This window comes from Nitrospirota bacterium (assembly GCA_016214855.1).
Lineage (GTDB): Bacteria > Nitrospirota > Thermodesulfovibrionia > Thermodesulfovibrionales > UBA6898 > UBA6898.
In genome coordinates, this window is record JACRMT010000014.1 from 1 (window position 1) to 45169 (window position 45169).

Genomic DNA, 45169 nt, shown 5'->3' on the forward strand with positions numbered 1-45169 from the left:
AGGGCCGCTTACCATAACCACGACCAGTTTACCGGGTGGGGTTGTGGGCACAGCATACCCTGCAACGACCCTGACGGCAACAGGCGGCTTTGGTCCGAAGACCTGGTCTATAGTATTGGGCGGAGGTGGCATCGGGGTTCCAAGTGGCGGACTTCCTGGCGGCTTGACGCTGAGCGCAGCAGGAGTAATTACCGGAACACCGACAGCACCGGGGACCTTTAATTTCACGGTGCGGGTAACAGACAGCAGCGGCTCTGTAACAAAGTCCCTGAGTATTGTTGTGGCAGCGCCATAATTATGGTGAATGGATTACATGAAGCGATCCAGCTGACAAAAAGGAGTGATATTATGAAAATAAGAAGGGTCTTATCTATCATCGGGTTGCAATTTATTGGCCTCATCTTTTGCGCATTGTCCGAGGGTGTCGTCAATGTGCAATGCCCGGGAGACATAGATGGGGACGCGCAGTGGACAGGGGCTGAAGTGCAGCCACCGAACACGCAGTGCATTCACCTTGCTGCCGGCGATGGTTTCGTAACCATGGCTGACGGCCATCTCCAGTACACCTTTGGATTTTCCGAGGTGACCGGTGTGCTGCCGGAAGATGTCATGAGCACCGGGATGCTTGCGGCCGAATTTCCCGGCCCGACCATCAAGGTAAAGGAAGGATCCAATGTCTATCTGACCCTGACCAACGTGGGGATGATAAGGCGGCCGGATCTGTTCGATCCGCATTCGGTTCATTTTCACGGCTTTCCGAACGCTGCGCCGATCTTCGACGGCGAGCCGATGGCGTCTCTCGCCATCAACATGGGTTCCAGTCTGACCTATTACTACCAGGCGCCTGAGCCAGGCACCTATATGTATCACTGCCATGTAGAGGCGACGGAGCATATGCAGATGGGCATGCTCGCAAACTTGTGGGTTACCCCGCTGCAGGATGGTACAACGGTTGGCGGCTGCACCGCGCAGCAGTACGTGTTCAATGACGGCGATGGCTCGACCTGCTATGATCTGGATTTTCCCATACAGCTCAGCGGCTTTGACTCTATTTTTCATGACCTGCATATTGCAGTCCAGCCGCTCCCCTTTGCCATGATGAAGGACAACTATCCGATGATCAATGGGCGCGGGTATCCTGACACCATCAACCCCAATCCTCTGTCGGCACCAGCAGAGAACGGCGGCATTCAATCACAGCTTATGAGCTCGCTGATCACGGCGACAGCCGGGCAGAAAATCCTGCTCCGCGTTTCCAGCCTTGGCACCGTGGATTTTTACACCTTGTCCGTCCTTGGCATACCCATGAGGGTGGTCGGCAGAGACGCGAGAATACTGAGGAGTTCCTCGGGCCAGAACCTTTCGTACATTACCAACTCTGTCACCCTGGGCGGCGGCGAGTCTTATGACATCATTCTTGACACGGCCGGTATTGCACCCGGCACCTATTTCCTGTACGCGAAAGACCTGAACAACCTGAGCAACAACACGGAAGATTTCGGCGGCATGATGACTGAAATCGTTATCCTGTGAGCTCTTGATAAAGCGAAGGAGGAGTTTAATGGAAAACACATCTAAGAGAAAAACGATAGGGATATGGTTATTGTCCGCAGTGGTTGTCCTGTTTGCAGCATTCCCAGCGCACGGAGCCATAGACGGCATCACCGGTACGACATTCAATCTGACGGCAAGACCGGGATATATCTCGACCGCCGAGGGAGGCAGTTACCTGATGTGGGGATACGCCAACGGAATTGGATCAGGCGCGATGCAGTACCCAGGTCCCACCCTGATCGTTAATCAGGGAGATGTGGTCACGGTCAATCTCAGCAATCAATTGACGATGCCGGTATCGATCGTCTTCCCCGGCCAGTCTGCTGTTACGGCAACCGGAGGGACGCCGGGACTTCTGACCCGCGAGGCTGCTCCAGGCGGAACTGACACGGTGAGCTATACCTTCACGGCTGCTCAGCCAGGGACCTACACCTATTACAGCGGGACGCGGCCAGAGTTGCAGATCGAGATGGGGCTTGTGGGAGCCTTGATCGTGCGGCCGACCACTAATCCGGCAACGCAGGCCTACAATCACCCCGATTCTCAGTTCGATCATGAATATCTCTTTCTGCTGAGTGAAATTGATCCTATCATCCACGACCAGGTCTCTGCCGGCAATATGGCGTTGGTGGATAACACTACCTATTTCCCGGTCTACTGGATGATCAACGGCCGGACCGGACCTGACACCATGACGCCGGCCAATAATCCCCTGCTGCCGAACCAGCCCTATAACAGCATGCCAATGATGCACCCCGGTGAAAAGATCCTTCTCAGGATGATCGGCGGCGGCAGGGACATGCATCCGTTCCACACCCACGGCAATCACCACAAGGTTATTGCCCGCGACGGCAGACTGCTTTCGAGCGGCGTGGGAGCCGATCTTGCAGAGATGGCCTTTACGACCACGGTTGTGCCGGGCTCGACTGCTGATGCTATCTTCGGCTGGACGGGCGACAGGCTCGGCTGGGACATGTACGGGCACACGGCGGGAGATCCTCTGCAGCCGAACGAGTATGCACCTGACCACGGGAAACCCTTTCCGGTAACATTGCCGACCCAGCTGGAGGTCACCAATGGACAGTTCTTCAGCGGCAGTCCGTTCCTCGGGACTATGGGCTATATACCTCCGGGCGAGGGAGGCTTCAACCCCAATAGCGGCTTCTTATACATGTGGCATTCTCACAATGAGAAGGAGATTGTTAACAACGATATTTTTCCAGGCGGGCTGATGACCATGATGATTATTGAAGCTCCCGGCGTAGTGCTTGACAACCCATAGGAGAAGGAGATGGAAATGAAAATATGCAGAGGAAAATCAATAGTGCAGGGCGTCTTTCTGATGCTGATCTGCATTCTTGGGTTAAGCAGCGCCTCCTGGGGTGCGGAGTTCTGGCTCAGGGCCGAAACGCTTACGAAGACCATGCCGGACACAAGCGTGGTCACCATGTGGGGCTTTGCTCAGTGCACTGACGGCACGTATGCGAGCTGTACTCCGGCAACGGTGCCCGGGCCGCGCTTGACAGTGCCAGTCGGTGACACGACTCTGACTATCAACTTGCGCAACAATCTTACCGGCCCCTTTGTCGAGCCGGTATCGCTCGTGATTCCCGGACAGACGATCGTTCCTGCACCAGTGAGGAATCCGGATGGCAGGGTCAGATCATTTACAACCGAAACGCCTCCGGACAACGCCACAACAGTAACCTACACATGGACCAGCATGAAAACCGGGACCTATCTCTACCAGAGCGGCAGCCATCCGGCTGTACAGGTCCAGATGGGACTGTACGGCGCTGTCACCCGTAACGCAGCTGCAGGGCAGGCCTATGGTCCATCGACCGCGTACGCTGCAGAAGCGATCCTGTTGTTCAGCGAGATCGACCCTGTGCTCCATGGGCATGTTGCGGCCGGCACTTATGGGCAACTGCCGCCAACCGGCATTACCAGCACTATGAACTATGAACCCAAGTATTTTCTGATCAACGGCGAACCATTCACCCCTGCTGCCCCTCGTATCTCCGCTGGAATAGTCGGCCAGAACCTGCTGCTTCGTTTTCTGAGTGCAGGGCTCAAGCACCGTGTGCCGACCATCTACGGCTTGAATATTTCCCTGGTGGCTGAGGATGGTAACCCTTATCCCTATCCGAAAGAACAGTATTCGCTGCTGCTCTCTCCAGGCAAGACCCTGGACGCACTGGTGACGGCAACTCCGCAGGGGGAATTCCCCGTGTACGACCGCAGGCTGGGATTAACAAACAATGCAGCTCCGTACGGAGGCATGCTTACCTACTTGAGTAACCTGCCGCTTACCATAACCACGACCAGTTTACCGGGTGGGGTTGTGGGCACAGCATATCCTGCAACGACCCTGACGGCAACAGGCGGCTCTGGTCCGAAGACCTGGTCTGTATCGGCTGGAGCGCTTCCTGGCGGCTTGACGCTGAGCGCAGCAGGAGTAATTACCGGTACGCCGACAGCACCGGGGACATTCAATTTCACGGTGCAGGTAACAGACAGTAGCGGCACAGCAACAAAGCCTCTGAGTATTATTGTGACAGTAGGGCCGCTTACCATAACCACGACCAGTTTACCGGGTGGGGTTGTGGGCACAGCATACCCTGCAACGACCCTGACGGCAACAGGCGGCTTTGGTCCGAAGACCTGGTCTATAGTATTGGGCGGAGGTGGCATCGGGGTTCCCATAACGTGAATATGTCTATCATGGGTCCCAACATGAACCATGAATCGTGCGGATGATGCAGGGCATGACGGGACAACAAGAGAAGATTCCTGCAGAGAAGAAGGGCCGCCATATGAGTTATCTCATATGGTGGCTTCTTCTGTCCCTTCTTCTGATGTGCAGCGGAAATAGTTCGGCGGCTGATGATGTTCGGTCCGCAATGGAAATGCAGTGGGGTGTAAAGGTCATGCCGATACACCTGTCAGCGGAAGGATATATGCTCGACTTCCGCTACCGGGTGCTTGATCCGGAAAAAGCTGCGCCCCTCTTCGACCGGAAGATCAAGCCTTACCTGGTAGACGAAGCCACTGGCGCGGTATTGGGTGTACCGGAACCGCCAAAAGTGGGGGCGCTCCGAAATACACGGAAGCCCCTGCCGGACCGCAACTACTTTATCCTGTTTGCCAACCCGGGACGGTACGTGCAGAAGGGCAAGAAAGTTACTGTAGTGATCGGTGATTTCAAGGTCGAACACCTCGTCGTGGAATGAACTTCGGATATGGCTCAATAAAGGCCAAAGATAATAAGAGAGCGACTTCTAACGCAGGAATGTAGTGGTTTTCTTGTCGCAATAAATACTGTTTCATTGCCCTGCAGATAATATTGATACTCTCTATAAGCAGCCGGGCAGCTCCAGGCGAGAGAGAATGCTATCTGATCTTTGCCCCTTCCTCAACGTCCTTTTCCGGTATGAGGATGATCGGCACGCCGTCAGCGCCTGTTGCGGCAAGGAGCATGCCCTGTGATTCAACGCCCATCAGTTTTGCAGGCTGGAGGTTCGTGACCACGACGATCTTCCTGTTGATAAGGTCTTCAGGAGCATAGGCCTTCCCGATGCCTGCCACGATCTGCCGCATGCCTCCGGTGTCCACCTGAAGACAGAGGAGCTTATCTGATTTTTTCACTCTTTCGGCGCTTATCACTTTGCCGATCCTGAGCTCTACCCTGGCTACATCCTGTATGGAGATGAGGTTTGTCTCTTCTTTTTTTTCTTCGAGAGGCTTTGTTTCTTCTGTCATCTTTTTATCCTTTTCTATTCTCGGGAAGAGCTGCTCCCCTTTTGCTGTTTTTATGGCATAGTCCGGCATCCATTCCACATCGCAGATACGCGGCAGCTCTGCTTCTTCTGTTATGCTTTGGCCTGTTTCTCCGGTCAGCGACTTCAGGCCCAATTGCTGCCATATCTTCTCTGCAGTTGGCGGCATGAAGGGGTAGATCGAGAGGGCGATCAGCCTGAGCGCATTCCAGAGATCGAACATGACCTCCTTCAGTCTGGGCAGGTCTGACTTTGCCAGTTTCCACGGTTCAGTCTGGGCTATGTGGTTGTTGGCAGCCCTCACCAGATCCCAGATATGATCGAGGATACCGTTGAACTGGCAGCGGGACCAGATATCATTATCATGTGCGCTGTTAAAGGCATTAAGGCACTGCAGTCCGAAATTGCTGCTGCCAAAGGGTTGCGGCTTCTCGATCGCTCCGTCGAAATACTTCTCTGCCATGGTGATGAACCTGCTCAGAAGATTGCCGAGATCGTTTGCCAGATCGGTATTGATGCGGTTCACCAGGGCCTGTTCGGAAAAGTCACCGTCAAGGCCGAAGGGCACTTCCCTGAAGAGAAAATATCTGAAGGCGTCCGCGCTGTATCGGTCAGCCATGGCATGGGGGTCAACGACATTGCCGATTGATTTGGACATCTTCTTCCCCTCTATCGTCCACCAGCCATGTGCGAAGATATTGCCCGGCAGAGGAAGGTCGAGCGCCATAAGCATGGTTGACCAGTACACAGCATGGGTTGTAAGGATGTCTTTGCCGACCAGATGGTGCTCTGCAGGCCACCAAAAATCGCCTGCCTTTGCTTTTTCTGCCCCTGGCGCAAGATAACGCGTTGCAGAAAAATAGTTCACCAGGGCATCGAACCAGACATACGTGACGAACCGATCATCAAAGGGCAGCGGAATTCCCCAGGAGAGGCGTTGTTTCGGTCTTGATATGCAGAGGTCCCCGAGGGTGTTGTTTTTGAGGAAACCTAACACTTCATTCCGCCTTGTCTCCGGAAGGATATAGGCAGGATGTGCCTCGATATAGGCCACAAGCCGGTCATGGTACTTTGACATGAGAAAGAAGTAGTTCTCTTCCTGGATCTGCTCAACAGGTCTGCCGCAGTCAGGACAGTTTCCGCTTGCCAGATCCTTTTCTGTCCAGAACCGCTCATCAGGAGTGCAGTACCATCCGGAATACGAACGCTTCTCAATCTCTCCCCTGTCCCAGAGCATCTGGAGAAGACCCTGTACGGTCCTGACATGGTTCGTATCGGTTGTTCTGATAAAGGAGTCATTCGTGATATTCAGCTTCTTCCATATGGCCTTAAAGTTGTCGACAAGGAGGTCAGCATGTTCTTTGGGAGACCGGCCCTTGTCTGCAGCAGCCTTTTCAACCTTCTGTCCGTGTTCGTCGGTGCCGGTGAGGAAGAAGACCTCATAACCGTTCAGTCTGTGGTAGCGCGCAAGAATATCAGCCGCAATGGTGGTGTATGCATGGCCGATATGGGGGATATCGTTCACATAATAGATCGGCGTTGTTACGTAAAATCTTTTGCTCACGTGCTTAGGTGCCTGCTTCCGGCTTTGGGGGTCTCTTTTTGTTGCGCCTTCTCCGCCTTTTCTTCGGCGCAGTTCCGGGTTGCTGCTCGCTCCTCTGTCCTGAGGAAGGAGCTGCTGCCTTTTCCGCAGAATCCCCGGCAGGGCGTTCGTTCTCACTGCTGGCAGGCTGGATCTCTTCGGTCGCTTCTGCAGGCTCTTCGACGGGTTCTCTTTTCCTGCGGCCCCGCTCTTCAGGAGTCAACGGCGGCATGCCTTCGTGGTATTCATATCCCAGGCAGCACATAAGTCTGCCGCAGGCCCCTGAAAGTTTTCCGGTGTTAAGGGTAAGATCCTGCTGCTTTGCCATTTTTATCGAGATCGGCTCAAAATTGGAAAGGAAGGCCTTGCAGCAGAGTTCCTGGCCGCAGAGGCCAAAACCTCCGACCAGTTTTGCCTTATCCCGTACGCCGATCTGACGCATCTCAATGCGCGTCTTGAATCTTGCTGCAAGGTCTTTGACAAGCTCCCTGAAATCTATCCTTCCGTCCGCAGTGAAGTAAAAAACGATCCGCTTTCTGTCAAGTGTCGCTTCAGCCCGAACCAGCTTCATGGGCAACCCCCGTGCCATGACCCGTTCATAGCAGAAGCTTTTCGCCTCCTGTTCGAACTTCTCGTTGTCGGTCTTCTGTTTGAAGTCCTCATCTGATGCCACGCGGAGAACTTTCTTCAGATCCTTCTGAGGGCTCTCAAGGGGGTGGGGAGGCTCAACAACTGAGCCGATGCTCAGGCCGAACTCCGAATCAATAACGACCTTGTCTCCTTTCCGGAGATCGAGATCGTTCGCGTCGAAGTCGTAGATCTTTCCACAGCTCTTAAATCGTATTCCGACAATGTCAGGCATACTATGAATACAGTTCCTTTCTCAGCAGGCATGCGGTGTAGTTCCATGTGAGCGATTTGTTCAGATTGAACAGCAGCATGGTCTTTATGAAGCTCAGTTCCTTATACAGGTCTATTATACCCTGTACATCAAGAGATTTTCCTGTCTTCCCGAGGGTATCGGCAAGGTCTGCGTTTATAACATGCGCAGTGTTCCCGGTTATTCTGTTTACGGCAAGATCGCGGATGAATATCAGGGCAAGGTCAAACCATTTATCCATCTCTTCCCGCGATGCCCAGTTGTCCTTTTCTGCCCGGGTCATTGCCTTGAGCAGGTCCATGAACCAATCCCGGTCCTCTTTGACATCTGACGAAAGGGCAACTCCGGGTCTTCCGAGGGAAAGTCTCAATGCCAGGTCAGCATCGTCGTCGCCCATCTTCTTTTTCAGGATCTCTCTGGACGAAATCAGAGAATGCGTATGGAACAGGATTTTCGAACAACGAGAACGTATGGTCGCCGGGAGACGATCGGGCCGAGATGTGATCAGGATGATAAGGCTGTCTTCAGGAGGCTCTTCCAGGGTCTTAAGAAAGGCATTTGCAGCAGACGAGTTCATGCTGTCGGCATCATCGACAATGACGATCTTCTTTTTCCCTTCAAAGGGCCTGAAAGACAGGGCCTCTTCAATAGCCCGTATCTCCTCTATTTTAATGATGCGTTCTTCCGGTGCGATCGCAATGACATCAGGGTGGGTGCCCGCATTGATCTTGCAGCAGGAGTCGCAGACCTCGCAGGCATCAAAATCAGTGATGGGTGATGGGTGATGGGTGATGAGTGATAAGTCTTTGTCCTTTAACCCATTACCCATAACGCATAACTCATTACGGTCTTTCAGGCAATTGACGGCCTTTGCAAAATTCAGCGCTGTTGTTTTTTTCCCGATGCCGGATTCTCCGCAGAAGAGATACGCGCCGGCAAGCCGGTCTCTCTTTAAGATGCCCTGAAGCATGCTGACGGCTTTGTCCTGCCCTATGATATCTTTCAATGCCATATGATTTTCCGTGCCTGTCTGATTCCATAAATCTCCCCTAATCCCTCTATGCTAAAGAGGGGAGTAATTCCTCCCTTTGGCAAAGGGAGGATAGGAGGGATTTTACCATTATAGTTTGTCATTAATACGAGACTGCTAATAAATCATGCGCTACAAAAATGCCGCAACAACAGCTTTTATTTTTTGATGCACAGTCTCTAAGCCCTCACTACAGTCAATGATCCGTATCCTGTCTGGCTGCCCTGCCGCTATTTCAAGAAAACCGGCGCGCACTTTTTTATGGAAGGCGACATCCTCGAGTTCGAGTCTGTCGCGCTTGTTGATATCCCTGTTTCTCTGCAGGCCTGTCTCGACATCAATATCAAGCAGAAGGGTCAGGTCAGGTCTCATGCCTTTTGTTGCGATAGCATCAAGTGTGTCTATCATCGTGCGGTCTATGCCTCTTCCATATCCCTGGTACGCGAGTGTGGAGTCGCTGAACCGGTCGGTAACAACGATCTCACCCCGCTCCAGCGCAGGAGCAATGACCTCTCTGATATGCTGCACCCGGGCTGCATTATAGAGAAGAAGTTCGGTCACAGAGTCCATCTCTTTGCTCTCCAAAGAAAGCAGAAGCTCACGGATCTTCAGACTTATGGCAGTGCCGCCGGGTTCAGCCGTTCGCACAACGATCCGTCCGCGCTGCTGCAGATGTTCTGTCAGCAGCCGTGCCTGCGTAGATTTGCCCGTGCCCTCAATGCCTTCGAACGAGATGAAAAGACCCTTCATGCCAGGTCTTCTTTCAATCTCAAGAGCAGCTGGAATATCTTTACTGCCTCCTCTATGGTCCTTGATCCTGTTCCGCAGGAAGGCGTAATGAGCATATGGGAACGGATAAGCTCCTGGGGAATATGCCGTGAAAGGGTGCGCAGGCCTGCCTGAAATCTCTCACGGATAGAATCAGGATCTTCTCCCTGAATGGCATCTGATGTCGGCACAATACCCCAGGCAAAGTAGCCGCCCTTTTCAAGAAAGTTCCGGCATTCCTCAGGATACAGGGCAAGGGTGTCCAGGTAGTCATAGGCATCGAAGTTCACGATCTCCGCCCCGCTGTTCATCACCATCGGCCAGTCAGCATTTCCGCATGAATGGATGCCGGCAATGGCCCCTTCCGTCTTGATCGTATTGACCATTTCCCGGAGAAGCCTGAGCGCCTCATCAGTGCTCACGCCGAGATAACTTGAGCTGCCGAGGGCAGAAAGGATTGGCTCGTCAATAAAAACAATGACGTTTTCAGCATGCTGCTTCAGTATATCTATCTGCCAGCGGGTCTTTGCCTGGAGGAGCATGAGAGAGATCTCGCGGAACTCTTCATCAAAGTACACGGGTTTTCCCGTATCGTCTTTCAGTCCGAGCGTGAAGGTGAGCGGCCCGGTAACATGGCCTTTCAGGATGCCGAACCGTCTGCCCCTGATCATCCTCAGAAAGGCATGCAGGCCCTGGGCATAATCCTCGGATATGGCTATTCTGCTTTCCGGCGTACAGCTCTCGTAAAAGCGCTCCAGTTCGTCGGAGACGTTCCTTTCGATCCATATCAGCCGCTTTTCCTGATCGATCTTCAGAAACGGCATGCCTTCGGAGAACTGGGGTATCATGAACTCTTTAAAGGATATATTCGGGAATTGGGGCCAAAACGGTATATCAAAAGAACTGAGTACAAGCCTGCATCCATCAATTGCACTGTGGTGTGGAAGGCTTCCGATCCCTGTTGTCAGGCCTGGTTTTAACATCTATGAATGATACTCTATCAGAGACCATCCTTTCAAAGTCTTTTTCCTGAAAAGGGTATAATGAAATATGAAGGGACTTCTCATATTTCTGCTCCTTCTGCCATCTCTCGCAGCAGCCTTTATGTCTGACGATGAGCTCGCAGTCCTTCAGCGGACCTCAGCAGGCTGGTCAACAGGAGAGAGGATAGCCTTCTGGGCAGAGCAGTTCATCAACACGCCGTATGACCCTGATCCTTTTGGTGAATATGTGAGAAATAATGTCCTTGTTGCTGATGATCGGGTTGACTGCATGTACCATGCGTTCAGATCGGTTGAACTTGCCCTGGGAAAGGATCCTGCTGACTCGTTAACCGTGGCCCTTGACAAGCGCTTTCATGGAAAGGGCCTTGTTGAGAACGGGAAGGTCAGCAACTATGCAGATAGATTCAGATATGGCGAGGACATGATCGAAAGCGGGAAATGGGGCAGGGAGATTACATCAGAGCTTGGAGGGACCGTCATGATCAAGGGCGCGCGGGGCAGGGAGCGCGTTGTCATGATACGGAAGCACAATATTCCGGACGTGCAGGGCAGACTCCGGAACGGTGACCTTGTTTTTTTTGTCAAGGACCCGAAAAAAAGGGTCTCAGGAGAGATCATCGGGCATATCGGCATTATTAAGATCGAGGAAGAAAAGACATATCTCGTGAGTGCTTTTGGCAGAAAAAACAGAGGAGGAACCGTGAGAAAGGTCCTCTTATCAGACTACAGTACAGGAATGCCGTTTGCCGGGATACGGGTATCCCGCCTGGAATAAGCATGCACTGTCCAGAATACGATATGGTCTATTGGAACAGACAGGACTGATTATTTGTTCCTCCTCTGATGCTTGGTCTTCCTGAGCAGCTTCTTATGTTTATGCTTGCTCATCTTCTTTTTGCGCCACTTGACTACGCTTCCCACACACTCACCTCCTTTTATTCGATTTTAACGTATTACAGCCAGCAGCAGAGCGAGAAAAACTGCCCATCTATCCCTTTACTGCGCAATAATCCCTATCTGCCCGTTTCTTAAATTCTCTTGCCTGGTCAATGAAGGCTTCAAGCTGTATCTCGGTAGTCAGAGACTCTGTCCCATCGTAGGGTATGCTCAAGCACGGGATCTTATGATTATTCTTGACCCCTCGCAGAAGTGCATTGACTATCGTGCCCGGCATGCAGCCAAAAGGCATTGCATTGACAATGCCTGAAGCCCCTCTCCTGATAAGGTCAATACTTTTCCCGATGCTCAGGATGGCCTCGCCTTCAAAGGTCGGGTGGATATAGGGGCGCGCATTCTGCATAACTGTCCGTGTGTCAGGTTCATGCAGCGTGCGCAGAAAGCCCGAAAAAAGCCTTCCCAATCTATGTTCTACCCTCTTTTGAAAGAACCTCTTTGACAGAAGAGTAATCATACCAGACAGGTCTTTTTTAATCAAGACCTTGCGGATACCCATGAGGTTGATATAGCTGATCCATTCGTCGACCGGGGTGAGATATGCCTCTCCGCCGAGTGCCTCGATCCTTCTGACAAGATTATCATTGGAGAATCTGTTGGAGCGGACAAAGATCTCGCCGACAATGCCGATGAGGGGTTTTACCTCTTTTTGGACAGGGATGCCCTCAAATTCCCGCCGCGCTGTCTTCAATACTTCTTCAATGTTCCCGTTTCTTGTGCTGAGCGTTCTGCGCAGCACAAGCAGATGTTTCTGATAGGTACGGTCAGTTAACCCTTTTTCTTTTTCATAGGGTCTTGTCTCAAGAAGACATTTTCTGAGAAGGCTTATGGACACTACGCCCTCCCAGACCCTCATTGCATACCCTTTCCCTGCCAGACCAAGGTGCTTATAAAAATGCTCGTCCTGATTTGGCGAAAAGACCGGAAGATCTTCCATGCCAAGATCACGGATCACCTGCCTTTGGAAGATATTATACTGACCGAACCGGCAGGGGCCTGTGCCCGACGGCATAAAGAAAGCCGACCGTTTCGGATCAAATCCAGGTTCCAGGGCCTTCTTTATCATATCCCCGGTTGTTACTGCGCAGGGATAGCATTCCTTTCCTGATACGAACCTCCTGCCCAGATCAACGGACTCCTGGCTTGACTCCGGGAGCACTTCTGCCGCGGTGCCGCAATACGAGAATGCAGCTGCGATCGCAAAGGCATGGTCAGACATAGGCGGAATATAAACGGTTCGGGAGGCGTCGTGCTTAATGTGTGATGGGCTGATCTTCTGAATGCTCTTCGTATGCTTCCTGATCGCGGCTGCTGCATCGCGGTTCTGAATGCTGTCGAGAAAGGCCTCGCACCGCGTTATTGCCCCTGCATCAGCACTGTGAGCATCAAGTTCAAGATGGAGATAGGATTTCCCTGCCATCTCTTCTTCAAAGAACTTCAGAATGAAGGAGTCCGGGCCGCAGGAAAAGTTGCCGATATAGACGGCATCAAGGAGCGGGTTAGAGGCTATGATCCTGCCTGCGCTGAGGATCCGCTGCCCGGCTCTCCAATACATATTGGGCCAGTCTTTTCTTATTTCCTCCTGCTGGAGCGGCAGAAAATCCATCGGAATGGTGAGCACGCCGAGGTTACCGATCTTTTTCGGGATGTCAAGGTTCATGCCCTTATCAAAAGAATTGTACGCTCTTCCGACGATAACAAGGGCTTTATCATTCAGGGATTCGAGGACTTCCCTTCCTTTTTCCTTTATCGTTTGCACAAAGGCTTCCTGCATCTTGTTTGCGGCAGCCATGGCTGACGATATCTCGGCAGAGGAGATCTTGAACTGCTTCAGGCTTTGCCGGAGTTCCTGCTTAAGGTTATTCTTTCCCCTGGACAGCCTGACCGCAGGCATGATGAAGGTTGTGTCAGGAAAAGCGGTCTTTGCCATGTAGGGTATGGCCTGGGTATAAGGACAGGCAAGGCCGGACTTTGCAGGGTCAATATCAGCATTCAGATCAATAAAACTCGGTACAAGAACAGCATCCACCTCTTCCTGTATGAGATGAGCGATGTGGCCATGCGCTGCCTTTACAGGGAAACATGTCTCTGCAAGGATGGTCTCATTGCCAAGGTCAATAATACTCCTTTCTGCCCGTGGAGAAACGACAACCTCGAAGCCGAGTTCCCATAAGAGTGTTGTCCAGTAGGGCAGAAGATCGTGGAAATAGAAGATAAAGGGAATGCCGATCCTGCCACGTGAAGCGTGATGCTTGAAACGTGATGCGGTTTTCTTTGTTGACTCGTTACGCTTTACGTATAACGCCTTACGGTCGATATGCGCCTGCCAGAGCATCTCATCCCTGAATGCGAAGAGGTCAGGCAAGTCCGCTCTGACCGGCTTTTTTCTTACATCATATTTTTCGCATCTGCCGCCGTAATAGAGATGATCCTTCACGCCCTGCACGTTTATGCGGTTGATCTCACAGATATTTGAACAGCCTTTGCACGCAAAGGACGTTATCTCGTACGGGAGCTGTGAGGCCTCAAAGCCTTTAAAGGACGTTCGGAGTTCAGGGTTCGGAGTTTTAAGTTTTCCTTCTGACTGCTGATAGCTGACTGCTGATAACTGATTTGATATATGTTCTCTTGCTATCAGTGCCATGCCGATGGCGCCGGTAACGTCATGATGCTCCGGCACAATGACTTTTTTACCAAGATAATTTTCGAAGGCTGCAACAACCGCCTTATTAAAGGCGACCCCGCCCTGAAAGAATATTTTCTCTCCGATCGGCCGCTTGCAGACCACGCGGTTTATGTAGTTTTGAACTATTGAATACGCGAGCCCTGCGAGAAGTTCCTCTTTCGGCAGACCTCTCTGAAGGTTTGCCATAAGCGAGTTCTCCATGAAGACCGTGCAGCGTTCACCCAGCCTGCAGGGATTTTTTGCGCATAGCGCGATCTCCTGAAATTCAGCCTTGACCGAGATGTTCAGCTTCTCTGCCTGTTCCTCCAAAAAAGAACCTGTTCCTGCGGCGCAGGCCTTGTTCATTTCGAAATCGACGATCACCCCGTTCTTCAGCGCGATATATTTCGAGTCCTGCCCGCCGATCTCGAATATCGTATCAACATCTTTATCGATAAAGGCTGCTGCTGTTGCCTGCGCAGTTATCTCATTTTTTACGATGTCAGCTCCGATGTAATCAGCAATCATATATCTGCCGGAACCGGTCGTTCCGACCCCGGCAATGACGATCCTGTCGCCGATCTCACTGCGTATCTCTTCAAGCCCCTGCTTTACTGCCTCAATGGGTCTGCCCGCTGTCATCAGGTAACGCTTGGCGATCACATTGCAGTTTTCATCTATGATCGCGAGATTTGTGCTGATCGACCCGATATCAACGCCAAGGTAAGTTTTTAAAGGCTGTGATGAGTGATTGGTGATGAGTGATGAGTTCGGTTCAGGCTTTAAGGGTTCTTTATGTTTTGACCCATTACCCTTTACCCGCAACCCATTACGGCTTTCGAGGTGTCTTTTCGCAAAGTCAGCTCCCCGGGCAACAAGAGGGGCGTAGCCCTTTTCCTGCGGTTTTTCAGTATTAATGAAATCTTCCAGAGATGACAGGTCAAAGGCATGAAACCTGCCTGAGTCCAGATCCTTCCATGCTGAACCGATGGCGCCCATGAGCGCGAATTCCTCGGGGATGAACAAGTTGTCAAGAGAGAATATCTCACGAAAGGCCCTTACCATCCCCTTGTTTGCTGCAACGCCGCCCTGGAAAGAGACAGGGTTTTCAAGAATGCGGCCTTTTGCGATAGAGCCCTTGAAATTGCGGGCAACGGCAAAGCAGAGGCCGGCTGCGATATCCTCTACCGGTGTGGCGATCTGCTGCAGATGGATCATGTCAGACTTGGCAAAGACACTGCATCTTCCGGCGATCCTGGGAGGTTTTCGTGACTCAAGGCTGAGCCTGCTGAACTCCTCTATCGAGAGGTTGAGCCGTTCTGCCTGCTGGTCAAGAAACGAGCCGGTGCCTGCTGCACAGACCGAGTTCATCGCAAAGTCTTTTGCTGAGCACGTGTCTTCACCAAGAAATATGAGTTTTGAATCCTCGCCGCCAAGTTCAATGATCGTTCTTACCTTGGGGTAGAGTTTCCGCGTTGCATAGGCATGGGCGACCACTTCGTTGACCGGTGGAATGCCGAGGATCGATCCGATCGATCTTCCGGCAGAACCAGTGAGAGACAGTGATGCGTGATGAGTAATGAGTGACGAGTCCGGTTCCGGTCTTAAGGTTTTTTTATGTTTTAACCCGTTACCCGTTATACATAACCCGTCACGCGTTACGGCCTTCAGGAGTTCGAGCGAGACATGAAGCGGCCTTCCCTTATGACGCAGATAGGCGCTGCCGAGAATGTCTCCCCTGTCATTAAGGATAATGATCTTAACTGCTACAGAACCTGCATCCAGCCCGATATAGTTCATATTTTTAAAGGTTTTTTTGTTGCATTATACCATAAGAATTTGTCAGGTATGAGCTTTTCCCGGGCTGCCAGGGACATACTTAGTAAAAGCTGTTCTCCGCAGCAGAGCTGGAATGGTTGAAACCGGGTTGATGCATTATATATTTTATTCATACTCTTATCTGTAAATTGACATTAAAAAGAATTTCACTGACATAAAATGTCACTTGACTCTGAGTTGTTATCAGAGGTATAGTTTTTAACTTTAAATAACAGCAAGTTATATGATGATTCATTGGCATAGCAGTTGCATATTGTTATAGAGCAACAGGCGAATCAGGCTTTTGGCATTGTGACATTTTGTCACATAATTTTAATCTCAAAGAACAAGGAGGAATCATCATGTATCAGGCAATGTACAATGTTAAGAATCAAAAAGGCTTTACCCTTATCGAACTCCTGATCGTTGTCGCGATCATCGGTATTCTCGCGGCAATCGCTATACCGGGCTATCTCGGTATGCAGGAAAGGTCAAGGAAGGGAGCAGTTACAAGGTCAGCAGCATCGGCTGAGCCGGATGTCCAGGGTTGGCTTTTGGCAGCTGGCAAGGGCCTTGCAGCCGGGACAGGACCTGCAGGGACGCTTGTCGAAGTTGACACCAATGGCAACGGAACCATTGCAACTCCTGACCTGAACAATTCGGCCCTTGGCGCATTGCTTACGGCAACAACCCTTTGCTCTCAGTATGTCAGTGCAAAATGGGCGCTCCAGGGTGAAATGTCCCCGTGGGCTACAACTACAGGAACACTCTGGGTTGACGGCGCTGCTCAACCAGGCAGGATAGCCTGCTCCATAAGCGGTACAGCTGCTGTCATTACGGCACAGGATGCCCAGGGTAACACAATTCATACCAAGTCGGTCTATTCCGACTAATTTTTTCTGCTTGTTGTTTTCGGGTCAGGGCAACCCCCTGACCCGAATTCATTATGACCGATAAAATAATCAAGCGATTACACGCAGTATCATTTTCCCTCATCTTTATTGCATTTTTTTACGGTTATCTCCTTACGCCTCTCTGGGACTATGACTTCTGGTGGCATATAGCCACAGGAAGATATATAGCAACCGAGGGGCATCTGCCCCAATCAGATCCATTTTCGTATACCTCTGTCATGGAGGAGAATAAAAATGTCTTTCCTGAGAGAGAAGTTTTTTTCCTGAAGCAGTACTGGTTTGCCCAAGTCATATTCTATTTTATCTTTTCTCTGTTTGGATCATCCGGCATGATAATTACCCGGTCGCTTCTGCTCCTTCTGACAGTTCTTACTGTCTCTTGGCGGCTTAGGCGAGATGGTGTAAGTTTTTATATTAACTTTGTATTGACTTTTCTGCTGTTTATGCTCAGTCTCAGATCTCTCGGGGAAAGGCCTGTGCTCTTCTCCATGCTATTTACCGCCCTTGTCATATTTCTTCTCGAGGAGTTCAGGGAGAGGAAAGGGCGGTTGTTGTTCCTGCTTGTACCGCTCCTGCTTGTCTGGGCGAATATGCACGGGGCTTTTGTCCTCGGTATCATCATAATCTCTCTTTATATGCTTAGTGAAGCATTGAAATTAGGTCTCCGGCGCTCTGAATTGACACAAAAGGATGCTATAGTCTTCTTTTCAGCCACTCTCATGGCAATTCTTGTTACGTATATCAATCCATGCGGCTGGGATGCTTTTTCTATGTCCCTGAACCCAAAATATGACATATTTCAGAAAGGTATTCAGGAATATATGTCACCTTTGGCTGTTTATAAGGAAAAGATCGGCACTCTTGACTACAACTATGCAGCAATAGCAGCCCTGTTTCCCCTTGTTGTGATAATCAGGAACAGAAGGATGGACCTTGCTCATTTTCTGGTGCTGCTCGGTTTTTTTGTCATGAGCGCAAAGGCCGGCAGGTTCATTTTCTTTTACGGCATCATTGCTTCCATGCTGCTGGGCAAGGAGCTTGGTCCTCTTATAACCGGCTTCATCGAAAAAAGACTTTCTGCTGGAACATATCATAAAATACAGGCCGGATTTGCTCTGGCAGCAATTATTTCGACAGCTCTCTTTGTTGTTGGGCTGTCCTCATCCGGGAAACCGAGACTGAACGTGGCCCGGCAGTGGAGCGTGCCAGAGAAGGCAGTCGATTTTATCGAAAAGAACAAACTGCAGGGGAATATTTTCAATGATTACGGTTATGGTGGGTATCTTGCCTGGAGGCTCTATCCCAATAAGACCTTTATCGACAGCAGGACCCTGAATCTTACGGTTACAAATGAATATGGGTGGGTCATCGATTCTGTAGAAAAAGTCGAGGGCATCAGGACAGCCAACGAAAAAACGCCGCTATGGGAAGGGATTCTGAATCACTACAAGATCAGTTATATGTTTTTGTCGATTACGGATATTTATGGTGGTCTGCATCCAATTATTCTTGACCTTGCGGCAGGTGAGAAATGGGTGCCTGTCTATATTGATAAGATTAGTATCATCTTTGTCAAAAACATCGATGCGAACAGAGAGATAATTTCGGAGTATAAGATGGCCGATGATTATGTGTATAATGTCCTCATATACAAGCTCGCAGCATTGACACAGGGAGACCGCATTAATCCACGTTCTCTTGTTTCACTCGGAAAACTTTTCTCAAAGGTTGGCCGCGTTGACGATGCGGTGAAGGCATACCGCTTGGCCGCTGAACGCCTACATGACCCTGATTTGATGAAGAGAATTGAACAGATGGATGCTATAATTGCTCAGCAGGGCACTGCAGGCGGCAAGGAGAACCGCAGCCCTCAAGAAAGAGATAATGAAAAAAGCATGGCTGAATAAAAATGTCTTTGTGACAGGATGCACAGGACTATTGGGGTCCTGGCTTGCTGAGAATTTACTCGACCAGGGAGCGAACGTGATCGCACTTATGCGTGACCACGTCCCTTATTCAAGAGTAAGCAGGGAAGGGATTGCAGACAAGATCGCTGCAATATCAGGGAACCTTGAGGATATGGCAGTTGTTGAGCGCGCGTTAAATGAATATGAAATAGATACGGTGTTCCACCTTGGTGCACAGACGATCGTTCCGATTGCTAACAATAATCCTCTTTCTACGTTTGAGTCAAATATCAGGGGAACCTGGGTTTTGCTCGAAGCCTGCAGACGGAACAGGCGTGTAAAGAAGATAGTGGTAGCATCGAGCGACAAGGCATACGGCGATCAGGAGCATCTTCCTTATCGTGAAGATATGCCGCTCAGGGGAAGGAATCCCTATGATGTATCGAAAAGCTGTGCGGATCTCATTTCCCAGATGTATTTTCATTCCTATGGCCTGCCGGTCTGTGTCACGCGGTGCGGGAATCTTTTCGGTGGCGGCGACCTTAACTTTAACAGGATAGTGCCGGGGACCATACGGTCAGTTCTTTTCGGCGAGCAGCCGGTGATCAGGAGCGACGGCAGTTTTGTAAGGGATTATTTTTATGTGAGAGACGCTGCCGAAGCGTATATCCTTCTTGCAGAGCAGATGGAAGACCCGGGGCTCTGGGGGCATGCATTTAACTTTGGCAATGATGAGCCGATAACAGTACTCGAAATTGTGAAGGAGATCCTTTCGGCCATGGACGCCGCAGGTCCGGCCCCATTGGTGCTTAATCAGGCAAACAGTGAGATTCACAAACAGTATCTTTCGTCGGAGAAGGCGCGCACCATGCTCCGCTGGTCCCCGTCCTTTTCTCTTCAGAAGGGGCTCAGAGAAACGGTCGATTGGTACAAGGCTTTTTTCAGTTCAACATAATAGCTCATGGATAAGGACTATGTTTCGCTCTATCACGCCCTGGAGGAGTCGCATTGGTGGTTTGTCGGCCGGCGTGATATGGTATGGCGGCTTCTCAAAGATCTTGACAGGAACTTGTCGATCCTTGAGGTCGGTTGTTCCGGTGGGCCTCTTATCCGTCTGCTGCAGAGGGAAGGGTTTGCAAAGGTGGCCGGGATCGATATCAATGAATGCTCTGTGCAGCTCTGCAGGAGCCTTGGGGACGCCGCAGTGAAGGTAGCCGATGGATGTTCCACAGGGTTCAGCGACGAACAGTTTGACGTTGTGGTCGCTTCGGATGTGCTTGAACATATTGAGGACCCTGTCCAGGGACTGAGAGAATGGTCGAGAATACTGAGGCCAAAGGGTATTGTGCTAGTGTTTGTGCCTGCTTTTCAATTTCTCTGGAGCCGGCATGACGAAGTCAATCGTCATTACCGGCGGTACACAAAACAGGAGATCGTAACCCTTTTGGAACAGGCCGATTTTTATATTGAACGCGCAGCATACTGGAATTTTTGCTTTTTCTTTCCTGCATTGCTTGTTCGCACCATGCGAAGGATATTCAGCAGGCAACAGGGTGAAAAAGAGGGGAGCGATCTGACCGCATCAGGCAGCATCGTAAACAGAATATTTGAAGCGGTGCTCAAGGCTGAAAACAGTTTGCTGGCAGCAGGACTGAACTTTCCCTTTGGGCTCAGTCTGTTTGCGATCGCAAGGAAGCCATGAGAAGAATAGGTCTTTTATCAATTGTTGTCCCCTGCCACAATGAAGAAGAGATCGTGCACGGTACACATAGAAGGCTGTCTGATATTATGGCCGGTCTGCTTTCGCGGGGGACAATATCGGGGTACGAACTTGTTTTTGTTGATAATGGGTCCACAGACCGAACGCTGAACGAATTGAAGGCCCTTTTTGATCAGGACCCGCATCTGAGGATCATATCGCTGAGAAGAAACTTCGGTTTTCAGGGATCGCTCTCAGCAGGCCTGTATCATGCAAAGGGTGATGCCGTGGTGACCATAGACGCAGACCTTCAGGATCCGCCGGAAAAGATAGAAGAAATGATCGGCCATTATGAGCAGGGACACGACCTTGTGCTTGGTGTCAGAAGATCCCGGGAAAAGGACTCTTTCTTTAAAAGATTTTTTGCCGAGAGCTACTACCGGCTTCTCAAGCTTCTCGGGGTGAACATTGTCTATAACCACGGTGACTTCAGGCTCATGTCACGATCACTCCTGGCTGAGTTCAATGCCCTGCCCGAGCGAAACCGGCTTATCAGGGCAATGATCCTGCAGCTGGAATCCAGGTATGCTGTTGTCTCGTATGAAAGGGAGAAGAGGACCGCAGGAGAATCCAAGTTTACGATCAGTTCTCTCTTCTCGCTCAGCCTTGACGGCATTGTTTCCTTTACCTATATTCCCCTTCGCTTCGCATCTATTGCCGGCATTGTATCCGCTTTTATTGCTGCTGCCGGAAGTTTCTGGGTACTGTATATCAAGTTATTCACTGACAAATTCATACCCGGCTGGGCCTCTATTCTCCTGCCTGTTTTGGCTGTCGGAGGTATCCAGTTATTCGCTCTGGGCATAATCGGAGAGTACATTGGGAGGCTCTATGTCGAGGTGAAGCAGCGCCCCATGTTTGTTGTACGCGAGGAATTTTCACATTCTTCCCGCTCAGCGGACACAGGGAAGGCAGAGGAGAGAACGCATGAAGAATAACGACATCCCTGTGGTGATCCTGGCTGGAGGCTTCGGCACGCGGCTGAGAGAACAGACAGAGTTCATACCCAAGCCTATGGTCCCTGTAGGGGGAAAGCCGATACTCTGGCATATCATGAAGTTATATGCCCATCATGGGTTCCGGCGTTTCATCATCTGTCTGGGCTATAAAGGCGAGATCATCAAGGAATATTTTTTCCATTATCGGATGAGGATCCATGATTTCACCATCGATCTCGCTAAAGAGGAGAGTATTGTTTTTCACCATTCAGGTGCCAGGGATGACTGGGAAGTGACCCTTGCAGACACCGGGCTTAAGGCAATGACCGGAGCCCGCATAAAGAACATCGAAAAGTATATCAACTCTGACCTGTTCCTTCTGACCTATGGCGATGGCGTGTCTGATGTTGATGTGCGCAAGACCGTTGACTTTCACCTCTCGCACGGGAAAGTGGCGACCGTAACCGGTGTAAGGCCACCTTCAAGGTTTGGGGAGCTGGTCATTGAGGGCGACCGCGTTGCTGAATTCGGGGAGAAGCCGCAGGCCGGCGATGGCGTTATCAATGGCGGCTTTTTTGTCTTGAGCAAAGGTGTCTTTAACTACCTTTCTTCTGATGATGATTGTGTCTTTGAGAAAGAGCCCCTTGAAAGACTTGCGAAAGACCGGAATCTCATGGTTTACCACCACCCAGGATTCTGGCAGTGCATGGATACGCTCCGCGATATGGACCTTCTGAACCGCCTCTGCGAGAGCGGAGATGCACCCTGGAAAGTATGGAATGACGCATAGTCAGCTGTTTGCCGGCATACCGGTCCTGGTGACCGGTGCAAACGGTTTTATCGGGTCCCATCTGAGCCGGTATCTGGTCAATCTTAATGCCGATGTCCATCTCTTTCTGAGGGAAGGTTGTGATATGACAAGGATTCGGGACATCGAACCACGAGTGCGGATCTGGCGCGGCGATATGGTGAATTTTCATTCACTTCTGGGCTGTTTTAGTGCTGCTGCCCCGAAGCTCATCTTCCATCTTGCCGCAGTTCTTAATGTCAGCAGGGACATCCGATTGTTGAATTCAGCACTCGATACAAACTTCCAGGGAACGCTGAACCTCTTCAGGGCGGTCCAGAAAACAGGCATTTCTCCTGATTGCATAATAAACACCGGAAGTTCGGAAGAATACGGCTCAGGAGCAGCGCCTTTTGAGGAATCTCAAAGGGAAATGCCGGTTTCGCCATACTCGGTCAGCAAGGTGGCGGCAACGCATCTTGGTCAGATGCTGTACAGGACATCCGGTCTGCCTGTTGTAACGCTCAGACCATTTCTCGTATACGGTCCCGGACAGAGTACGAATATGTTTATCCCCTCATTGATCCGGCACTGCCTCGAAAAAAAGGACTTCAGCATGACCGAAGGAGATCAGACAAGGGATTTTGTATATGTGGATGACGTCGTTGATGCATATGCACGAGCTGCTGTAAGCAGACTGGCGGCAGGAGAGGTAATCAATGTCGGCAGCGGAATAGAGAATCAGATCAGGCACGTTGCCGAGCAGGTAGTACATAAAATGGGATCTCCTGTCAGACTGATGATCGGGGCACTGCAGAAAAGAACTGGAGAGGCAGATCATTTCTTCTGCGATAATAGCAAAGCGCGGGAGGTCCTTGGTTGGGCCCCTTTGATCTCACTTGACGATGGCCTTGACAGAACAATTCAGTGGTATCAGCATAGTTTTCTGGAGAGTATCCGATAGTTGTGGTATAGGGGATTAGGCTGAAGTATGGTAACATTAGCAATAATGTTAGCTTGCAGACAGAGATATATTGAGAAGGAGAAATAGCTATGAACAAGAAAGGTTTTACCCTGATCGAGCTTCTGATTGTAGTAGCGATTATCGGCATTCTTGCGGCTATTGCTATCCCCGGCTATTTAGGGATGCAGAGGAGGGCAGCGAGGACAGAGGCATACACGAACCTCGAGAACTTGCGGCTTCTTGAAGAGCAGTACTTTGCAGAAAATGGTTGTTATTACCGTCCGGCAGGGGTGTGTACAACCCTGGCGAACATGAACCTGGCGGCCATTCAGGTATTTCTTCCAAGATTTACTCCGGGAACTAGCCTGCAGTATGATTATACCTTGTCAACGACGGGAGTGGCTGCTGCAGGCTTTACTGCGAGGGCTCAGGGTAGAGCCGGGACAAGAGTTGCAGGCGATGACTTTACGATCGACAATAATAACAACAGAAACTTCTAATGGCTTTTTCATTGCCCCCTGAGCAGAGCCGTAAGATCGGCTCTGCAGCCTTAGGGCTTATTGGGCTCCTGCTTCTCGGTTTTCTTATCTATAGCAATGTAGTAAAGGCCCCCTTTATTTTTGATGACAGGGGCATCATTACTGAGAATCAGACGATAAAGAGCCTGCCGATAACCCTGCGGAATTTTTCCGGCAGTCGGTATGTTGGGTACCTGAGCTTTGCACTGAATTACGCTTATGGCGGTCTCGCTGTTCAGGGATATCACCTGACAAATATCGGTATTCACATTGCCAATGCGCTGATATTGTTTATTTTTATATGTCTTTTTTGCTCCACTCCGGAGATTCAAAGGGCGTATTCTTCGAAGGACTTTCTCGCATTTTCCTCTGTATTTATTTTTCTTGTGCAGCCAATACAGACCCAGGCGGTTTCGTATATTTCCCAACGTTTTACTTCTCTTGCCACTCTTTTCTACCTCACTTCATTGATCTTTTATATAAAAGCAAGACTCTGCCAGACAGGGGCCGAGGAAAAGCGATTTTTTAAAATAATAGGTTTTTTTTCAGTCTCGCTTCTTTCAGCTGTTTTGGCCATGAAGACAAAACAGATAGCATTTACGATCCCGATTATGGCCTTTCTGTGTGAGATATATTTCTTTGGTTTCAGGGATAAGAACAAAAAGATACGGGGCAGTATCAAGGCTTTTCTTCTGTTTCTCGTGCCGGTGGGGGTTGTGTTGTCGGGGGTGATCATTGCCGGAAAATCTCTTGGCGATGCAGCTTCATCGCTTGATTCGCTTTCACGGGAAACCGTGCAGATCTCAAGGAGCGAATATCTCCTGACCCAGTTCAAGGTTGTCACTACATATCTCAGGCTTATGTTCCTTCCGATGAACCAGAACCTGGATTATGATTATCCTGTATCAACCACCCTATTTTCGCGGGACATGATCCTGCCTCTTGTTGTTCTCGGATCCCTTGTTTTTGTTGCGGGCGCTGCCTATAAAAGAGTGAGGCTTCTGTCGTTCGGTATTGCATGGTTCTTTGTTGCACTTTTAGTGGAGTCAAGCGTAATACCCATACGCGACGTTATTAATGAACACAGGATGTATCTGCCTTCAGTAGGATTATGCATCGCCTCAGTGGCTGCGGTTGACAGAGCGGTGCAGCACCAAAGGGGTAAGATAGGGCTGGTCGTCATGATCATAGTCTTTCTTGCTGTCGGGACAATGAACAGAAACCGTGTCTGGCAGGCGCCCGGGAGTCTATGGAGTGACGTTATCTCTAAGTCGCCGAACAATGCAAGGGCTTACAATAACCTTGGTATTGTGTACAAGGAACAGAAGTTTTACGGAACAGCCAACGAGCTTTTTGAGAAGGCGCTTCAGGCGGACAAAAACTATACTGCAGTGTACTACAACCTTGGAGACGTACAATATTGGCTTGGTAATTACGAGAAGGCCCTTGAATATCTCGATATGGCCATGAAGGGGAAAAAAGACAGGCTTCTTCATGTTGATATTCTGAACAAGATGGGGCGGACCTATGGCGCGATGGGCCGGAGGGAACTGGCAATCGACAGCTTTCAAAAGGCTATAGAGATTAACCCCTTATCTCCTGTCTTCAGAAACAATCTGGCCGTGCAGTATATCAAGGCTGAACGCTTTGATGAAGCCATTGCCACGCTTGAGCAGGCACTGGTCTATGCGCCCCATGAAGACTATCTTTTTCTTAACCTTGCCAATGCCTATGCAGGCAAGGGAGATGAGACGAAGAGAACGATAATGTTAGAAAAAGCCCGGCAGATAAAAAGAGCACAGCAGCCGTAGCATTCAGCAGTATTCAGCCGCCATCAGCTTCTTTAGCATGCGTGAGCCTATGCTACAATAACAGGATGTCCACGCAGGAACTGATCATTGAAGGCGCCCGGCAGAACAATCTCAGAAACATAAGCCTTTGCATTCCCCATAACAAGGTCATTGCAGTGACCGGGGTCTCCGGTTCAGGAAAATCGTCACTGGCCTTTGATACGATCTTTGCCGAAGGCCAGTGGAGGTTTATTGAATCCCTCTCCTCCTATGCCAGGTTATTCCTCGAAAAGCTGGACAGGCCTGATGTTGACGCGATCCTGAACATACGCCCGGCGATAGCGCTTGAGCAGAAGAATTCCATTCGTGGTTCGCGCTCGACCGTCGGCACGCTTACAGAGCTGTACGATCTCTTCAGGGTCCTCTTTGCAAAGGTCTCAACCCCTTATTGCCCGCAGTGCGGCAAGGAGATACGAAAATGGGATCCATCGCAGATATCCGCAGAGCTTGCAGAAAAATACGCGGGTCAGAAGGCATTCATCCTCTTTGATACGAAAGAGCCGCCTGAAGAGATGAAAAGAAAAGGCTTTTTCAGGGCATGGAAGGACGGGGAGATCACAGAACCCGGCCCTGACCTGCAGTCAGACGGCAATCTCACGATCGTGCTTGACCGGCTTGTTATTAAAGATGAGCCGAGGCTTTCCGATTCCGTAGAAACTGCATGGAGAGAAGGCCGGGGCAGCATGAAGGTCTCGATCATAAGCGGTCAGTCATCAGTAGTCAGTCATCAGCAATCAGTCATCAGCAATCAGCAGTCAACAGACAATACTATTGCGTTGAAATTTTCATCAGAGCATGCGTGTGAGGACTGCGGCATTGTCTTGCCGGAGCCGTCGCCTCTCCTCTTCTCATTCAACCACCCGATTGGCGCATGCCCTGTCTGTAAAGGCTTTGGCGATACGCTCCAGTATGACGAGGATCTCATTGTTCCTGACAGAAATCTCTCTCTTGCAAAAGGGGCAGTGGACCCCTGGAACAAGCCTGCAGCAAAGTGGTGGAGAAAACAGCTTCTTGCAAAGGGGAAGAAGGCAGGTCTTGATCTTCATAAACCGTATGCTGACCTCATGCCCGAAGAAAAGGACATACTGTTTAAGGGGGTCAAAGGGTTCCATGGCATCGATGCTTTTTTTGATGAGCTTGAAGGGTGGAGGTACAAGCTCCATGTGCGGGTATTCCTCTCACGATACCGAAGGTCAGCCACCTGTCATGCGTGCGGAGGAAAGAGATTAAAGAAAGAGGTCCTCTCGCATAAAGTTTCCGGTCTGGATATTGCCGAACTGTCTGCCATGCCGGTCACTATGCTTTCTCAGTTTTTTGCAGATATCGATCTTTCTCCCTTCAGGCGGGAGATGGCAAAGGAACTGCTGAGGCAGATAGCCATGAAGCTCGAATATCTCGAAAAGGTGGGGCTTGGATACCTCACGCTCAACCGGTATGGAAAGACCCTTTCCGGGGGTGAATATCAGCGCATCAATCTTTCAAATCAGCTTGCGTCAGTCCTTACAGGAACGCTCTATGTGCTCGATGAGCCTACCATCGGTCTTCATGCGAGAGACACGGACAGGATTGCAGGCATATTGAAGCAGCTTGCAGAATTGGGCAACACGGTCATCGTTGTTGAGCATGACAGAAGCATCATCGAGGCGTCTGCATGGATGATCGAGCTTGGCCCTGGCGGAGGCCACAGGGGGGGCAATGTAGTCTTCTCCGGACCCTTGCAGGATTTCCTTAAGGCTGATACGCTTACTGCGCGGTACCTGCGCAACGAGGAGAAGGTCCGGCTTCCGTCAAAGAGAAGGTCCTTCTCCGGAGACCTGTTGATGCTGTGCAATGCCAGCGGCAATAACCTCAAGGGCCTGGATCTGAATATCCCCCTGAAAAGATTGATCGCAGTCACCGGCGTTTCCGGCTCAGGCAAGAGCAGCCTTGTTGTCGAGACCTTGTACCGGGGTCTCGCCCGCCACTTCAGGATCGGCAATGAGCAGCCGCTTCCGTATGATGAGCTGAGGGGTGCAGAGCAGCTGAAAGGGATAAGACTCATTGATCAATCGCCGATCGGCAAGAGTCCGCGTTCAAACCCCGCAACCTATCTCAAGGTCTTTGACCATATCAGAAAGATATTTGCCCAGCAAAAAGAAGCAAAGGCACACGGCTATGAGCCTGGATTCTTTTCCTTTAATGTTGCAGGCGGAAGATGTGAGACGTGCAAGGGCGGCGGGTATGAGCTTATGGAGATGTTTTTTTTCGAGGATCTCTATATAACCTGTGAGAAGTGCTCCGGCAAGCGGTACAGGCCAGAGGCGCTTCGCGTGACCTTCAGGGAGAAGAATATCTACGATATTCTGAACCTTACGGTGGAGGAGGCGATAGAGCTGTTCAGGGAATACTCTGCCATAACAGCAAAGCTTACTTTGCTTATGGAAACCGGGCTTGGATATCTCCGCCTTGGGCAGTCTGCTACAACGCTTTCAGGGGGAGAGGCCCAGAGACTCAAGATCTGCGCGGAGTTGCAGAAGACAGGGATCAGGGATCAGGGACCAGGGGTCAGTAAAGTCAAACCCAAAATCCCAATCCCTAACCCCGGGTTTTTGTACATTCTTGACGAACCGACGGTCGGGCTTCATTTTGAGGATGTGAAGGCCCTGCTTCATATTCTGAACAGGCTTGTCGAGGCAGGTAACACGGTTGTTGTGATCGAACACAATCTCGATGTTATCAGGGCAGCTGACTGGGTTGTTGACATCGGCCCGGAAGGCGGCGATCAGGGCGGCAGGATCGTGTTTGAGGGCACCCCCGATGAACTGGTGAAAGATAAGAAGTCATATACAGGCATATATCTGAAAAAATATGGCTGATGTGCCAGTCAAGTATTATTAACGCGCCAGTTAAATGCCTTAATTTTGTCATTCCGGCTTGCTTGTGCCCGACGTTTGGGTATCCGGAATCTTTCTTTGTTTTCGACGTATTATGCCGTCCGATCCCTGACAAGCGAGGATGACGCCTTGCGATATTATATTGGCGGGTTAATAGCTGAAACAGCTTATTTGCCCGACTGCCATCATTCAATATCTTGTTGTTAAATTAACCGGCTTATCGTAAAATTACCGCAGTATCTTGGCCAATTGGAGGTGTAATGCCGACCATTGCAATGTTTTATGGGATCATAGTTCGCATGTATTGTTCACCGGGCGAGCATAATCCGCCTCATTTTCATGCGTACTATCAGGACTACAAGGCTGTTATTGACATACGGAGATGTGAATTGTCAGATGGAGAGTTGCCCGCCAGACAACTGAAGCTCGTTCAGGCATGGGCAGAAATACACAAAGATGAGTTGCTGGCCGATTGGGAATTGGCGTCTAAAGGCGAACTGCCGTTTCCTATTGAACCGTTGAAATAAAGGAGACAATCATGTATATGCCTGTGAAGAGAGTTAACCCATTAAACGATTACAAGTTGCAGCTTACCTTTGGCGACAATGAAGAAAGGGTGTTTGATATGGCGCCGTATTTGAGCGTAGGGAAATTCGCGGAGTTGAGGGACATTTCCGTTTTTAATTCGGTCACCGTCAAATTCGACACCATAGAGTGGGCAAATCATCTGGACATGGACCCGGAGTTTTTGTATGAAAAGAGTGTAGGAATTGAACAGGTGAAAGTGTAATAAATGCCCTGCACAAGAAGCTTTACATTATCATAGAGAGAATAAGTTTCTTAAATGAAGAACAGCCAAGGGCGGCAATATTGATCCGCAGCACATGTCGCAGCTTCAACCTGGCATTGCAAAGACCCGGCTGCAAAACGCATCACGCCCTATTGATATCAGAACCTGGTCGCCGTAGCTTTTGCGACTTTCCTTTTGTGGCTCGATATAGGCTGAGATAATATGTTCCCCTATAAAGACGACAATCCGACAAATACGTTTCCCTTTGTTACCATAGGCATTATTGGCTTGAACATTCTCGTTTTCCTGCTTCAGCTCATCTCAGACGTTGACGGCAAGCGCATTGTCTATGCGTATGGCGCTATTCCGCAGAACATTGTTTCTCTTGAATCTACCCAGCCCATACATCCCCTGCTTACGATATTCACCTCAATGTTCATGCATGGTGGCGTCTTCCATATCTTCGGTAATATGCTCTACCTCTGGATCTTCGGTAATAATATTGAGGACAGGCTCGGCCACGTCAGGTTTATCCTGTTCTATCTGTTTTGCGGGATTGTGGCTGCCCTGTCCCATACAATGGCCGCAGCCGGCTCGGGTGTGCCGATGATCGGCGCAAGCGGTGCGGTTTCGGGTGTGCTTGGAGCCTACCTTCTGCTTTTTCCGATGGCGCGGATACATACGATCATCTTTCTCGGTTTTTTTGTGCAGACCGTGCAGATCCCTGCCTTGATAGTTATAGGGTTTTGGGCTATTATACAGGTTGTAAATGGCTTGATAACGCAGGGAATGGCGAGTCAGGGAGGTATTGCCTGGTTTGCACATGCAGGCGGATTCCTAGCAGGTCTTATCACCATTAAACTGTGGCAGCCAAGGAGGTCCAGCACGTGGTAGTTGTATGTCCAAAATGCAAGACAAGGCTGAAGGTTGACGAGACAAAGCTTTCTCCTCAGGGCTCGAGGTTCAAGTGCCCTAAGTGTAGCACAGTCCTTGTTATTAAAAAGCCTGCTGTCCAGGGGAAAAAGTCATTAGATCACAAAAAGATCCTCCTCGCGCATTCCAGCGCATCGGTGGTCGAGAATATAACGAAACTTCTTGTCGGGGAGGGATATACGGTCGTTACGTCTGCTGATGGCATAGATGCCATGGTGACGGCATTGAAGGAGCTGCCGGCATTCGGCATCATAGAGGTTGCGCTGCCGAAGATCTACGGATTCGAGGTCTGCAAGAAACTGAAGTCGCGGCCTGAAACCAGAGAGATGAAGCTTATCCTTGTGCCTTCGATATATGACAAGACAAAGTACAGAAGAGAGCCGGTATCTCTTTATGGCGCTGACGATTATATCGAGGAGCATGACCTTTCTGTCAGGCTGATCGAGTCGATCAACCGGATAAAGAGCGGTGCTCCTGCAGAACCTCAAAAACCTGAAATGCAGACGCAGCCCGCAGCCGCTGCTCCGCAAGCACCGCAGCCCCAGACAATAAGGAATGCAGATGCTCCGGTCAGGGAAGAGTTGACGACCCCGACTCCGGGATCAGCAGCGCCAGCAGCAGATCTGAAGACGGATGAGTCGGTTGAAAAGGCAAGAAGGCTTTCCCGCACGATAATTAATGATATCTATCTCTATAATTCTGCCAAGGTTGATGAGGCTGTCAGGCGTGGTGATTTCTACGCGGTTTTTGGATCCGAGGTGAAAGAAGGCTTTAAGCTTTACGAAAGCAGAATACCTCAGGAGATAAGGGCAAAAGCCGATTTTTATCGCGAAGCCATAGATAACTTTCTGGTTGCAAAGAAAAAATCACTTTCGCAGTAATCTATAAAAAAAAGAAGTATTTTAGAGAAAATCAGAGAAAAAACCTATTTTTCTGCTTTTTCGTTCTGCAATTGGCCTTGCTATAATCAATCAAATCAAGTTATATTAGCACTCACCGGCATTGAGTGCTAATAACCCCAAAAATCTTATTATTAAGGAAAGGAGAAATGCTTATGAAATTTAAGCCATTGAAGGAAAGGGTATTTGTATCCTACTCTGAAGAAGGAGAAAAAACAGCAGGCGGGATTTATATCCCTGATTCTGCCAAAGAAAAGCCCCAGAAAGGCAAGGTTGAGGCTGTCGGTTCGGAAGTGAAAGAACTGAAGGTCGGCAACATCATCCTTTTTGACAAATATTCAGGCTCCAAGGTAAATATTGACGGAACTGACTATCTGATCGTAAAAGAAGAAGACATACTCGGCATCGTAGAATAACTAAAATCCAAACACAATTTTTCAGGAGGAAATGACATATGGCAAAACAGCTTCTTTTTGATGAGGCAGCAAGGAGATCGATGCTGAAGGGCGTCACTCAGCTTACGGATGCAGTAAAGGCAACGCTCGGCCCCAAGGGCAAGAACGTTGTGATCGACAAGAAATACGGTGCGCCGACCATTACCAAGGACGGTGTTACGGTTGCAAAAGAGATCGAACTCAAGGATCCTTTCGAGAATATGGGAGCACAGCTTGTCCGTGAGGTGGCCAGCAAGACCTCGGATGTTGCCGGCGACGGCACAACCACTGCGACAGTCCTCGCATACGCAATCTACAGCGGCGGCATCAAGCACGTTGTTGCAGGTTCAAACCCCATGGATATCAAGAGGGGCATCGAGACGGCCGTAGAATCTATTGTAGGGGAACTCAAGAAGATCAGCCGGCCTGTTCAGGACAAGAAAGAGATAGCTCAGGTAGGTACCATTTCCGCGAATAATGACTCCACCATCGGCGAACTGATCGCAGATGCCATGGATAAGGTCGGCAAGGACGGCGTTATCACCGTTGAGGAGGCAAAGAGCATGACAACGTCCCTCGATGTTGTTGAGGGAATGCAGTTTGACAGGGGATACAGCTCACCCTATTTCGTGACCGATCCGGAGAGGATGGAATGCAACCTTGACGATGCATTCATTCTGATCAACGAGAAGAAGATCTCCTCCATGAAGGATCTGCTTCCGATCCTCGAACAGACAGCTAAGATGGGCAAGCCGCTCATGATCATTGCAGAAGAGGTCGAAGGCGAAGCCCTTGCTACCCTTGTTGTGAACAAACTGAGGGGCACGATTCAGATATGCGCGGTCAAGGCTCCGGGATTTGGCGACAGGAGAAAGGCAATGCTTGAGGATCTCGCTATCCTTACCGGCGGGACCGTTATTTCCGAGGACCTCGGCATCAAGCTTGAGACCGTTAAGCTGACTGATCTCGGAAGGGCCAAGAAGATCACGGTTGACAAGGAAAATACCACCATTATCGAGGGTGCCGGCGATCCCAAGAAGATCGAGGGCAGGGTAAAGCAGATCAAGGCACAGATCGATGAGACCACCTCTGATTATGATAAGGAAAAACTCCAGGAGAGGCTTGCAAAGATCGTTGGCGGCGTTGCTGTCATCAATGTCGGCGCAGCCACCGAGACCGAGATGAAGGAAAAGAAGGCAAGGGTCGAGGATGCGCTCCATGCTACCCGTGCAGCTGTTGAAGAAGGTATAGTCCCTGGCGGCGGCGTTGCACTTCTTCGCTGCGTCAGCGCACTTAAAGGCGTCAAGGTTGCGAACCATGATCAGCAGGTGGGTGTTGACATTATCAAGAGGGCGCTTGAGGAGCCTATCCGCCAGATCATCAACAATACCGAGCTTGAGCCGTCTGTTATTGTGGAGAAGGTCAAGTCCTCAAAGGACGCAAATTACGGTTTTGATGCAGGCTCTGAAGAATATGTCGACATGCTGAAGGCCGGGATTGTTGACCCGACAAAAGTTACGAGGTGCGCGCTTCAGAACGCGGCATCTGTTGCATCCCTTATGCTGACCACTTCTGTCATGATCAGTGATCTGCCTGAGGAGAAGCCTGAGATGCCGGCAATGCCTCCTGGCGGCGGCATGGGCGGCATGTACTAAGAGAGAAGACTGTTTATAGCACGCTGAAAAGGCGGGGCAATTGCCCCGCCTTTTCTTTATCCCTCCAGAGTGTAAACACTCCAGAGGGTAAACCTTTACCCCGTTAGAAAGCCCCTCTGCTTAAAGTCTTCTAACGGGGTTTACATTGCCGGTCTTTTCTGGCATCCTAATTCTGAATGAAAAAGAACATTTTTTTGATGTTTTCTGCTACATTTCTGCTCTTTCTGCTCTATGCGGCCATAGAGCTTTTTCTGCCTGTTCAGACCAGCAACAAGAACCTGGAAATTGAGATCCCGAAAGGATCTACCTTCAGGCAGGCTGTTGAGATACTCCGAAGTCAGAACCTGATCAGGGATAAAAGGATCTTTCTTGTCACCGGCAGACTGACAGGCGTGGACAGACGTATCAGAGCGGGGTTCTACTCCCTCTGGACCGGCATGAACCCCCTTGAGATCCTGAAGGTCCTTCGCAAGGGCAGGATCATTGAATACGAGATGAAAATACTCGAAGGTGATTCGCTGCTGGAGATCACATCTGTCTTTGCAAAGACAGGGATCATATCACCCGAGGAATTCATGGAGCTTGCGAAAGACAGCGATTTCCTGTCGACCTATGATATCAAAGCTCCGAGCATAGAAGGGTACATTTATCCTGACACCTATTTCATACCAAAGGGCATGAAGACCGAAGAGGCCCTTGATATCATGATCTCCCGGATGCGTGAAAAGCTCACGGATAAACTGAATGCCCGTGCAGAGGAGCTTGGCATGACCGAGAACCTGGTCCTGACCCTGGCCTCGATCATAGAGAAAGAGGCTGTTGTTGACAGCGAACGGGAACTGATCTCGGCTGTCTATCATAACCGACTCAGAAAGAATATGCTTCTCCAGGCAGACCCTACGGCGATCTATGGCGTTAAGAGCTCGAAGGAAAAGATCACGCTGACCGACCTCAAGCGCAAGACTCTTTATAATACCTATGTTAATAAAGGGCTTCCTCCCGGTCCTATTGCCTCACCAGGCATTAAATCGATCACGGCAGCACTCTATCCGGCGAATGTGCCCTACATATATTTTGTTGCTCAGGATGACCGCTCGCATCGGTTCTCCGAAACTGCAGCGCAGCATGCAGAGGCGGTAAAACGCTATCGCATGTTGAAGCAGGAGAAAAGGCATAACGCAAAGGAAGGCAGCAATGGCAACGGCCCATCGTAACAGGACAAGAAAACTTCAGGTCGGGAATGTCCCGGTAGGCGGAGGCAGCCCTATATCCGTACAGTCCATGTCAAAGACAGATACCAGAGATGCGGCGGCAACAGCGCGCCAGATACGGAGGCTTGCAAAGGCAGGGTGTGAGATCATCAGGGTGGCAGTCCCGGACATGGAAGCTGCTCAGGCATTGGGAAAGATCAGAAAGGCAATACCCATACCCCTGATCGCGGATATTCACTTTGACTGGAGGCTTGCGCTTGAGGCGATCAGTCAGGGGGTTGACGGTCTGCGGATCAACCCTGGAAACATAGGTGCACGCTGGAAAGTGGTTCAGGTTGTATCCGCCTGCAAGGATAAGGGCATACCCATACGCATTGGAGTGAATGCCGGCTCTCTTGAAAAGGACCTGCTCAGGAAATACGGGCACCCCACCCCTGAGGCACTCGTGGAAAGCGCAGCAGAACATATCAATATTCTGGAAAGCCTGGACTTCAGGGAGATAAAGGTATCGCTTAAGGCCTCTAATGTCCCGACCACGGTTGACGCTTATCGTCTTTTTGCAAAGAAGTTCAAATACCCGCTCCATATAGGCATATCAGAGGCTGGCCCTTCCTTTACCGGAATTATCAAGAGCTCTGTTGGTCTCGGTATTCTCCTTTCGGACGGCATTGGTGATACCATGAGGGTCTCTCTGTCAGCCGATCCTGTGCAGGAGGTGCGCGTTGCCTACGAGATACTCAAGTCTCTTGGGCTCAGGCAGAAGGGTGCGAATATCATCTCCTGTCCAACCTGCGGCAGATGCCAGATCGACATAAGAGGGCTGGCTGCAAAGGTCGAGAATGAACTCAAGGATACGGATAAGCAGGTGACCGTTGCTGTTATGGGCTGCGTGGTGAACGGCCCGGGAGAGGCCCGCGAGGCTGATATCGGTATAGCCGGAGGAAAAGGCACGGGTATTCTTTTCCGGAAGGGCAAGGTCGTAAAGACGGTCAAGGAAAAAGAAATGCTTAAGGAACTTATGAACGAGATCAGAAAAGGTAAGTGATATTAGGGATCTCCTAAGTGAATAGACAAAGAGTAAGAAAATCTCCCCTCGCCCCTCTTTTCCAAAGAGGGGAATTATCCCTCCCTTTGAAAAAGGGGGGTTAGGAGGGATTTTACAAATCAATGTCTTCATTATTATGAAACTGTTAATAACTGAAATATGGAAATAATCAGAATTCCGAGGATCATGCAGGATACATCGCGAGGCCACCTGCTCCGCAGCAGGACCATCGGTTTTGTGCCTACCATGGGAGCACTTCATGATGGACATTTGAGCCTTGTCAGGATGTCCAGAGAGGAAAATAACGTAACCGCGGTGAGTATCTATGTGAACCCGACCCAGTTTGGACCCTCTGAGGACCTTACCAAATATCCGAGACCGATTGAGGCTGATATCGAGAGGCTCAGGGAGGAAGCTGTCGATATTCTCTTTCTCCCTGACGATACGCTTATGTACCCGGCCGGATCTTCGACAGAGATCGAGGTGAAGGGTCTTTCTGAAAGGATGTGCGGATATTTCAGACCAGGCCATTTCAAAGGGGTAGCGACTGTCGTCGCAAAGCTCTTCGCTATTGTCAGGCCGACACGGGCCTATTTCGGTCAGAAGGACTTTCAGCAGACCGTGATAATCAGGAGAATGGCAAAGGACCTGAATCTTGATGTTGATGTTGTTGTCTGCCCTACCATCAGGGAAGAGGACGGCCTTGCCTTAAGCTCACGGAACGCCTATCTGAATACGGAACAGAGAAATGCAGCAATAGTGCTGTACCGCTGCCTCAGTTATGGAGCTGAGGCCATACGATCAGGCATACGATCAGGAGTTCAGTTGCGGCAAGCCATGAAATCTCAGCTTGCGAAAGAGGCGCAGATCACCAGTGTTGATTATGTCTCGGTCTATCATCCTGATTCGCTTGAGGAGATGGAAGATCTTCAGGGAGAGGTGCTGCTTGCCGGTGCAGTGAGGATGGGGCCGACGCGGCTTATTGACAATATGCTTGTTGCTGTTCAGTAATCACTGTTCAGCGCTTCGTCAAGCCACGTCTCGCCGGTATCACCGACGCTGATGTCTCTGGTTAATTCCTTTATAACAACATAGTGGAGGCGGTAACGGACATCTTCCGGAATATCCATGAATTTTATGCCCATGCCTGATTCAGGCTGGATCTCAGCAGATATCTTTTTGGCAGATACGACCATGCAGTGCAGTTCGATCGGATCTTCGTCATCAACCGAAAGCACGATATCCATCTCAGTGCCTACGGGATAGGGATCAGCGGTCTTCAGAAATATACCTTCAACAGAAAGATTCGATGCCTGAAGATCCCGCTGTTTTCCCTTGCAGGTCATGCTTATGGTAATGCTGAGCGGTGCCCTGATATGTCTTCGTTTTATGGAATGACGAAGGCATTTCTGTATGGCAAGATAAAAGTCGGTCACATTCAGCGGTTTTTTCAGACAGGCCTGGATGTCTATCCTGTCAATGGCCGGCTTCGAAAGGCTGTTCTCCTCCGGGCTGAGCATGATAATGGGGATGTCGCGCAGATATGCGTCATTACGGATGAGGTTGAGGCACGAAACGCCGTCGATCTTGGGCAGGGTATAGTCAAGGACTATGATGGTCGGCTTCCGCTCCTTTGCAACCCGAACAGCCTCCATACCGTCAAGGGCCAGATAGACCTTGTATCCAAGTCGCTTGACAAGAATGCCGACATACATGAGGAACGATGGATTGTCATTTGCAAAGAGTATGGCATTCGAATCAGGCTGCTTCATTATTCCGGTTTCTCCTGGGGCGCTGCTTGGATCAGATTTTTTTATTATACCTTGTCTTGACGGTTGGGAAAAGGTCAATGTTGGTATGAGGGAGAAAAAGTGCCGACATATACTCATCCATGAAGCCGTGCGAGACCGAAAGTTCGATATAGGTCATTTTCATTGCGATCTCTTCTGCCTCGCGCCGCATCTTTTCGGACAGCAGGCAGAGATACGCCCCTGCAATTGAGGTATTGCCGATAAAGGAGAACTTTTCCTTTGGCATGTCAGGGAGCATGCCGATCATGATCGCCTTCTCAACATTGAGGTAGTTGCCGAATCCACCCGCAATATAGATACGCTCAACCGTATCAAGGGAGAGCCCCACTTCTTTAAGCAGAACAGACATGCCGGCATAGATCGCTGCCTTTGCACGCAGGATATTCTCAATATCCACTTCCGTAAGCACGATGTCTTTTGTTTCGCCGCGATGCAGAACAAACTCGGGGCCTTCTTCCTCACTTCTGATCCTGTCGGTATTCAGATCCAGTGCGAACTTGCCCTTCTGGTCGATGATGCCGGCAAAAAAGAATTCTGATATCGCATCGATCATGCCTGAGCCGCATATGCCCGTGGGCTGCACATTGCCGATCACGCCAAGCTCAACGTCGAAGGTCCCGGGGCTAATTTTTACCGATTCTATGGCTCCGTCAGTTGCCCTCATGCCATGCCTGATGCCGCTCCCCTCAAAGCAGGGGCCGGCCGAGGTGGCGGCGGTAATGAGCCATTCGTTATTGCCCACAACGATCTCACCGTTCGTGCCGATATCCATAAAGAGCGCTACTTCAGGATTTCTGTGCATCTTTGATGCAAGAAGACCTGCCGTGATGTCGCCGCCCACATAGCTGCCGACGCAGGGCACGGTATAGACCGGTGCCTGGTGGTTGATCAGAAGCTTTGCCGTGCCTGCACGCCATGCCGGATATGCGTTTACGGTTGGGATGTAAGGCTCCTCGCGTATCGAGGATGGGTCCAGTCCCCAGAAAAGCTGTACCATGGTGGTATTGCCGGAGATCACGGCACAGTCAATATCATCGCGGCTTATATGATTGCGCTCCATCATGGCGTTAAGCAGGCCGTTGATATCGTTCACGACAGCATTTCTCAGTTCCTGAAGAGCCCCGCCCTCTGTTGCATGTACAATTCTTGTGATGACGTCATCACCATGACGCATCTGCGAATTGTATGTAACGCCTGTATCCAGAACCGTGCCGTCAATACAGTCAACGAGATAGACGACAACGGTAGTGGTCCCGATATCAACAGCGAGGCCATAGTGTTTCACCCGTTCAGGCGAGACGATCGATATTGCCTCGAAATATTCGGTGTACGTAAGATGTACGGTCCAGTTATGCTGCCGCAGGGCCTTTGCCATGGACTGCACAAAGCCATGGGAAAAACGCATCCCCTTGATACCATGTTCGGTCAGGGCCCTCTTTACCCGCTCTACGTCGCTGATATTGTCTTCAATGGAAGGCGGCATAAGCGTAAGCATGATCTTTCTGACAGGGGGCGTCAGCGTTGGTTCTTCTGACTTGAGGAAATCGAGAAAGCCCTTTGATTTTGAGACCGCGATCTTATCGCCGATGACCAGCCTGGAGTCTTCGGGGATCTCGATATGCAGGTCTCCCTCAGGGAAGGTCGTGCATGCCAGGACCACCTTGTCCCCGATCTCTTTTTTCTTCAGTTTTGTCGCAGATTCAGTCCGGTATCCGCCCTCGAGGACCTTTACCCGGCATTTGCCGCAGACGCCTTTTCCTCCGCAGGATGCTACGAGATAGACGCCGTTATCCCGCAGTGTCTGGTATACGCTTTTGTCGGGATTTGCGGCAAGGGTCCTGCCGTCGAGTATTTTTATTTCCATTGTCTTTCATTGTATTGCTTGGCAAGAATGAAAATCAAGAAATCCTGCGGCGACGCTTTTAAACCTTGACGCTTAATATCATTCCGGGTTGGTCGCAGCGCTGATCCGGGCCCTGTTGACAAGGCTATGGGAGAGCCTATAAATTACCTTTACATTACTTTCAGGAGGCTGCCTTGGCTGATAAAATAACCGTAAAGAACCCGATTGTCGAGATGAATGGCGATGAGATGACAAGGATCATCTGGCAGTTCATCAAGGAGAAGCTCATATTCCCCTTTCTCAATATTGATCTGAAATACTATGACCTCGGCATGAAGCACAGGGATGACACTGACGATCAGGTGACCATAGATGCAGCCAATGCGATCAGGGAATTCGGCGTAGGCGTGAAATGCGCCACGATCACGCCGAATGCTGCAAGGGTAAAGGAATATAATCTCAAACAGATGTGGAAAAGTCCCAACGCCACGATCCGTTCCATGCTCGACGGCACGGTCATCAGAAAGCCGATCATTGTGAAGAATATCCCTCCCATGGTGCGGTCATGGAAAAAACCGATCATCATCGGCCGTCACGCATACGGCGATATCTATAAAAGCACTGAGCTCGTTGTTGACGGTCCGGGCAGGGCAGAACTGGTCTTTACGCCTGCAGGCGGAGGGGAGAAGAAGGTCCTCAAGATCCATGATTTTAAAAGTGCCGGTGTGATCATGGGCACCCATAATACCGAACCTTCGATCAGGAGCTTTGCAAAGGCATGCATCCAGTATGCCCTGAGCGAGAAGGTGGACCTCTGGTTCGGAGCAAAGGATACCATTTCAAAACAGTATCACGGCTTTTTCAGGGATGTCTTTGCCGAAGAGATAGAGAAGGCAAAGGATGCCCTGCAGAAGGCCGGGGTCGCCTATCGTTACATGCTGATTGATGACGCTGTAGCCCAGATCATGAAGTCAGAAGGCGGCATGCTCTGGGCCTGCATGAACTATGACGGCGATGTCATGTCTGATATGGTTGCTTCGGGCTTTGGCAGTCTTGGCCTCATGACATCGGTGCTGGTTTCTCCTGACGGCAAGTTTGAGTTCGAGGCAGCGCACGGCACGGTCACGCGCCATTATTATGAGCACCAGAAGGGCAATACGACTTCAACGAACTCCATTGCCTCGATCTTCGCCTGGACCGGCGCGATCGCAAAAAGAGGAGAGCTCGATAATACCCCAGATGTGGTGAAGTTTGCCCATACCGTAGAACAGACCGTGATCGCGACTGTGGAAAGCGGCATCATGACCAAGGACCTTATGCTTATTGCCGAGCCCAAGGTGACAACGTATGCAAAGACTGAAGAGTTCATCGATGCTGTAGTGGATCGTCTGAAGCTGCAGCTGAAAGCATAGGATACTGGCCTGACTGGAATATGACGATACTTGTTAAGACAGCAGGTCTTTTGGTGCTTTCTAACATTTTCATGACGTTTGCGTGGTACGGCCACCTGAAAAACATGAACAATAAGGCCTGGTATATTGCTGCTTTAGTGAGTTGGAGCATTGCACTTTTTGAATACCTGCTGCAGGTTCCGGCAAACAGGATCGGCGCAACTTCCCTGAGCCTTCCCCAGCTGAAGATCCTTCAGGAGGTGATAACCCTTTCGGTCTTTGTGCCGTTTGTGGTCCTGTACATGGACCAGCCGCTCAAGCTCGATTACCTCTGGGCCGGCATCTGCCTCATGGGCGCGGTCTATTTCATATTCAGAACATAGCTGAAGGCCTGGTATCACAGATTGTGATATCCACACAGGAAGCATTTTGGTGGGTCATTATGGAGGGGACATGAAAGAACTTATTCCTGTTGAGATAATCGAGAGAAAAATCTATCTGATCCGTGGCGAAAAAGTAATGCTGGACAGTGACCTTGCGGCGCTTTACGAGGTGGAGACTTCTAATCTGAACAAGGCTGTTAAAAGGAATATTGATCGCTTCCCGGAGGATTTTATGTTCCAGCTCAGCAAGGAAGAGGCTGACTCTTTGAGATTCCAAATTGGAATGTCAAAAACAGAAGGGCGTGGCGGACGGCGTTATCTGCCCTTTGTCTTTACCGAGCAAGGCGTAGCGATGCTCTCCACCGTCCTCAATAGTGATCGGGCGGTCAAGGTCAATATCGAGATAATGCGGACATTTGTCAGACTCCGGCAGATGCTTTCGACCCATAAAGACCTCGCCCGGAAACTCGTCGACATGGAAAAGAAATATGACTCACAGTTCAAGGTAGTCTTTGATGCGATAAGGCAATTAATGGCTCCGCCTATATCCAAGAAGGGCAAGATTGGATTCAGGCGGGAGAAGGATAAATGAAGAGATCAAGTCTTACGCTGACAGGTATGACTCGGATGCCAAGTGGATAAACTGACGAATCGGAATAACCTGAAGTTGCAATTTTCGACATCAGGTTCAAGATTTGCCGGGGGCAATGAGGGAGAATGTCCATAAGCAAGTCCGACCCCATAGATTGCACTATAGAAGAGATGGGTCAAGGAGGCATAACGCTGTGAGGGGTTTGCTGCGGTTAATTTGCGCCGTTATGTTCATTAAAGATGATATAATCAGAACAATTTAATGGAAAGAGCGGCAGATTTTCGCATGAGTGGCAGAACTCTATGAACAAGAAAAAGATTACAGAAAAAAACATAAAATTGTTATGGGGCAGAAGCGGAAATAAATGCGCCGTTTGTCAGGCTGCCATCACTGACGAAGGGAAGGGAGGAGACCCATACCCTGTTGGTGTGATGGCTCATATTGAGGGAGAAAATCCTGGTATCGAAGGTAAAAGCTCAAGCTCGGCGCGCTATAATCCTGAAATGCCGGAACCAGAGAGGGCCGATTATGCGAACCTCATTCTGGTCTGTCCGACATGCCACACGAAGATTGACAATGATGTTCAGGAATACACCGTAGATAAATTAATAGGCATCAAAAAGGATCATGAGAAATGGGTTGATGAGTCAAGAAGGGTTGCTATGCCGGAGATAACCTTTGCTGAACTTGAAGTCATCGTAAAATATCTTGTAGCGGTTCCAATATCCGACAGCAATATAACTGTTATTCCGCCACATGAAAAAATAAAAAGAAATAACTTGTCCTCAGAAGTAGGCAACCTAATAACCACTGGTATGATTCAGAAAAAACAGGTTGAAAAATATTTAAATGAAAATCCTGACTACCGATTTTCGGAGCGGTTGAGAGCGGGGTTTGTGAACAAGTATAGAGGATTAAAGAGCGACGGCCTGGAGGGTGATGCATTGTTTTATGCCTTGCTTGAGTTTGCATCTAATAATTCTTCGGATTTTAAACTGCAATCAGCAGGACTTTCGGTATTGACTCATTTTTTTGAAATCTGCGAGGTTTTCGAGCAATGATATTTCCTGATAAAAACATTACGCTTTCAAATTCCTTGATCGGAGTGGGGTCAAAGATAATCATTGAACTGAGCACGCCACAAACTGTCTCTTCCTTGTGGGAGAAAGCTCGCAAGAAATATTTGGAAGTAAGGACCTTTGAAAGATTCGTTCTCACTCTTGATTTGCTGTATGCATTGGGTTTGATAGAATTGGAAAACGGAATTATAAAAAGGCAGATGAAATGATTAAAGCGGTTCGCTGCGATCATAGCTCCTTTAAGGCAGTGCGTTTCGAGGCAGGTTTTAATGTTGTCCTTGCTGAGAGAACTAAAGAGTCTAACCCGAAGGATTCGAGAAATGGTTTGGGGAAGACAACGCTTATAGAGATAATCCATTTCTGTTTTGGCGCGGGCACAAAGCCCGACGAGGGATTGAGGGTAAAAGAGTTAGACGATTGGACGTTTATGCTGGATTTAACATTAAGGGGAAAAGATTACACGATTTACCGAAACACAAAAGACTTCAAGAAAGTGAAGATTGAAGGTGATATCTCAAGCTGGCCGATAAAACCGGATTACGATATATATGAGAAGAGATTTTCCATGAAAACAGCGGAGTGGAACTCGTTGCTCGGTTATTTGATGTTTGACCTGCCGGCAGAAGCTTCAGGCGAACAATATAAGCCGACCTTCCGCAGCTTAATCTCATATTTTGCCAGGCGAGGCGTCGGCGCATTTCATGACCCCTTTAAGCACTATGCGCAACAGAAGGAATTTGACATGCAGGTGAATAATGCCTATTTATTGGGGTTGAATTGTGAGTATGCAGCTGAGTTTCAGTTATTGAAAGATAAAGAGCATACATTGCAGGAGTTGAAAAAAGCGGCAAATCAGGGATTGTTGGTGGGCTTAATTGGAACCTTGGGCGACATGGAAGCGGAAAGGGTGAGGCTGGAGGATGAAGTCAGCGCTGCTGAAGACCAGTTGAAAACTTTTAAGGTCCATCCGCAGTATTACTCCATTTATGAAGAAGCTGAGGCCCTGCACAAGATGATTCAGGGAATAAAGAATAAATATGCCATTAATGCTCACATCTTGAGTAAGTATGAAGAGAGCATTACAGAAGAAAGGGATGCGTCTGCGGATAGCGTAAAACAAATCTACGAACAAGCCGGCCTTATCTTCCCTGAAGGTGTTGTAAAGAAAATATACGACACCTTGGAGTTTCACAAAACGATAGTGCGCAACCGGAAAGAATATCTGAAATCTGAGATAGCAAGGATCAGGAGTGAGATTGACGAGCAAAAATATCAAATTGAGAATAACTCCAATAAGAGAGCGGCACTGCTTGGAATCCTTAAGACGCACGGCGCACTGGAAGAATATTCCAAACTGCAAAATAGGGTTGTAGAGCTCAGGCAGCAACTTGAGGAAGTTAAGGGCAGAATAAAGAACCTCGAAGCGTTTGAAGAAGGCAAAAGCGTTTTGAAAATAGAAAAGGAAGAGCTTATCCAAAAGACCCACCGAGATTATCAGGAAAGACAAATGCAGCTGGATAATGCGCGCAAATTTTTCAATAAGAACTCTGAAAACTTATATTCTGAACCCGGCACCCTTTCGATAGATATTAAGGATACGGGCTATAAATATAAAGTTGAAATTAAACGGGCCAAAAGTCAGGGCATAGGGTATATGAAGGTCTTCTGCTATGATCTGACCCTTACTCAACTTAGAGCAGCCCATGCCGATATGCCGGGCTTTCTGATACATGACAGCACTATTTTCGATGGCGTCGATGAAAGACAAATTGCAAAGGCTTTAGAGTTGGCTGCTTCTGAGGCGCAGTCAAAAGGATTTCAATATATTTGCACGCTCAATTCCGACATTATTCCCTTTAACGATTTCTCTGATAAATTCAGAAATGAATTTGACCGGTTTGTTTGCATAAAACTTACGGACGCAACAGAGGACGGAGGTATTCTCGGCGTGAGATTTTGATCGGAAAAAGAACGTCGGTTGTTTGGAGGGGAAGCTGGGAAGGCATTAATTATTCTTCGCTTTCACTGATTATGAGCGAACGGTCATACATTCTTTTATTGTCTGAATTGAACTCGTATTTAACATCAAGAGTTAAATTGCAGGCATCAAGTATTTTCCAACGTCTTGCCTTATATATATTATTTGATACAGACCGGCCATCAACGTATATCTCAAAACTAACGATAAAATGAACAGCATCATGATTTATTTTAAAATCTTCGGAGGGCGATAAATAGAAGGAGCGCTGAGTTGTGTCAATATTTTCAATGTTGTATGTTTTGCATTCAATATAGTAAATTTCGTTGCGCTCAGTTCTTAATTCTATATCAGGATATCCCGTTGTCTTTTGTTTCCCAGAGCTTGTTTTAGGAGTAGTCGCTCCATATCCCCCCTGGATCAAGGCTTTTTTAAGATAGAGAGAGGGTCTGGAAAAACTGGACAGTGGTATAAGTGATAAAGCTGCTCTAAACTAAGAGGGATAGAAAGGAGCAGTGACAATGGCAAGAAGACCGAGAAGGAACCATGGAGCAACATTCAAAGCAAAGGTCGCACTGGAG

At 49.5% G+C, this 45169-nt stretch carries 38 protein-coding genes and 2 pseudogenes; 31 read left to right on the forward strand and 9 right to left on the reverse strand.

Annotated elements, in window-relative coordinates:
- The 5 genes from HZB62_12650 to HZB62_12670 form a co-directional block, all read left to right on the forward strand.
- On the forward strand, nt 1-295 hold a 295-nt coding region (locus HZB62_12650; protein MBI5076002.1), incomplete at its 5' end, for a putative Ig domain-containing protein.
- 53 nt (nt 296-348) lie between these two features.
- Nucleotides 349-1533, forward strand: coding sequence for a multicopper oxidase domain-containing protein (locus tag HZB62_12655; protein ID MBI5076003.1), 1185 nt, complete (start codon nt 349-351; stop codon nt 1531-1533).
- 28 nt (nt 1534-1561) lie between these two features.
- On the forward strand, nt 1562-2836 hold the full coding sequence (locus tag HZB62_12660; protein MBI5076004.1) for a multicopper oxidase family protein: 1275 nt from the start codon (nt 1562-1564) through the stop codon (nt 2834-2836).
- Nucleotides 2837-2851: 15 nt separating this feature from the next.
- Nucleotides 2852-4267 carry a putative Ig domain-containing protein gene (locus tag HZB62_12665; GenBank protein ID MBI5076005.1) on the forward strand — a complete coding sequence of 472 codons (1416 nt, stop codon included), beginning with the start codon at nt 2852-2854 and terminating at the stop codon, nt 4265-4267.
- Between the two features lie 55 nt (nt 4268-4322).
- On the forward strand, nt 4323-4787 hold the full coding sequence (locus HZB62_12670) for a hypothetical protein (GenBank protein MBI5076006.1): 465 nt from the start codon (nt 4323-4325) through the stop codon (nt 4785-4787).
- A gap of 160 nt (nt 4788-4947) precedes the next feature.
- Here HZB62_12670 and metG read toward each other — a convergent pair whose 3' ends face one another.
- The 5 genes from metG to HZB62_12695 form a co-directional block, all read right to left on the reverse strand.
- A complete protein-coding gene (gene metG, locus HZB62_12675; protein MBI5076007.1) occupies nt 4948-6897 on the reverse strand; it encodes a methionine--tRNA ligase in 1950 nt (649 codons plus the stop codon).
- Between the two features lie 4 nt (nt 6898-6901).
- Nucleotides 6902-7777 (reverse strand): stage 0 sporulation family protein, encoded by an 876-nt coding sequence (locus HZB62_12680; GenBank protein ID MBI5076008.1) that lies wholly within the window; start codon nt 7775-7777, stop codon nt 6902-6904.
- 1 nt (nt 7778) lies between these two features.
- Complete coding sequence (locus HZB62_12685) at nt 7779-8807, reverse strand: DNA polymerase III subunit delta' (protein ID MBI5076009.1); 1029 nt, start codon at nt 8805-8807, stop codon at nt 7779-7781.
- Nucleotides 8808-8957: 150 nt separating this feature from the next.
- Nucleotides 8958-9575 carry a dTMP kinase gene (locus tag HZB62_12690; protein MBI5076010.1) on the reverse strand — a complete coding sequence of 206 codons (618 nt, stop codon included), beginning with the start codon at nt 9573-9575 and terminating at the stop codon, nt 8958-8960.
- On the reverse strand, nt 9572-10576 hold the full coding sequence (locus tag HZB62_12695; protein ID MBI5076011.1) for a hypothetical protein: 1005 nt from the start codon (nt 10574-10576) through the stop codon (nt 9572-9574). The genes HZB62_12690 and HZB62_12695 overlap by 4 nt, the downstream gene beginning before the upstream one ends.
- Nucleotides 10577-10643: 67 nt before the next feature.
- Here HZB62_12695 and HZB62_12700 point away from each other — a divergent pair, with 67 nt between their 5' ends.
- Nucleotides 10644-11372 (forward strand): hypothetical protein, encoded by a 729-nt coding sequence (locus tag HZB62_12700; protein MBI5076012.1) that lies wholly within the window; start codon nt 10644-10646, stop codon nt 11370-11372.
- Between the two features lie 50 nt (nt 11373-11422).
- Here HZB62_12700 and HZB62_12705 read toward each other — a convergent pair whose 3' ends face one another.
- Entirely contained in the window at nt 11423-11518 is a 96-nt protein-coding gene (locus tag HZB62_12705; protein MBI5076013.1) for an AURKAIP1/COX24 domain-containing protein, read from the reverse strand.
- Nucleotides 11519-11585: 67 nt separating this feature from the next.
- The gene (locus tag HZB62_12710; protein MBI5076014.1) at nt 11586-16016 is read right to left on the reverse strand and encodes a CoA protein activase; all 4431 of its coding nucleotides are present in this window, start codon (nt 16014-16016) and stop codon (nt 11586-11588) included.
- A gap of 392 nt (nt 16017-16408) precedes the next feature.
- On the opposite strand from HZB62_12710, the pseudogene HZB62_12715 reads away from it, so the two are divergent.
- From HZB62_12715 to HZB62_12805, 19 genes and pseudogenes are all read left to right on the forward strand, one after another.
- A pseudogene (locus HZB62_12715) lies at nt 16409-16507 on the forward strand (prepilin-type N-terminal cleavage/methylation domain-containing protein).
- 473 nt (nt 16508-16980) lie between these two features.
- Nucleotides 16981-18855, forward strand: a complete 1875-nt coding sequence (locus HZB62_12720) for a hypothetical protein (protein ID MBI5076015.1) — start codon at nt 16981-16983, stop codon at nt 18853-18855.
- A complete protein-coding gene (locus HZB62_12725; GenBank protein ID MBI5076016.1) occupies nt 18833-19810 on the forward strand; it encodes a GDP-mannose 4,6-dehydratase in 978 nt (325 codons plus the stop codon). Before HZB62_12720 ends, HZB62_12725 begins: the two co-directional genes overlap by 23 nt.
- A gap of 6 nt (nt 19811-19816) precedes the next feature.
- Entirely contained in the window at nt 19817-20557 is a 741-nt protein-coding gene (locus HZB62_12730) for a class I SAM-dependent methyltransferase (protein MBI5076017.1), read from the forward strand.
- Nucleotides 20554-21552 carry a glycosyltransferase family 2 protein gene (locus HZB62_12735; protein ID MBI5076018.1) on the forward strand — a complete coding sequence of 333 codons (999 nt, stop codon included), beginning with the start codon at nt 20554-20556 and terminating at the stop codon, nt 21550-21552. The genes HZB62_12730 and HZB62_12735 overlap by 4 nt, the downstream gene beginning before the upstream one ends.
- 4 nt (nt 21553-21556) lie before the next feature.
- Entirely contained in the window at nt 21557-22342 is a 786-nt protein-coding gene (rfbF, locus tag HZB62_12740; protein ID MBI5076019.1) for a glucose-1-phosphate cytidylyltransferase, read from the forward strand.
- Nucleotides 22332-23303 (forward strand): GDP-mannose 4,6-dehydratase, encoded by a 972-nt coding sequence (locus tag HZB62_12745; protein MBI5076020.1) that lies wholly within the window; start codon nt 22332-22334, stop codon nt 23301-23303. Before rfbF ends, HZB62_12745 begins: the two co-directional genes overlap by 11 nt.
- A gap of 89 nt (nt 23304-23392) precedes the next feature.
- Nucleotides 23393-23479 (forward strand): annotated as a pseudogene (locus HZB62_12750) (prepilin-type N-terminal cleavage/methylation domain-containing protein).
- Between the two features lie 323 nt (nt 23480-23802).
- A complete protein-coding gene (locus tag HZB62_12755) occupies nt 23803-25632 on the forward strand; it encodes a tetratricopeptide repeat protein (GenBank protein MBI5076021.1) in 1830 nt (609 codons plus the stop codon).
- Nucleotides 25633-25673: 41 nt separating this feature from the next.
- The gene (gene uvrA, locus HZB62_12760) at nt 25674-28526 is read left to right on the forward strand and encodes an excinuclease ABC subunit UvrA (protein MBI5076022.1); all 2853 of its coding nucleotides are present in this window, start codon (nt 25674-25676) and stop codon (nt 28524-28526) included.
- Nucleotides 28527-28804: 278 nt separating this feature from the next.
- Nucleotides 28805-29071, forward strand: a complete 267-nt coding sequence (locus HZB62_12765) for a DUF4160 domain-containing protein (GenBank protein MBI5076023.1) — start codon at nt 28805-28807, stop codon at nt 29069-29071.
- A gap of 11 nt (nt 29072-29082) precedes the next feature.
- Entirely contained in the window at nt 29083-29334 is a 252-nt protein-coding gene (locus tag HZB62_12770) for a DUF2442 domain-containing protein (protein ID MBI5076024.1), read from the forward strand.
- Nucleotides 29335-29556: 222 nt separating this feature from the next.
- Nucleotides 29557-30228, forward strand: a complete 672-nt coding sequence (locus HZB62_12775; protein MBI5076025.1) for a rhomboid family intramembrane serine protease — start codon at nt 29557-29559, stop codon at nt 30226-30228.
- The gene (locus HZB62_12780; GenBank protein ID MBI5076026.1) at nt 30222-31148 is read left to right on the forward strand and encodes a zinc-ribbon domain-containing protein; all 927 of its coding nucleotides are present in this window, start codon (nt 30222-30224) and stop codon (nt 31146-31148) included. The genes HZB62_12775 and HZB62_12780 overlap by 7 nt, the downstream gene beginning before the upstream one ends.
- A 173-nt stretch (nt 31149-31321) precedes the next feature.
- Nucleotides 31322-31582, forward strand: coding sequence for a co-chaperone GroES (gene groES, locus HZB62_12785; GenBank protein ID MBI5076027.1), 261 nt, complete (start codon nt 31322-31324; stop codon nt 31580-31582).
- Between the two features lie 38 nt (nt 31583-31620).
- Entirely contained in the window at nt 31621-33255 is a 1635-nt protein-coding gene (gene groL / locus HZB62_12790) for a chaperonin GroEL (GenBank protein MBI5076028.1), read from the forward strand.
- A 176-nt stretch (nt 33256-33431) separates the two neighbouring features.
- On the forward strand, nt 33432-34469 hold the full coding sequence (mltG, locus tag HZB62_12795; protein MBI5076029.1) for an endolytic transglycosylase MltG: 1038 nt from the start codon (nt 33432-33434) through the stop codon (nt 34467-34469).
- Complete coding sequence (ispG, locus tag HZB62_12800) at nt 34450-35511, forward strand: flavodoxin-dependent (E)-4-hydroxy-3-methylbut-2-enyl-diphosphate synthase (GenBank protein MBI5076030.1); 1062 nt, start codon at nt 34450-34452, stop codon at nt 35509-35511. The genes mltG and ispG overlap by 20 nt, the downstream gene beginning before the upstream one ends.
- Before the next feature lie 159 nt (nt 35512-35670).
- Entirely contained in the window at nt 35671-36522 is an 852-nt protein-coding gene (locus tag HZB62_12805) for a pantoate--beta-alanine ligase (protein MBI5076031.1), read from the forward strand.
- Here HZB62_12805 and HZB62_12810 read toward each other — a convergent pair.
- Both HZB62_12810 and HZB62_12815 read right to left on the reverse strand, forming a co-directional pair.
- Entirely contained in the window at nt 36516-37283 is a 768-nt protein-coding gene (locus HZB62_12810; protein ID MBI5076032.1) for a response regulator, read from the reverse strand. The genes HZB62_12805 and HZB62_12810 overlap by 7 nt on opposite strands.
- Before the next feature lie 31 nt (nt 37284-37314).
- Complete coding sequence (locus HZB62_12815; GenBank protein ID MBI5076033.1) at nt 37315-39186, reverse strand: DUF4445 domain-containing protein; 1872 nt, start codon at nt 39184-39186, stop codon at nt 37315-37317.
- A 212-nt stretch (nt 39187-39398) separates the two neighbouring features.
- On the opposite strand from HZB62_12815, the gene HZB62_12820 reads away from it, so the two are divergent.
- From HZB62_12820 to HZB62_12845, 6 genes are all read left to right on the forward strand, one after another.
- Complete coding sequence (locus HZB62_12820; GenBank protein ID MBI5076034.1) at nt 39399-40577, forward strand: NADP-dependent isocitrate dehydrogenase; 1179 nt, start codon at nt 39399-39401, stop codon at nt 40575-40577.
- A gap of 20 nt (nt 40578-40597) precedes the next feature.
- The gene (locus tag HZB62_12825) at nt 40598-40939 is read left to right on the forward strand and encodes a DMT family protein (GenBank protein MBI5076035.1); all 342 of its coding nucleotides are present in this window, start codon (nt 40598-40600) and stop codon (nt 40937-40939) included.
- Nucleotides 40940-41009: 70 nt separating this feature from the next.
- Nucleotides 41010-41531, forward strand: a complete 522-nt coding sequence (locus HZB62_12830; protein ID MBI5076036.1) for an ORF6N domain-containing protein — start codon at nt 41010-41012, stop codon at nt 41529-41531.
- 302 nt (nt 41532-41833) lie between these two features.
- Entirely contained in the window at nt 41834-42592 is a 759-nt protein-coding gene (locus HZB62_12835) for an HNH endonuclease (GenBank protein ID MBI5076037.1), read from the forward strand.
- Complete coding sequence (locus tag HZB62_12840; protein MBI5076038.1) at nt 42589-42819, forward strand: hypothetical protein; 231 nt, start codon at nt 42589-42591, stop codon at nt 42817-42819. The genes HZB62_12835 and HZB62_12840 overlap by 4 nt, the downstream gene beginning before the upstream one ends.
- Nucleotides 42816-44570 carry a DUF2326 domain-containing protein gene (locus HZB62_12845; GenBank protein MBI5076039.1) on the forward strand — a complete coding sequence of 585 codons (1755 nt, stop codon included), beginning with the start codon at nt 42816-42818 and terminating at the stop codon, nt 44568-44570. Before HZB62_12840 ends, HZB62_12845 begins: the two co-directional genes overlap by 4 nt.
- Nucleotides 44571-45169: the final 599 nt, after the last annotated feature.

Excerpts from the sequence above, each read along its gene's own strand:
- HZB62_12655 (MBI5076003.1), top strand. The coding sequence starts at position 349 with ATGAAAATAAGAAGGGTCTTATCTATCATCGGGTTGCAATTTATTGGC.
- HZB62_12660 (MBI5076004.1), top strand. The coding sequence starts at position 1,562 with ATGGAAAACACATCTAAGAGAAAAACGATAGGGATATGGTTATTGTCC.
- HZB62_12665 (MBI5076005.1), top strand. The coding sequence starts at position 2,852 with ATGAAAATATGCAGAGGAAAATCAATAGTGCAGGGCGTCTTTCTGATG.
- HZB62_12670 (MBI5076006.1), top strand. The coding sequence starts at position 4,323 with ATGACGGGACAACAAGAGAAGATTCCTGCAGAGAAGAAGGGCCGCCAT.
- HZB62_12680 (MBI5076008.1), bottom strand. The coding sequence starts at position 7,777 with ATGCCTGACATTGTCGGAATACGATTTAAGAGCTGTGGAAAGATCTAC.
- HZB62_12685 (MBI5076009.1), bottom strand. The coding sequence starts at position 8,807 with ATGGCATTGAAAGATATCATAGGGCAGGACAAAGCCGTCAGCATGCTT.
- HZB62_12690 (MBI5076010.1), bottom strand. The coding sequence starts at position 9,575 with ATGAAGGGTCTTTTCATCTCGTTCGAAGGCATTGAGGGCACGGGCAAA.
- HZB62_12695 (MBI5076011.1), bottom strand. The coding sequence starts at position 10,576 with ATGTTAAAACCAGGCCTGACAACAGGGATCGGAAGCCTTCCACACCAC.
- HZB62_12700 (MBI5076012.1), top strand. The coding sequence starts at position 10,644 with ATGAAGGGACTTCTCATATTTCTGCTCCTTCTGCCATCTCTCGCAGCA.
- HZB62_12710 (MBI5076014.1), bottom strand. The coding sequence starts at position 16,016 with ATGAACTATATCGGGCTGGATGCAGGTTCTGTAGCAGTTAAGATCATT.
- HZB62_12720 (MBI5076015.1), top strand. The coding sequence starts at position 16,981 with ATGACCGATAAAATAATCAAGCGATTACACGCAGTATCATTTTCCCTC.
- HZB62_12725 (MBI5076016.1), top strand. The coding sequence starts at position 18,833 with ATGAAAAAAGCATGGCTGAATAAAAATGTCTTTGTGACAGGATGCACA.
- HZB62_12730 (MBI5076017.1), top strand. The coding sequence starts at position 19,817 with ATGGATAAGGACTATGTTTCGCTCTATCACGCCCTGGAGGAGTCGCAT.
- HZB62_12735 (MBI5076018.1), top strand. The coding sequence starts at position 20,554 with ATGAGAAGAATAGGTCTTTTATCAATTGTTGTCCCCTGCCACAATGAA.
- HZB62_12745 (MBI5076020.1), top strand. The coding sequence starts at position 22,332 with ATGACGCATAGTCAGCTGTTTGCCGGCATACCGGTCCTGGTGACCGGT.
- HZB62_12755 (MBI5076021.1), top strand. The coding sequence starts at position 23,803 with ATGGCTTTTTCATTGCCCCCTGAGCAGAGCCGTAAGATCGGCTCTGCA.
- HZB62_12765 (MBI5076023.1), top strand. The coding sequence starts at position 28,805 with ATGCCGACCATTGCAATGTTTTATGGGATCATAGTTCGCATGTATTGT.
- HZB62_12770 (MBI5076024.1), top strand. The coding sequence starts at position 29,083 with ATGTATATGCCTGTGAAGAGAGTTAACCCATTAAACGATTACAAGTTG.
- HZB62_12775 (MBI5076025.1), top strand. The coding sequence starts at position 29,557 with ATGTTCCCCTATAAAGACGACAATCCGACAAATACGTTTCCCTTTGTT.
- groES (MBI5076027.1), top strand. The coding sequence starts at position 31,322 with ATGAAATTTAAGCCATTGAAGGAAAGGGTATTTGTATCCTACTCTGAA.
- groL (MBI5076028.1), top strand. The coding sequence starts at position 31,621 with ATGGCAAAACAGCTTCTTTTTGATGAGGCAGCAAGGAGATCGATGCTG.
- mltG (MBI5076029.1), top strand. The coding sequence starts at position 33,432 with ATGAAAAAGAACATTTTTTTGATGTTTTCTGCTACATTTCTGCTCTTT.
- ispG (MBI5076030.1), top strand. The coding sequence starts at position 34,450 with ATGGCAACGGCCCATCGTAACAGGACAAGAAAACTTCAGGTCGGGAAT.
- HZB62_12805 (MBI5076031.1), top strand. The coding sequence starts at position 35,671 with ATGGAAATAATCAGAATTCCGAGGATCATGCAGGATACATCGCGAGGC.
- HZB62_12810 (MBI5076032.1), bottom strand. The coding sequence starts at position 37,283 with ATGAAGCAGCCTGATTCGAATGCCATACTCTTTGCAAATGACAATCCA.
- HZB62_12815 (MBI5076033.1), bottom strand. The coding sequence starts at position 39,186 with ATGGAAATAAAAATACTCGACGGCAGGACCCTTGCCGCAAATCCCGAC.
- HZB62_12820 (MBI5076034.1), top strand. The coding sequence starts at position 39,399 with ATGAATGGCGATGAGATGACAAGGATCATCTGGCAGTTCATCAAGGAG.
- HZB62_12825 (MBI5076035.1), top strand. The coding sequence starts at position 40,598 with ATGACGATACTTGTTAAGACAGCAGGTCTTTTGGTGCTTTCTAACATT.
- HZB62_12830 (MBI5076036.1), top strand. The coding sequence starts at position 41,010 with ATGAAAGAACTTATTCCTGTTGAGATAATCGAGAGAAAAATCTATCTG.
- HZB62_12835 (MBI5076037.1), top strand. The coding sequence starts at position 41,834 with ATGAACAAGAAAAAGATTACAGAAAAAAACATAAAATTGTTATGGGGC.
- HZB62_12840 (MBI5076038.1), top strand. The coding sequence starts at position 42,589 with ATGATATTTCCTGATAAAAACATTACGCTTTCAAATTCCTTGATCGGA.
- HZB62_12845 (MBI5076039.1), top strand. The coding sequence starts at position 42,816 with ATGATTAAAGCGGTTCGCTGCGATCATAGCTCCTTTAAGGCAGTGCGT.